Annotated in this window: 56 protein-coding genes; 30 read left to right on the forward strand and 26 right to left on the reverse strand. The window is 65.3% G+C overall.

The window, feature by feature from the left end; genetic code table 11:
- Positions 1-65 precede the first annotated feature (65 nt).
- From GJ654_RS21435 to GJ654_RS08745, 7 genes are all read right to left on the reverse strand, one after another.
- Entirely contained in the window at positions 66-197 is a 132-nt protein-coding gene (locus GJ654_RS21435; protein ID WP_264586182.1) for a hypothetical protein, read from the reverse strand.
- Positions 194-952, reverse strand: coding sequence for a cobalt ECF transporter T component CbiQ (gene cbiQ / locus GJ654_RS08720; protein ID WP_155445771.1), 759 nt, complete (start codon positions 950-952; stop codon positions 194-196). The genes GJ654_RS21435 and cbiQ overlap by 4 nt, the downstream gene beginning before the upstream one ends.
- Positions 949-1530, reverse strand: a complete 582-nt coding sequence (locus tag GJ654_RS08725; RefSeq protein ID WP_264586181.1) for a cobalamin biosynthesis protein CbiM — start codon at positions 1528-1530, stop codon at positions 949-951. Before GJ654_RS08725 ends, cbiQ begins: the two co-directional genes overlap by 4 nt.
- Complete coding sequence (cbiM, locus tag GJ654_RS08730; protein ID WP_155445772.1) at positions 1527-2153, reverse strand: cobalt transporter CbiM; 627 nt, start codon at positions 2151-2153, stop codon at positions 1527-1529. Before cbiM ends, GJ654_RS08725 begins: the two co-directional genes overlap by 4 nt.
- A gap of 1 nt (position 2154) precedes the next feature.
- On the reverse strand, positions 2155-2931 hold the full coding sequence (locus GJ654_RS08735; protein ID WP_155445773.1) for a DUF4198 domain-containing protein: 777 nt from the start codon (positions 2929-2931) through the stop codon (positions 2155-2157).
- A gap of 111 nt (positions 2932-3042) precedes the next feature.
- Positions 3043-3264, reverse strand: a complete 222-nt coding sequence (locus GJ654_RS08740) for a hypothetical protein (protein WP_155445774.1) — start codon at positions 3262-3264, stop codon at positions 3043-3045.
- Positions 3265-3401: 137 nt separating this feature from the next.
- Positions 3402-3575, reverse strand: coding sequence for a hypothetical protein (locus GJ654_RS08745; protein ID WP_155445775.1), 174 nt, complete (start codon positions 3573-3575; stop codon positions 3402-3404).
- Here GJ654_RS08745 and GJ654_RS08750 point away from each other — a divergent pair.
- The 9 genes from GJ654_RS08750 (at position 3574) to GJ654_RS08790 (ending at position 11337) form a co-directional block, all read left to right on the forward strand.
- Positions 3574-4134, forward strand: coding sequence for a thioredoxin family protein (locus tag GJ654_RS08750; protein WP_155445776.1), 561 nt, complete (start codon positions 3574-3576; stop codon positions 4132-4134). The genes GJ654_RS08745 and GJ654_RS08750 overlap by 2 nt on opposite strands.
- A gap of 252 nt (positions 4135-4386) precedes the next feature.
- Positions 4387-6201 (forward strand): NAD(P)H-dependent oxidoreductase subunit E, encoded by a 1815-nt coding sequence (locus tag GJ654_RS08755; RefSeq protein ID WP_155445777.1) that lies wholly within the window; start codon positions 4387-4389, stop codon positions 6199-6201.
- A complete protein-coding gene (locus GJ654_RS08760; protein ID WP_155445778.1) occupies positions 6198-6917 on the forward strand; it encodes a 2Fe-2S iron-sulfur cluster-binding protein in 720 nt (239 codons plus the stop codon). The genes GJ654_RS08755 and GJ654_RS08760 overlap by 4 nt, the downstream gene beginning before the upstream one ends.
- 1 nt (position 6918) lies before the next feature.
- Positions 6919-7470 carry an NADP oxidoreductase gene (locus GJ654_RS08765; protein WP_155445779.1) on the forward strand — a complete coding sequence of 184 codons (552 nt, stop codon included), beginning with the start codon at positions 6919-6921 and terminating at the stop codon, positions 7468-7470.
- An 8-nt stretch (positions 7471-7478) separates the two neighbouring features.
- The gene (locus tag GJ654_RS08770; RefSeq protein WP_155445780.1) at positions 7479-8948 is read left to right on the forward strand and encodes a Ni/Fe hydrogenase subunit alpha; all 1470 of its coding nucleotides are present in this window, start codon (positions 7479-7481) and stop codon (positions 8946-8948) included.
- Between the two features lie 56 nt (positions 8949-9004).
- Positions 9005-9472 (forward strand): hydrogenase maturation protease, encoded by a 468-nt coding sequence (locus GJ654_RS08775; RefSeq protein ID WP_155445781.1) that lies wholly within the window; start codon positions 9005-9007, stop codon positions 9470-9472.
- A gap of 171 nt (positions 9473-9643) precedes the next feature.
- Complete coding sequence (locus tag GJ654_RS08780; RefSeq protein WP_155445782.1) at positions 9644-10171, forward strand: DUF2478 domain-containing protein; 528 nt, start codon at positions 9644-9646, stop codon at positions 10169-10171.
- A 13-nt stretch (positions 10172-10184) separates the two neighbouring features.
- Complete coding sequence (locus tag GJ654_RS08785; protein WP_155445783.1) at positions 10185-11027, forward strand: xanthine dehydrogenase; 843 nt, start codon at positions 10185-10187, stop codon at positions 11025-11027.
- Positions 11028-11151: 124 nt separating this feature from the next.
- Positions 11152-11337: a hypothetical protein gene (locus tag GJ654_RS08790; RefSeq protein ID WP_155445784.1), complete on the forward strand. Its 186-nt coding sequence runs from the start codon at positions 11152-11154 to the stop codon at positions 11335-11337.
- Between the two features lie 250 nt (positions 11338-11587).
- Here the strand turns inward: GJ654_RS08790 and GJ654_RS08795 are convergent, their stop codons facing one another.
- Positions 11588-15301, reverse strand: a complete 3714-nt coding sequence (locus GJ654_RS08795; protein ID WP_155445785.1) for a beta strand repeat-containing protein — start codon at positions 15299-15301, stop codon at positions 11588-11590.
- Positions 15302-15365: 64 nt separating this feature from the next.
- Between GJ654_RS08795 and GJ654_RS08800 the strand changes: the two genes are divergently transcribed.
- A complete protein-coding gene (locus GJ654_RS08800) occupies positions 15366-15572 on the forward strand; it encodes a hypothetical protein (protein WP_155445786.1) in 207 nt (68 codons plus the stop codon).
- 92 nt (positions 15573-15664) lie between these two features.
- On the opposite strand, the gene GJ654_RS08805 is transcribed toward GJ654_RS08800, so the two are convergent.
- From GJ654_RS08805 to GJ654_RS08830, 6 genes are all read right to left on the reverse strand, one after another.
- Positions 15665-17926, reverse strand: coding sequence for an alpha,alpha-trehalose-phosphate synthase (UDP-forming) (locus GJ654_RS08805; RefSeq protein ID WP_155445787.1), 2262 nt, complete (start codon positions 17924-17926; stop codon positions 15665-15667).
- Entirely contained in the window at positions 17923-19719 is a 1797-nt protein-coding gene (locus GJ654_RS08810) for a glycoside hydrolase family 15 protein (RefSeq protein WP_155445788.1), read from the reverse strand. Before GJ654_RS08810 ends, GJ654_RS08805 begins: the two co-directional genes overlap by 4 nt.
- Complete coding sequence (otsB, locus tag GJ654_RS08815) at positions 19716-20480, reverse strand: trehalose-phosphatase (RefSeq protein WP_196305479.1); 765 nt, start codon at positions 20478-20480, stop codon at positions 19716-19718. The genes GJ654_RS08810 and otsB overlap by 4 nt, the downstream gene beginning before the upstream one ends.
- Positions 20481-20643: 163 nt before the next feature.
- Complete coding sequence (locus GJ654_RS21570) at positions 20644-21888, reverse strand: glycosyltransferase family 4 protein (protein ID WP_264586180.1); 1245 nt, start codon at positions 21886-21888, stop codon at positions 20644-20646.
- 230 nt (positions 21889-22118) lie between these two features.
- On the reverse strand, positions 22119-22649 hold the full coding sequence (locus GJ654_RS08825) for a hypothetical protein (RefSeq protein ID WP_155445790.1): 531 nt from the start codon (positions 22647-22649) through the stop codon (positions 22119-22121).
- Complete coding sequence (locus GJ654_RS08830) at positions 22646-23761, reverse strand: exo-alpha-sialidase (RefSeq protein WP_196305480.1); 1116 nt, start codon at positions 23759-23761, stop codon at positions 22646-22648. The genes GJ654_RS08825 and GJ654_RS08830 overlap by 4 nt, the downstream gene beginning before the upstream one ends.
- Positions 23762-23877: 116 nt before the next feature.
- On the opposite strand from GJ654_RS08830, the gene GJ654_RS08835 reads away from it, so the two are divergent.
- The 7 genes from GJ654_RS08835 to GJ654_RS08865 all read left to right on the forward strand — a co-directional run bounded on the left by GJ654_RS08835 (position 23878) and on the right by GJ654_RS08865 (position 31316).
- Complete coding sequence (locus GJ654_RS08835) at positions 23878-24714, forward strand: aldo/keto reductase (RefSeq protein ID WP_155445792.1); 837 nt, start codon at positions 23878-23880, stop codon at positions 24712-24714.
- A 79-nt stretch (positions 24715-24793) separates the two neighbouring features.
- Entirely contained in the window at positions 24794-26008 is a 1215-nt protein-coding gene (locus tag GJ654_RS08840) for a hypothetical protein (protein WP_155445793.1), read from the forward strand.
- Positions 26009-26013: 5 nt separating this feature from the next.
- A complete protein-coding gene (locus GJ654_RS08845; RefSeq protein WP_155445794.1) occupies positions 26014-26796 on the forward strand; it encodes an SLBB domain-containing protein in 783 nt (260 codons plus the stop codon).
- 50 nt (positions 26797-26846) lie between these two features.
- Positions 26847-28217, forward strand: a complete 1371-nt coding sequence (locus GJ654_RS08850; RefSeq protein ID WP_155445795.1) for a GumC family protein — start codon at positions 26847-26849, stop codon at positions 28215-28217.
- Positions 28214-29059 carry a glycosyltransferase family 2 protein gene (locus GJ654_RS08855; RefSeq protein WP_155445796.1) on the forward strand — a complete coding sequence of 282 codons (846 nt, stop codon included), beginning with the start codon at positions 28214-28216 and terminating at the stop codon, positions 29057-29059. The genes GJ654_RS08850 and GJ654_RS08855 overlap by 4 nt, the downstream gene beginning before the upstream one ends.
- Positions 29056-30063 (forward strand): glycosyltransferase family 2 protein, encoded by a 1008-nt coding sequence (locus GJ654_RS08860; RefSeq protein WP_155445797.1) that lies wholly within the window; start codon positions 29056-29058, stop codon positions 30061-30063. Before GJ654_RS08855 ends, GJ654_RS08860 begins: the two co-directional genes overlap by 4 nt.
- On the forward strand, positions 30060-31316 hold the full coding sequence (locus GJ654_RS08865; RefSeq protein ID WP_155445798.1) for a Gfo/Idh/MocA family protein: 1257 nt from the start codon (positions 30060-30062) through the stop codon (positions 31314-31316). The genes GJ654_RS08860 and GJ654_RS08865 overlap by 4 nt, the downstream gene beginning before the upstream one ends.
- 58 nt (positions 31317-31374) lie before the next feature.
- Here GJ654_RS08865 and GJ654_RS08870 read toward each other — a convergent pair whose 3' ends face one another.
- Together GJ654_RS08870 and GJ654_RS08875 are read right to left on the reverse strand one after the other, a co-directional pair.
- Positions 31375-31980, reverse strand: a complete 606-nt coding sequence (locus GJ654_RS08870) for a PilZ domain-containing protein (protein ID WP_155445799.1) — start codon at positions 31978-31980, stop codon at positions 31375-31377.
- Positions 31981-32264: 284 nt separating this feature from the next.
- Positions 32265-32900, reverse strand: coding sequence for a PAS domain-containing protein (locus tag GJ654_RS08875; RefSeq protein ID WP_155445800.1), 636 nt, complete (start codon positions 32898-32900; stop codon positions 32265-32267).
- A gap of 454 nt (positions 32901-33354) precedes the next feature.
- Here GJ654_RS08875 and GJ654_RS08880 point away from each other — a divergent pair, with 454 nt between their 5' ends.
- On the forward strand, positions 33355-34122 hold the full coding sequence (locus GJ654_RS08880; RefSeq protein WP_155445801.1) for a rhomboid family intramembrane serine protease: 768 nt from the start codon (positions 33355-33357) through the stop codon (positions 34120-34122).
- 306 nt (positions 34123-34428) lie between these two features.
- Entirely contained in the window at positions 34429-34860 is a 432-nt protein-coding gene (locus tag GJ654_RS08885) for a CBS domain-containing protein (protein WP_155445802.1), read from the forward strand.
- 36 nt (positions 34861-34896) lie between these two features.
- Here GJ654_RS08885 and GJ654_RS08890 read toward each other — a convergent pair whose 3' ends face one another.
- From GJ654_RS08890 to GJ654_RS08910, 5 genes are all read right to left on the reverse strand, one after another.
- Positions 34897-35916, reverse strand: coding sequence for a patatin-like phospholipase family protein (locus GJ654_RS08890; RefSeq protein WP_155445803.1), 1020 nt, complete (start codon positions 35914-35916; stop codon positions 34897-34899).
- 187 nt (positions 35917-36103) lie between these two features.
- Positions 36104-36499: a DUF3126 family protein gene (locus tag GJ654_RS08895; protein ID WP_155445950.1), complete on the reverse strand. Its 396-nt coding sequence runs from the start codon at positions 36497-36499 to the stop codon at positions 36104-36106.
- Positions 36500-36710: 211 nt separating this feature from the next.
- Positions 36711-36851, reverse strand: coding sequence for a hypothetical protein (locus tag GJ654_RS08900; RefSeq protein ID WP_155445804.1), 141 nt, complete (start codon positions 36849-36851; stop codon positions 36711-36713).
- Positions 36852-36927: 76 nt separating this feature from the next.
- Positions 36928-37752 (reverse strand): serine O-acetyltransferase, encoded by an 825-nt coding sequence (gene cysE / locus GJ654_RS08905; protein ID WP_155445805.1) that lies wholly within the window; start codon positions 37750-37752, stop codon positions 36928-36930.
- Between the two features lie 50 nt (positions 37753-37802).
- Complete coding sequence (locus GJ654_RS08910) at positions 37803-38591, reverse strand: alpha/beta fold hydrolase (RefSeq protein ID WP_155445806.1); 789 nt, start codon at positions 38589-38591, stop codon at positions 37803-37805.
- A 286-nt stretch (positions 38592-38877) separates the two neighbouring features.
- On the opposite strand from GJ654_RS08910, the gene GJ654_RS08915 reads away from it, so the two are divergent.
- The 5 genes from GJ654_RS08915 (at position 38878) to cobU (ending at position 42586) form a co-directional block, all read left to right on the forward strand.
- Entirely contained in the window at positions 38878-39507 is a 630-nt protein-coding gene (locus tag GJ654_RS08915) for a hypothetical protein (RefSeq protein ID WP_155445807.1), read from the forward strand.
- A gap of 96 nt (positions 39508-39603) precedes the next feature.
- Positions 39604-39840, forward strand: a complete 237-nt coding sequence (locus GJ654_RS08920; RefSeq protein ID WP_155445808.1) for a zinc-finger domain-containing protein — start codon at positions 39604-39606, stop codon at positions 39838-39840.
- A gap of 15 nt (positions 39841-39855) precedes the next feature.
- Entirely contained in the window at positions 39856-41064 is a 1209-nt protein-coding gene (locus GJ654_RS08925) for an FAD-dependent monooxygenase (RefSeq protein ID WP_155445809.1), read from the forward strand.
- A gap of 98 nt (positions 41065-41162) precedes the next feature.
- Positions 41163-42080, forward strand: coding sequence for a division plane positioning ATPase MipZ (locus tag GJ654_RS08930; RefSeq protein ID WP_155445810.1), 918 nt, complete (start codon positions 41163-41165; stop codon positions 42078-42080).
- Positions 42077-42586: a bifunctional adenosylcobinamide kinase/adenosylcobinamide-phosphate guanylyltransferase gene (cobU, locus tag GJ654_RS08935; protein WP_155445811.1), complete on the forward strand. Its 510-nt coding sequence runs from the start codon at positions 42077-42079 to the stop codon at positions 42584-42586. Before GJ654_RS08930 ends, cobU begins: the two co-directional genes overlap by 4 nt.
- Before the next feature lie 56 nt (positions 42587-42642).
- Here cobU and GJ654_RS08940 read toward each other — a convergent pair whose 3' ends face one another.
- Entirely contained in the window at positions 42643-43113 is a 471-nt protein-coding gene (locus GJ654_RS08940) for a helix-turn-helix domain-containing protein (protein WP_155445812.1), read from the reverse strand.
- Positions 43114-43416: 303 nt separating this feature from the next.
- Between GJ654_RS08940 and GJ654_RS08945 the strand changes: the two genes are divergently transcribed.
- Positions 43417-45480, forward strand: a complete 2064-nt coding sequence (locus GJ654_RS08945) for an FUSC family protein (RefSeq protein ID WP_155445813.1) — start codon at positions 43417-43419, stop codon at positions 45478-45480.
- A gap of 600 nt (positions 45481-46080) precedes the next feature.
- Here GJ654_RS08945 and GJ654_RS08950 read toward each other — a convergent pair.
- The 3 genes from GJ654_RS08950 to GJ654_RS08960 form a co-directional block, all read right to left on the reverse strand.
- Positions 46081-47154, reverse strand: a complete 1074-nt coding sequence (locus tag GJ654_RS08950; protein WP_155445814.1) for an HAD family hydrolase — start codon at positions 47152-47154, stop codon at positions 46081-46083.
- An 87-nt stretch (positions 47155-47241) separates the two neighbouring features.
- Entirely contained in the window at positions 47242-48984 is a 1743-nt protein-coding gene (locus GJ654_RS08955; RefSeq protein WP_155445815.1) for an arylsulfatase, read from the reverse strand.
- A gap of 167 nt (positions 48985-49151) precedes the next feature.
- Positions 49152-49943 (reverse strand): sulfite exporter TauE/SafE family protein, encoded by a 792-nt coding sequence (locus GJ654_RS08960; protein ID WP_155445816.1) that lies wholly within the window; start codon positions 49941-49943, stop codon positions 49152-49154.
- Between the two features lie 221 nt (positions 49944-50164).
- Between GJ654_RS08960 and GJ654_RS08965 the strand changes: the two genes are divergently transcribed.
- On the forward strand, positions 50165-52255 hold the full coding sequence (locus GJ654_RS08965; protein ID WP_155445817.1) for an elongation factor G: 2091 nt from the start codon (positions 50165-50167) through the stop codon (positions 52253-52255).
- A gap of 62 nt (positions 52256-52317) precedes the next feature.
- Here the strand turns inward: GJ654_RS08965 and GJ654_RS08970 are convergent, their stop codons facing one another.
- A complete protein-coding gene (locus GJ654_RS08970) occupies positions 52318-53031 on the reverse strand; it encodes a Crp/Fnr family transcriptional regulator (protein ID WP_155445818.1) in 714 nt (237 codons plus the stop codon).
- 143 nt (positions 53032-53174) lie between these two features.
- Between GJ654_RS08970 and GJ654_RS08975 the strand changes: the two genes are divergently transcribed.
- The 4 genes from GJ654_RS08975 (at position 53175) to rplA (ending at position 55380) form a co-directional block, all read left to right on the forward strand.
- Positions 53175-53441, forward strand: coding sequence for a hypothetical protein (locus tag GJ654_RS08975; protein WP_155445819.1), 267 nt, complete (start codon positions 53175-53177; stop codon positions 53439-53441).
- 162 nt (positions 53442-53603) lie between these two features.
- A complete protein-coding gene (locus tag GJ654_RS08980) occupies positions 53604-54023 on the forward strand; it encodes a cupin domain-containing protein (RefSeq protein WP_155445820.1) in 420 nt (139 codons plus the stop codon).
- 226 nt (positions 54024-54249) lie between these two features.
- Complete coding sequence (gene rplK / locus GJ654_RS08985) at positions 54250-54678, forward strand: 50S ribosomal protein L11 (protein ID WP_155445821.1); 429 nt, start codon at positions 54250-54252, stop codon at positions 54676-54678.
- A gap of 3 nt (positions 54679-54681) precedes the next feature.
- Positions 54682-55380: a 50S ribosomal protein L1 gene (gene rplA / locus GJ654_RS08990; protein WP_155445822.1), complete on the forward strand. Its 699-nt coding sequence runs from the start codon at positions 54682-54684 to the stop codon at positions 55378-55380.
- Positions 55381-55611 lie beyond the last annotated feature (231 nt).

Genomic DNA, 55611 nt, shown 5'->3' on the forward strand with positions numbered 1-55611 from the left:
AGCTCGTCGACCAACCGTGGCGCATCATGTCCATCGGACTCCGCGATTGGGCGCATGGGTTCTGATCAGCGAGACTTGGTATAATCACCCACCAGCGCGAGTTTTTCGCCCGCGCAAATTTTGAGCGAGACCTCGCGCAGAACAATCCGTCCGCCGCGCGCGACCGTGACGTCTTCGAGTTGAAAAAGCGCCGTCATGTCAGGCGGTCCGCGACCAGCGCGCCGAGCAGGCACAGGGCGACGGCGGCGGCGAAAACGGCGTCGCGAGCGCCGGGCCGCTCCTCGGCCACCAGCGCAAAACGCCCGGCAAAACCCCGGCAGCGCATGGCCTCATCGACGCGTTCGGCCCGCTCCAGCGCGCGCACCAGCAATTGCCCGGTGAAATGGCCTAGGGTTCGCAGCGTGTGCGCGGAGGTGGACGCCCGGAACGCCCGCGCCCGCAGCGCGTCGTGAAGGCGCAGCGCCTCCTGCCTCACCAGCGCCGCCCAGCGCGCCGAAAACAGCAGCAGATGGGTCAATTTTTGCGGAACCCCGAGCCCCGCCAGCGCGTGGCCGAACCGAATTGGCTCCAGCCCGGCCAGCAGGATCAGCACGGCGAGGGCCGAGAGATTGACCCGCAGCAGGATTTTGAGCGCCCGGTCGAGGCCGGGCTGGGAAAACTCCACCGGACCAAACGCGGCGAAGGCGGGGCCGGGAACGGTCAGCGGCAGCATCAGCAGCAGCACCAGAACAAACCCTTCAGCATGCGCCATGCGCGCGGCGATGTCGCGCAAGCGCAGGCCGCAGGCGAGCGCCAGGGCGATCAGCGCCGGCAAGCCCGCGAGCAGGACCAGGGGCGAGCGGATCGCGAGAACGGCCGCGACGATCGCCAGCGCCGAAACGATCCGCGTGCGCGCGTCCAAGACATCGAGCCAGGGTCGCGCCCCGGCTTCCTCGGCAAATGGGTTGGTCATTCCGGCGCATCCCTGCGTCGGCGCGAAAGCGCCCAAAAACCGGCGCCGGCCAGGCCGACGATCATGCCGACGCCGCCCATCACATCGTTGAAGCGCACACGCGCTTCCGCTAGAGCATAGGCTTCGAGCAGCGGGCGGACCTGCCGCGCCACCGCCCTGTCCACCTGCGCCTCGACCAGTTTCGCCAAGCTGTCGGGATCGTTCGGCGCGCAGACGGGCGCAGGTTGCGCGAGCGGCGTCGCATTGGCGACGGTCGGCGGCGCCACGCCGCCGAGCCGGTCAGCCGTAATGACGGCCTCCGCCCAATGGCCATCGCCCGCATCCACCGTCACGGAAAAATCTCCCGGCGCCTCGGGCCTCCAGGCAAAACCGCCGTGCGCGTCGGTCTTGCCGCGAAAAACCTCGCGACCCCCGTCCTTGACGACAAAATCCGCCCCCTCCGGCCGACCGCCGCCGACAAAAAAGGCATAGCCGCCGAGCGCGCCGTTTTCGGCCGTCACAAACACCTTGAGGCGGTGGGCGCTGGCCGTCGCCGGCGACAGCGCGATCAGCAGCGCCACGGCAAGACGCCGGCTCACGCGGCCGCCTCCAGTTGCGGCGCAAAGCCCAGGGCTTCCGGCTTGACCCGCCGGAGATATGCGACGACCACGCCGGTCAGCGCAGCTTCCGCCAGCGCCAGCGGAACGTAGGTCAGCGCGATCACGCGCAAGCTGGGCAGAAAGTCCGCCGAGGACAGCGCAAGCGCCAGCGACACGCAAACCGCCGTCCCGACAACGCTGACAAACCCGACCGCCGCGCCGATCGCGCCGACGCGCCAGCCCTGCGCCCGCTCCAGCGCGGGACGCGCGACCAGCGCGGCGGCGACGCCGGGAAAGGCGATGTCGACGACATCGACGCCAAGCGAGGTCAGCCCGCCGAAACCGAACAGGACGGCTTGCAACAGCAGCCCGACGAACACGGCGGGAATGGCGCGCACGCCCAGAACAAGCCCCATCAGCCCGGACAGCAGCAGATGCACGCTCGAGGGCCCCACGGGAATCGCCACCAGCGAGGCGACGAAGAAGGTCGACGCCAGAATGGCGGTTTTGGGAATGTCGGCCTCGTCCATTTTTCGCAAGCCGAGCGCGACGCCGCCGACGGCAAGCGCCGCGCCGCCTGCCAGCACGGGAAGGGAGAGGATTCCATCGGGGATATGGGCCATTTTATTTCGCCGCCGTGACGGGCGCGCCGGCCATGTCGGTCGCCTTGACCCAGATGAGGCCGCCAACTTCGGTTTTCACAGGCGTTCCGTCCGGCGCCTTGGCGGGCGGCCCTTCGATCAGCGCCGCAAAACCCCACCAGCCCGCGCGCGGCATGGCATAGGCGAACACGCCACTGGCGTCGGCCTTGACCTTTTGCGTGATGAACGCCTCGTTGGGCGCCTTCACCGAACCGTCATTGACCCATTCCACCTCGATTTCGGCGAAGGGCGCGGGTTGGCCCTGGGCGCGGACAAGGCCGCGAAACAGATTACCGGTCCAAAGTCCGGTCGGCCGGGTCAGCGGCTCGATCTCGACCGGCAGGCCGGCGAGGCTGTCCCAGCCTTCGCCGGAGGCGTAGCCATCCACCACGACCTTGGCGAAATGGGTGATCCATTTCTTTTCCGCCGGCTCCCAATAGGGCTGCGGCTCCACAAAGAACACGGCGGCGCCGGGCTTTTCCAATTTGGTCGCGAGCGTCCAGGCGCTCTTGCCGTCCACCTTCCGCTCCGCAAGCGCGGCGGAAACATCGATGGTCCTGCCGTCGATGAGCGCGCCGACCCGCTTCGGCTTCGCCATGTCCATGACCGGCCCGCGCTCCATCGGATGGGTGAAGACCAGGTCGAGCTTGACCTCACCGCCTTCCGGCAGCACGTCGGCCGAGGGAATGATCTCCTGGAAATGCGCCAGCGCCGGAGCGCAGGTCAATACGGCGACGAAGGCGACGGACGCGCGGAGCATGTGGCGACCCCAATTCAAGCAGGCCGCACAGGATAAGCACAGTCTAAACGAAAATCATACCCACGGCCAAACATGTCTAAAACCGCACGCCCCTGCGCGGCGATGAAAAAATCAGCCGAAGTCGCCAGGCAGCTTGACACTCGGCGTCTGTTCGACGCTCTCGGGCAAGGCGCCAGGCATCTCAACGCGCAAATGTTTCAAAGCTTCCATGATGTGGTCAAGCGCACGCAGGATCGAGGCGTCATCGCTGGCGCCGAGCGACAGCTCCATTTGAGCAAACATAAGATTGATCTCGATTAATTCCGTCACGTTCGTGTCATCGCTGCTGGTCACCTGTCGCCCCTCAAGTCGCGCGAAGTTTAAGCTTGCCACAAAAGGACGGCCCGCCATAGTGAAATGCGCGCAAGACACTTATGCGTAAAATCAGGCCTAAACACCCGGCGCGGCCCAGGCTATTGGCAATTGGACCTTCATTGATATTTATCAAATAATACCCGGCCTGTCGCGACCGTAACTTCAATGCGGATTTCGCGCCGCGCATCCTCGACCGGGTCCTCACGGCAATTTCTCTTTGATTCCGCTTCGGCAACAACCACTCTCATCGCGACGCCGCCAGGGGGCGGTAAAAACGGGATTTTCAGCATGGCCGCCAACCCCGAGAACATCGCCTTCAATCTCCCCGCGCCGGATTTCTCCCTTCCCGGCGTCGATGGCCGCACCTACGGCTTCGCCGATGTCGCCGGCGCGAAGGGAACGGTGATCGTCTTCATCTGCAACCATTGCCCCTATGTGCTCGCCATCATCGACCGCCTCGCGGCCGACGCCCGCACGCTGATGGCGGAAGGATTTGGCTTCGCCGCGATTTGCGCCAACGATTCGGCGACCTATCCCGACGATTCCTTCCCCAACATGAAGCGATTCGCGGAAAAACACGCCCTGCCCTTCCCCTATCTCCACGACGAATCGCAAGCCGTGGCGCGCGCCTATGACGCGGTCTGCACCCCGGATTTTTTCGGCTATGGCGCCGACGGGCGGCTCAAATATCGCGGCCGCCTCGACGAGGGCCGCACCAGTCCGCCGCCTGCGGGCGCGCGGCGCGAACTGGTCGAGGCGATGCGGGCGATCGCTGGAAACAACAAGGTCCCCCCGCACCAGACGCCGTCCATCGGCTGCTCAATAAAATGGAAGCCGAACAAAGGCTAAGACGTTTATTGGCCGCACCAAACGACAACGCCCTTTTCACCCCTGGAAAGGGCGTTTGCATGGAACGCCCGCAGCGGGGGTCCGACCCGTCAAATCTGGAAATCAGGCTTCTAGTCCCAACATATGACCCCTGCGCCGCGCCGATTTGATCCTCATCAAGTCTTGGAAATGTCACAGCCGCTTATCCTGCGTGATCTGCGACGCGTCGCCGCAATTCCTGCGACCAATCCGCGCGGAAAATAGGGTGCGCCCATGACGGAAGCCATCGTTGAGCCCGAAGTTCTTGAGCCGATCATCGCGCGATATAACGGCGACCCCGGCAATCTCCTGCAAATCCTGATCGAGGCGCAGAACGCGCTCGACTGGCTCTCCCCGGGAACCCAGGGCTTTATCGCCAAAAGCCTCGATATTCCCGTCACCCACGTCGCCGCCGTGGTGCAGTTCTACACCCACCTCTACGACACCCCGCGCGGCAAATATCGGGTGCTGTTCTCGCACAACATCACCGATCGCATGGCCGGCTCCCCCACGCTGATGGCGCATATGCTGAAGCGCTTGAAGCTCAAGCGCGGCGTGGTCTCGGACGACGGCCTGGTGAGCGTCGGCAAAACCTCATGCACCGGCATGTGCGACCAGGGCCCGGCCCTGCTGGTCAACAACCGCGCCATCACCCGTCTCACCCTGCGCCGCATCGACGAAATCTGCGACCTGATCCGCGCCCGCGCGCCGCTGGCCAACTGGCCTGCGCATTATTTCCGCGTCGAGGACAATATCGAGCGCGCCGACATGCTGCTCGGCTCCGCCTATGCGCCGGGCGAGGCCTTGCGCGCAGCGATTGCGTGTGGGCCGACCGGCATGATGGCGGAAATGAAGCGGTCGAACCTGCGCGGACGCGGCGGCGCCGGTTTCACCACCGCGGTGAAATGGGAGGCCTGCCGCGACGCGCCCGGCGACGAGCGCTACATCGTCTGCAACGCCGACGAGGGCGAGCCCGGCACGTTCAAGGACCGCGTCCTCCTGCAAAGTTTTGCCGAACGCGTGTTCGAGGGCATGGCCATCGCCGGCTATTGCACCGGAGCGCGCAAAGGCCTGATCTATCTGCGCGGCGAATACACCTATTTGCGCGCGCCGCTGGAAGCCAAGCTGAGCGATTTCCGCCGCAACCGTCTGCTCGGCATGGGCATTTGCGGCGTGCCCGGCTTCGATTTCGACATCGCCATCCATCTCGGCGCCGGCGCCTATGTCTGCGGCGAGGAAACCGCGCTGATCGAATCGCTCGAAGGCAAGCCGGGACGCCCGCGCATACGTCCCCCCTTCCCCGTCACCTGCGGCTACAAGAACCAGCCGACCGTGGTGAACAATGTCGAGACCCTGTGCAAGGTCACCGAAGTCGCCATCCACGGCGGCCTCGCCTATGCCGGCACGGGCACGCGGCAATCGGCGGGCACGAAAATCATTTCGGTGTCCGGCGACGTCGAGCGCCCCGGTCTTTACGAATATCCGTTCGGCGTGCGCGTCTCGCAGGTGCTGGAGGACGCCGGCGCCTATGACGCCATCGCCGTGCAAATCTCCGGCGCGGCGGGCCAGTGCCTGACGCCGCAGGAGTTCGGCCGCCGCATCGCCTTCGAGGATGTGCCGACCTCCGGCTCCTTCATGGTGTTCGGCAACAACCGCGACCTGTTCGAGGCCGCGCTCAACTACGCGCATTTCTTCGAGCATGAATCCTGCGGTTTCTGCACGCCCTGCCGCGTGGGAACGGCCTTGATCGCCCGCATCCTGGAAAAAATCCACAGCGGCCACGGCGCCCGCTACGAGTTCAACGAACTGAACCGCCTGCACCAGTTGATCAGCACGTCGAGCCATTGCGGCCTGGGAACCACGGCGACCAACGCGCTCCACGACATCATGACCAAATTCCCCACCGTGTTCGACCGCCGCCTGATCCGGCGCGACTTCGAGCCCGGCTTCGATCTCGACGCGGCGCTCGCCCGCGCCCGCGAGGTCGCCGGCCGCGACGACGCCAACGCCCATCTGGACGCCCATCTCGGCGAAGGAGTTGACGCATGACCGACATCCCCAACACCTTCAACCTGGACGGCGAACGGATTCATTTCGAGCCGGGCGAGACCATTCTGCAGGCGGCGCTGAAGGCGGGGCACTTCATCCCGCATCTGTGCGCCAATCCCGAATTCACCCCGCACGGCTCCTGCAAGCTGTGCCTTGTCGTGGTCAACAACCGCTCCGGCTCCGCCTGCGTGATGAAGGCCCTGCCCGGCCTGGAAGTGCAGAGCGACACGCCCGACCTCAACCATCGCCGGCGCACCCTGCTGCAAATGCTGTTCGTCGAAGGCAACCATTTCTGTCCCGGCTGCGAGAAGAGCGGCAATTGCAAGCTCCAGGCGCTCGCCTACGACCTCGAAATGTTCAACGACCATTTCACCCATTTCTTCCAGCCGCGCGAGGTCGACGCCTCGCATCCCGATTTCTTCCTTGACCGCAACCGCTGCATCAATTGCGAACTGTGCGTGCGCGCCAGCCGCGAGGTCGACGGCAAGAACGTTTTCGGCATCGCCGGGCGCAGTCTTGAGGCGCACATCGTGGTGAATTCGCCGACGGGCCTGCTCGGAGACAGCACGTTCGCGAAAACCGACAGGGCCGCGGAGGTTTGCCCCGTGGGCGCGCTGCTGCCCAAGGAAGTGGGCTTCAGAAAGCCGATCGGGGCGCGCCTTTACGATTCCGCGCCCATCAGCCAGACCCCGACCGCCGTGAAGGAGGAGGTGTGACATGAACATGCGTCCTCCGATGAAGAAACTGAAGGTCGCCACGGCGTCGCTGAGCGGCTGCCTCGGCTGCCACATGTCGCTGCTCGACATCGACGAGCGCCTGCTGGAGCTGGTGAAACTGGTGGAGTTCGACCGCTCGCCGATCACCGACATCAAGTCGTGCGGCCCCTGCGACATCGCGCTGATCGAGGGCGCGGTGTGCAATTCCGAAAACGTCCATGTGCTCCGGGAATTGCGTCGCAACTGCAAGATGCTGGTGGCGGTTGGCGCCTGCGCCGTCACCGGCGGCCTGCCGGCGCAGCGCAACCGGTTCGACGTCGGCGAAATCCTGGAGCGTTGCTATTGCGAAATGCCGGGGACGCAGTCGAAAGTCCCCGACGACCCCGAACTGCCGCTGCTGCTCGACAAGGTCTATCCGCTCAATGAAATCGTCCGCGTCGACTATTTCATTCCGGGCTGCCCGCCGTCGGGCGATGCGCTGTGGAAATATCTCACCGATCTGATCAGCGGGCGCATGCCCCGCCTCGATTATCAATCCTTCCGTTTCGACTGAGGCCGCACATGTCCGCTCTGGAAACCGCCGAAAGGCCGGAAACGCTGCGCCGCATCGCCATCGACCCCGTCACAAGGGTCGAGGGCCACGGCAAGGTCACGCTGCTCCTCGACGCCGACAACAAGATTCATCAGGTCCGTCTGCACATCGTCGAGTTTCGCGGTTTTGAAGTTTTCATCGAGGGCCGCCCCTATTGGGAGGTCCCGGTCGCGGTGCAGCGCCTGTGCGGCATCTGTCCGGTCAGCCACCACCTCGCCGCGGTCAAGGCCATGGACCTGATCGCCGGCTATTCCAAGCTGACCCCCACGGCGGAAAAGCTCCGCCGCCTCATGCATTACGGCCAGATGGTGCAATCGCACGCCTTGCATTTCTTCCATCTGGCCTCGCCCGACCTGCTGCTCGGTTTCGATTCCGAACCGACCCGCCGCAACATCGTCGGCGTCGCCATGGACCACCCCGAAATCGCCACGCAAGGCGTGCTGCTGCGCAAATACGGCCAGGAGGTGATCCGCCACACCGCGGGCAAGCGCATCCACGGCACCGGCGCCATCCCCGGCGGCGTCAACAAGGGCCTGACCATTGCCGAACGCGACGAGCTGCGCCGCGACATTCCGCAGATGATCGAATGGGCGCGCGGCGCGGTGAAGATGCTGGAGAAGCTGCATCTCACCAATCCCAATTTCTACAACCGCTTCGGCGAATTGCCCTCCAACATGATGGGCTTTGTGAACGCCGCCGGCGAAATGGACCTTTATCACGGCGGATTGCGCGCCCGCGACGCGCAGGGCGGCGCGATCTTCGATCACGTGGACTACGCCCAATACAACGAGGTGTTGCAGGAAGAGGTCAAATCCTGGTCCTACATGAAGTTTCCGCACATCAAGTCGTTGGGCGCGGAGAACGGCTGGTACAAGGTCGGGCCCCTCGCCCGCGTGCAGGTCTGCGACCGCATTCCCAGCGAAATGGCGGAAGCCGAGCGCCAGAACCTGATCGCGATGGGCGACGGCAAGCCGGTCCACGGCACGTTGTTCTTCCATTGGGCGCGCATGATCGAGGCGCTGCATGCGGTGGAAGTGATCGGCCAGTTGCTCGACGATCCCGACATTCTGGGGACGGACCTGATGGCTGACAAGGGCGAGCGCCGCGAGGAGGCGGTCGGCGTGATCGAGGCGCCGCGAGGAACCCTGTTCCACCACTATCGCGTCGGCGACGACGATCTTGTCAAATATTGCAACCTGATCGTCTCGACCACCAACAACAACCAGGCGATGAACGAGGCGATCCGCACCGTGGCGACGCAATATTTGACCGGTCGCGAGATCACCGAAGGCTTGTTGAACCACATCGAAGTCGCGATCCGCGCCTACGACCCCTGCCTGTCCTGCGCGACCCACGCCATCGGCCAGATGCCGCTGCAAGTGGAATTGCTCGACGCCGACGGCGCCTTGGTCCATCGCGCCAGCAAGAATATGGGGTGATTTCATCCCCTCTCCCCGCTCGCGGGGAGAGGGAGCAGAGCCGTCACGGTCAATCCATGCATCTCGTCATTTTCGGTTGGGGCAATGAATCGCGCGGCGACGACGCCTTTGGCCCGCTGCTGCTGCGCCGCCTGGAACAGGCCGCCTGGCCGGACACAACCCTGATCGAAGATTTCCAGCTCCAGCTCGAACACGCGCTGGACCTGCGCGGCGCGGACCTCGCGCTGTTCCTGGACGCCGGCCGCGACACGCCCGCCCCCTTTCTGTTCAAGGAAATTTTTCCAAGCGCCGGCATGACCCACACCAGCCATGCGCTGCCGCCCCAATCCGTGCTCGACGTCTTCAGGCAAGTCGACAAGGCCGAACCGCCGCCCAGCTTCCTGTTGTGCGTGCGCGGCGAGAGCTTTGGGCTCGGCGAGGGCCTGTCGCCGCAAGGCGCGGATCGTCTGCGACAAGCCGGCGCTTTCCTGGAAAAACTCGGCGCCGTCCGAACGCCCGAATCCTGGCGATCCCTCGCGTCCTGACGCCTCCGTTCCTATCGAACGAATACATACATTTTGTACGACACGAGACAAACACTCTCGCCCGAACACCGAATCATCGTTCAACATGAAATGTGAGTAAATAACGCTTTTCTCCCTTCCACCCCGTCTGGCCCGCTTCTTGCGCCGCCGGAAACGGAAAGGAGCATTGTCATGACCTCCAGGGCCGCCATCGCCGCGATCTGCGGCGCGCACAGCGCCGAAAAGCGCCTGCTGCTGCATGATTTCATCAAGCGCCGCCGCCGCGAGGGCCTCCGCCTCGCCGGCGTGATCGAGGCGCGCGACCCTGGCGCCGGCGCCTGTGGCGCCTTGTCCCTCATCGACCTCGCCACCGGCGCGCGCATAAGCATCTCCCAAAAACTCGGGCCGGGCTCCACCGCCTGCAATCTCGACCCCGGCGGCGTCGCCGACGCCTGCGCCGCCGCCCAGCGCGCGATCGCGGCCGGCGCCGATCTCGTCGCGCTCAGCAAGTTCGGCAAGCTCGAAGCGGACGGCGGCGGCCTCCGCGACGCCTTCGCCAGCGCGGGGGAAAGCGGCCTTCCCGTCATCACCACGCTGCACCCGAGCCTGCGCGAAGACTTTTTCCGCTTCGCCGGCGATCTCGCCGAGGCCATCGCCCCCGAGCCCCAAGCGCTGGACGCCTGGTGGAGCGAACTGTTCGCGCAAAGCCGCGCCGCCTGAGAGGACCAAACCCATGAACGAACACGCCCTCTACGGCTTCCAGACCCTTCGCCTCGCGGTCGTGATGGGGACCAGCGAGATCGCGTCCGCCGTCGCCGTCGCGCTCACCGGCGCCGGCTACGGCGTGGCCATGGTCCACGACCCTTTCCCCCCGGTGATCCGGCGCGGCATGGCGTTCCATGACGCGCTCTACGACGATCCCGTCACGGTCGGCGGGGTGGTCGGAGAACGGGCGGAACACCTCCTGGAAATCGCCGGCGTGCTGGCGCGCCGGGCGCGCGTCGCGGTCACGCCCCTGTCCCTGGGCGAACTGCTCGCCTATCGCGCCGCCGACATTCTTGTGGACGCGCGCCTGCAAAAAGACCGGATCACCCCCGACTTCCGTCGTCTCGCGCGCCTGACCATCGGCATGGGGCCGAAATTCGCCGTGGGCGTGAATTGCGACATCGCCATCGAAACCCGTCCGGCCCGCGCCGGCGCGGTCCTGACCTCGGGCGAGACGGAGGCCGCCGACGGCAAGGCGCGCGCGCTCGGCGGCGTCGGCCGCGAGCGTTTCGTCTATTCCGACCGCGACGGCGTCTGGCGCACGCCCATGGACGTGGGCATGTGGGTTCCCAAGAATTTTGTTGTCGGGCGCCACGACGGTTTTCCCATACGCGCCCCGTTCGACGGCCATTTGCGCGGAATCGCGCGTGACGGCGCCATCGCGCCGGCGGGAGTCAAACTCGTCGAGATCGACCCGCGCGGCCGTGAGTCCTGCTGGACGGGCATGGACGCGCGCGGCCTGGAGTTGGCCAACGCCTGCGTGCGCGCGATCGAGCTTCAGCCGGCGCGGGCGCAAAGAACCGTGGCTTGAGCGCTGAGTCGCGCCGAAGCCAGCCCGTAAATCTTGAATTAATTATACTTTATTTTCAACCTGTTGGTTGGTTGTAGCTGAGATGTCCCTGAGTTTCTTGTTCTCACGGATCAACGGAGTTGTCATGCGTGAGAAGCTTCAGGCGGCGATTGAGCGCGCGTTCATCGACCTGCATTATGCCGAGGCCGAACTGCGCATAAGCCAGACGGCCGAAAACGGGCCTGAGATCGAGCACATCAGGCTGGCGATCCGGGAACTTCAGTCCGCCATCGAATCCCGGGACGCTTCCGGCGAAACGCCCGACGCCTGATCCAACCTTCGCCATGAGGATTTCCGTGCGATTTCGTTTTCGCGGATCGCGAAGCGATCTTGCGGAAACCGTATGACAATAAAAAAAACGCTCGCCCGTACATCCGGGGCGAGCGTCATATCCCGTCCAATGTCTGGGGAGAGCAACAGGACAAGCTCAATCTCGCCGACCAGGCTTGCGCAAGCCTCCCCTCTCCCTCAAGAGGTCCGATGGGCTGCATGAACCCGAGCCCACCGGACGGAGAGAGGCTTCACAGGATGAAATTCCCCGCGGCCACGGTCGTGACATTGTTCAGAGTCAACTGGAAGTCGGCGATGCCATTGCCGTCGACATCCGCTTCGACCACGCCGCTGCTGAAGCGGAGCTGCCCGGCCACACCGCTGAAGTCGGCCGTGTTGATGTAGGTGAAGGCCTGATTGCCCGCAACGACAGGATTCGCGTCGATCGCCGACATGTCGACCTTGTCGCCATCGGCAGCGATGAAGTCGGTGATGATGTCGCGGTAGATCGTGCCCGGCTGGCTGTCGGCCGTTGTCTGGAACACGAACCTGTCGGCGCCGGTTCCGCCGGTCATGGTGTCGCGACCGTAACCGCCAATCAGGATGTCAAGGCCCGTTCCGCCGTCGAGCGCGTCGTCGCCCGCCTTGCCATCGAGCGAATCGTCGCCGGCCCCGCCCGACAAGACGTCATTGCCGCTGGTGCCCACCAGGACGTCGTTCCCCGGCGTGCCCGGCGTTGTCGAACCCGCGGTGAGCTTGATGTCCCTGCCGCTCAAGGTGAACGCGGTCACGGCGTATGTGCCGCGCAAGGTGATCGTGACGTCAGCGCCGGCGGTATTGTCGGTGCCGACGAAAAGCGACGTCGTCGTATCGGCGTTAACCCGAATCTGAACGCCACCATTACCCAGCGTCGTCCCATCGCCGCTGGAAACCGTCCCGACAAGCGATGCATTGAGGATGCGAATGATGTCGCCGCCGGCGGCGTCGGTGATGGTGTCGACGCCATTTCCGCCGCTCTCGAAGCGGAACACGTCGTTTCCCGCGCCGCCCGTCAGGAGGTCGTTGCCTCCATAGCCTTCCATCACATCGTTCCCGACGCCGCCGTTGATCTTGTCGTCCGCGCCGCCGCCGTAAAGCCGATCGTCGCCGCTGCCGCCAGTCATGTCGAACTGTTCAAAATTGGCGAAGGTGATGCTGTTGACGCCGTCGCTATCGGCCAACTTCCACCATCCATATCCAAGGTCCGTGCCGGTTACGCTGCTGGTCGAGGACGAGAAGTCGAAGATCAGCAGATCGGAACCGACGCCGCCATCGGCGCGATCAATGCCTCTGCCGAGATTGACGGCGTCATTGCCGGCGTTTGTCGACACGTTGTCGTTGCCCACAACATTATGCGTGTCGATCGTGTCGCTGCCCGATCCGGCGCTCAGCTGGATGTTTTCGATTCCGGTCAGCTGGGTTCCGTTGTTGACGAGCGTTCCGTCGCCAGTCGCGTTCAGAACCAGCGTCAGGTTCTTGACAGCGCTGCTTTGGTCGCCAATCCACAGGTCGTTTCCGACGCCGCCGTTGACAACGTCGACGCCTTGGAAGCTGTTGAGGATGTCATTGCCGCCCCCACCAGACAGGGTGTCGTTGTAGCCGCCGCCACGAAGCTGGTCGCCGCCTGAACCGCCGGTGATCACGAATTTCTCGATGCCATAGTAGCGGATGCTGCGGGTCCCGGCGGCATCTGCGTACTGGTAATTGCCATAGTAGAGATCGGTCCACCGGACCGATGTCGTGGCCGTTGAGTAGTTGATGGTCAGCGTATCGACGCCGTCGCCACCATCGGCGTAATCCCTGCCGAGACCCAGGGCGATGCTGTCATTCCCTCCGCCGGTCGCGACCGAGTCATTGAAGGCGTATCCGGCTGTGCTGATCACGTCGGCGCCGACGCCGGTGGTGAGTTGCAGGCATTCGATGTTGCGAACATCCATGCCCGCCAGGGCGCCCTGGCTGACAGTCTGGCTGGCGGCGCAATCGATCAGGACCTTCGCCGCCTTGGCGCTGAGATTGGCCACCCAGGTGTCATTGGCCGTACCGCCGTCGATCTTGGCGCTGCCAGCCTTGCTGTCGAGGTAATCGTTGCCGCCGCCGCCGACCAGCACATCGTAATCGCCGCCGCCGATCAGGGTATCGGCCGCCGTACCGCCCGTCAGCGTGTAGCGCTCGAACTGATAGTAATCGAGTCTGTTGACGCCGTCGGCCGTCGCGAAATGATAGTGTCCATAGTAGTCGTCCGTCCAACTGATCGACGTCGTCACCGTTGACCAGTTCATGATCAGCGTATCCGTAGCGTCGCCGCCATCGGCGCTGTCCTTCCCGAGCCCCAGGTTGACGCTGTCGTCCCCGGCCCTGGTCGAGACCGAGTCATTGAGGGCGTATCCCGCCGTGCTGATTACGTCGGCCCCCGCGTCGGTCGTCAATTGCAGACACTCGATGTTGCGAATATCGAGCCCCGCCGCGACGCCTTGGCTGACGGTCTGGCTGCCCGCGCAGTCGATCAGAACATTCGCGGCTTCGCCGCTGGCGTTGAGATTGGCCGCCCAGATATCATTGCCGGCGCTGCCGTCGATCTTGGCGTCGCCACCGGCGCTGTTGAGGGAATCGGCGCCCCCGCCGCCGATGAGCGTGTCATAGGCGCCGCCGCCAATCAGGACGTCGTCAGCCGAACCACCCGTCAAGGTGTAGCGCTCGAACGCATAGTAATCGAGCCTGTTGAGACCGTCGGCCGACGCGAAATGATAGTGTCCATAGTAGTCGTCCGTCCAACTGATCGACGTCGTCAGGGCGGACCAGTTCATGACCAGCAAGTCATCGCCGTCTCCGCCATTGGCGTTGTCCAGCCCGCGGCCTGTCGAAACAATATCGTTACCGAGGCCGGTTGAGATGGAGTCATTGTAGGCGCCAGCGTTTGCCGTGATGGTGTCGTCGCCGGCTCCGGTCGTCGCCGAAAGGGCCTCGACATTGTTCACGGTTGCGCCGGTGCTGACGACGCCCACAGCCGTCGAAATGTCAATGCCGATGTCGTCGGCAAAGGCGGTATAGTCGACGACCCATGTATCAGCGCCCAATCCGCCCCCGATCGTGTCGATGCCGCCGTATCCATACAGGATGTCGTTGCCATCGCGACCGGAAAGAAAGTCGTTATCGTTGCCCCCCCGGAGATCGTCGTTTCCGGCGCCGCCGGTGATGTTATATTTCTCGAAACGGATGAAATCAGTTCGCAGGCTCTCGGTAAAACCGTCGCTATTCGTATAGCGTGCGTTGCCATAGTTGAGGTCCACCCAATACACATCTGTCGTGGCGTAGCCGAAGTTCAACGTCAACGTATCCGCGCCGTCGCCGCCATCGGCGTAGTCGAAGCCCCGCCCCCCGCTGAACGTGTCGTCGCCGACCCCAAGGATGACAGAATCATCTCCCGCCACCGCAGACGTGTCGATAATGTCATCGCCAACGCCCGTGGTGATGGAAATGGCTTCGATGTTCTTGATCGTAGCGCCGGTGGTCGCGACCGTGAACACGGCGCCGCCCGCCAGCAACTGAATGACCTGATCGTCAGAGATAGATGAATAGTTGACGGTCCATCGGTCAGCGCCAACGCCGCCATCGATCTGGTCCTGGCCCATCCCGCTCTCGATCGTGTCGTTGCCGGCGCCGCCGTTCAGCTTATCGGCCAGGCCGCCGCCGTGAAGGTAATCGGCGCCGGAGCCACCCGTAATCTCAAACTTTTCAAAGTTGTAAGCGACAATTCCCGTAGAATGATCGTCCGTGAAGGTGACTTTCGTTCCCTCCCAAATGCAGCGGATCGGACCTGTCAACGTCCCGTAATTGAGAACCAGCGTGTCGGTGCCGCCCAAGGCGTTCACGTCCTCAAAGCCCAGACCTGCCGAATAGACGTCGTCGCCATCGGTGAACGTAGTCATGATAACCTCCCCACTCTGACGGAAGCATCCGCCAGCGGAATTCCCTGAAAAAACAGTTTACATCATGACCGTTGCGGTGATTATCGGTATTTTCCACAAGTTAATTGCCTTGACGACGCTTTCAGAAGAAACTGTGCTCAGCGAATACGTTGCCAACGTTAGGGAGCAAGCCAAAATAAAACCAAAAATTACAGACGCTTACGCAACACCGGCGCTCACGAGCGAAAACTCAAGCTTTACAATAGGCGTGGCGGTGATCACGGAAACGTGAACACAAACCGGTCAGCCCTGGCTATGGTCGGAGATGGCTGATGGGCGAGCGCGGCGCGGCAGCCATCGCAAGGCGCCGGACGCGCCTCGACGTCACAAATTGTCGCTCGCCACGATCTTCTCCCGCCGCCTCAGCCATGAGGCGTCGAACAGCATTTGCGCCGCCCAGCGGTAGACGTTGCGCTCGCTGATCTGCGCCACCATGATCTGCATGCGACTGGCCTGCTCTTCCTCGCTCATGGTCATAGCGCGCTCATAGGCCTTGGCCATCTGGTGGGTGTCGTAGGGGTTGACGATCAGCGCCTCCGGCAGCTCGTAGGCCGCGCCGGCAAAGCTCGACAGGATCAGCACGCCGCGCTCGTCGTCGCGCGCGGCGATGAATTCCTTGGCCACGAGATTCATGCCGTCGTGCAGGCTGGAGACGATGCAAACGTCGGCGGCGCGGAACAGTTCAAACACTTCGGGCGGCTCGTGGTGGCGCACCAGCAGCAGGATCGGCTTCCAGCCGTCGCGCGCATATTTCGCATTGATCTCTTCGGCGAGAGCATGCGCCTCGGTTTCCAGCGCGGAATAGGCTTCGAGTTTCGAGCGCGTCGGCGCCGCCACCTGGATCAGGACGAATTTGCCGCGCCAGTGCGGCGACATGGTCAGCAAATCGTCGACGGCGCGCATGCGATCCAAGATTCCCTTGGTGTAATCAAACCGCTCCACGCCCACCGCGATCTTGGTGTCGAGCGGCAGGCCAAAGCGTTCGCGCACATTGATGCGGCACTGCTCGATGGAGGGCTGGTTCAGCAAGCCGCGCGGCGGCCATTCGATGGAAATGGGATAGGGCCGCACCAGGGTTTCGCGACCGCCGAACGACACCTGCGAATTCTCATGGTCGATGCGGCTCTCGATGAAGCGGTCGACGGAATCGAAAAAATTGTTGCAGTGGAACTGCGTATGAAAACCGAGGATCGACGAGCCGAGCAGGCCATCCAGGATGTCCTCGCGCCAGGGGCAGATCGAAAAGGTTTCCGCATTCGGCCAGGGGATGTGCCAGAACGTGACGATGGTCGCTTTTGGCAAGGCGTTGCGGATCATGCGCGGCAGCAGGGCGAAATGGTAGTCCTGCACCAGCACGATGGGGTTTTCGCAGGTCGCCTCCTCCACCACCACATCGGCAAAACGCTGGTTCACCGCACGATACATGGCCCAATCCTGTTCGCGAAAGATGGGGCGGATGAAGGCGATGTGGCACAAGGGCCAAAGCCCCTCATTGGCGAGGCCGTAGTAATAGCCGTCCTGTTCTTCTTCGGAGAGCCAGACGCGGCGCAGCGCGTAAGTGGGATCGTCGGGCGGAACCATCAGCCGCGAATGCGGGTCCACGGTGTCGCGGTCGGCGGAGCCGCCGCCATGGGCGATCCACACGCCGCGGCAGGCGCGCATCACCGGCTCCAGCGCGGACACCAGACCGCTCGCGGGCAGCTGCAACTGGATTTCGCCATTCACCCGATTGTGGATGTAGGGCTCGCGGTTGGAGACGATCATCACCTGCGCATCCGGCAACTGGTCGAGCAGGAGTTGCCGCAGGCTCTCCGGCGACCAGCGCACATAGATCCCGTGCACGAACTTGCGCCGCACGCGCAAATCACCCAGCAGCGCGTTGATGCGCCGATCCGCCGGCGCCTCGCTGGTGTGCGCCGGAGCCTGTTCGGGCGTTCGGGGAAAACTCTCGGCGATGGCGCCGCGCAGCGACGACATCCAGCTGCGCCGCAGCGCCGCGATCATCACCACGGTGAGAAAGCCGAAGCCGAAGGCGGCGGCGGCCAGCGCCGCCGTCACATAGGTGAGCGCGTCGCGCTGGCCGCTGCGCGCCTCGTCCAGGTTTTGCGCGACCAGCAATTGCCCGGGCACGCCGCCGAGATTGAGCGCGAAGCGGTTGAAACGGACGTTCGCGCCATCGGTCTTGACCGTCACCCCCTCGCTGGCGCGCGAGGCGGAAAACTCGGCGCAATCGAGCGTATTCGAAATGGCGGCGGTGGCGAGCGCGCGTTTTCCGTCGCGCGTGCAAAAAGCAAGGCCGTAGATGCGCTCTTCGTCGGCGGTCTTTTGCATTTGCGCCCCAAAAGCCTGGGGATCGCTCATGCCCGCATGCGCGGCCTTGTCGCTCAGCGCGCGAAAGATCAGCGCGGAGCGCAGGTCGAGATCGCGTTGGATCCAGCCGTCGATGATCAGCGAGGCCAGCGAACTCAGCGCCAGCACCACGATGACGCCGGCGAACCCCGCGAGGATGGCATAGGCAGCTTTCGGACTCTTCAGCACCCCGCCGATTTGCCGGCGAAGGCCCGCCGGCGGGGCGGCGTCCGTCATCGCGCCGCTTCCCAGCTTTTCGACAGCCTCATCGCGCACAGGATGATGCCGACCAGCGAATAGGTCTGTGGGAAATTGCCCCAGAGTTCGCCGGTGTCGGGGTCGATGTCTTCCGACAGCAGCCCGACATGGTTGCGCCGGGCCAGGACTTTTTCGAACAGCCGGCGCGCCTCTTCGTGGCGCCCGATGGCGGCGAGCGCCTCGACATACCAGAACGAGCAGATGGTGAAGGCGGTGGAGGGCGCGCCGAAATCGTCCGGCGCGGCATAGCGGAACAGATAGCCTTTCGCGCCGAGCAGGTTGCCGATGCGCTCCACCGTAGCGATGAAGCGCGGGTCCTCCGGCTTGACCAGCCCCAGTTCCGCGAGCAGCAACGAACTGGCGTCGATGTGATCGGAATCGAGCCGCCCGGTGAAACAGCCGGCCTTGTCGCTCCAGGCGCGCGCCAGGATTTCCTCCTTCAAGCCGTCGGCCGAGGCGCGCCAGTTGTGCGCGCGATCGTTCAGGCCGAGCCTTGTCGCGATGCGCGCCAGACGGTCGCAGGCGACCCAGCACATGGCGGCGGAATAGGTGTGGACCGACAACGTGTCGCGATATTCCCAGATGCCGGCGTCGGGAACCAGCGCCAGCGCCAGCGCGCGCATCCCCAGGGGCTCCAGCATGGCGAACAGGGACTCATCCCCCTTGGTCGGCAGGCGCTCGTCGAAAAACATTTGGGAGGCTGCAAGGATGACGCTGCCGTAAACATCGTGCTGGATCTGATCGCCGGCGGCGTTGCCGATGCGCACCGGCCCGTGACCGCGATAGCCGGCGAGGCTGTTGGCGATCCGCTCCTCCAGCGTCATTTCGGGGAGGATCGCGTAAACCGGTTTTAAGTTCGGCCCCTGCTCCATGGCGATGACATTGGTCACGTAATGGATGAAGCGCTCCATGGTCGCGGTGGCGCCGACGCGGTTGAGCGCGAGCACGGTGAAATAGGCGTCGCGGATCCAGCAGAAGCGATAGTCCCAGTTGCGCTGTTCGCCGGGCGCCTCGGGCATGGAGGTGGTGAGCGCCGCGACAATCGCGCCGGACTCTTCAAACGCGCACATTTGCAAGGTGATGGCGGCGCGGATGACCTCTTCCTGCCATTCGTAGGGGACATTGAGCTGGCGCGACCAGCCCTGCCAGTATTCGCTGGTCTTGTCGAAGAACTCGCGGCCGACGCGCGGAATGGAATCGGCGAGCGGTTCGTCGGCGTGCAGGATCAGCGTGATCGGCCGCGACAGAATGAAGGCGCCTTCCGTCACGATGTAGGAGACCGGCGCGTCGGTGGACAGCCGGATCGACCCGCCCTCGGCGGCGAAACGGATGTGGTTGCTGCCGACGATCGGGCGCGGCCGCAGCGCGCCCGACGACATGCGCGGCCGCAATTTGATGCGGATGCGGCACAGGCCGGACAGAGGCTCGACGATGCGGATCACGGTCGGGGGATGGAACAAGCGCTCGAAGCGCGGAAACCTCGGCGCGAAATCGGTGATGGCGAAGGCGGCGCCCGAGTCCGAGCTCAGAACGGTGCGCACGATGGCGGTGTTGCGCAGGTAGGATTGCTCGAAAGTCGCCGTCTGCGTCTCGTCGAAGGCGATGGAAAAGTAACCGTCGGCGGGGGTTTCGCCGTCGATCAGCGCACAGAACACGGGATCGCCGTCGAGCCGCGGCCAGCACATCCACACCAGCGCGCCGGAGCGGTCGATGAGCGCGGCGATATTGCCGTTGCCGATGACCGCGAGATCGAGCGAGGGACGAATCGTCATCGGCGGACCTCCGGCGAAATGAGGGAAAATTCGCCGAGCCAGCGGCGAACGTCTTCCGGCGAAGCGAAATCGGCCTCAGCGGCATGAAAGAATTCGCCGGCGACGCTCAATCCGACGCCTCCGAGCGCCGCGCAGGCATCGAAGGCGGAAACATCGGTCCGGTCGTCGCCGATCATGATCGGCCGGCGCCCGACAAAGGGTTTTTCACGCATGAACCGCCTGACAGCGTCGCCCTTGGTCACGGCTTCGCCAAGAATTTCAATCACCTTTCGGCCCGGCTGCACGCGCAGACCGTCGACTTCGCGGACATAATGCTCGAGGCGGCGTTCGAGTTCCGGACCGAAATGTTCGGCGAGCCGGTAATGCACGGCAATGGCGTGGCCCTTGTCTTCCAGCAGCAGGCGCGGATCGTCCCCGGTCAGTTGCGCCACCTCGTCGCGCACGCGCGCGTCGAGCTTTTCGCCGGCCTTGATGGGATGGGCGGGATCGAGCCGCATCTCGGCGCCGTGCACCCCGGCCGCCGCCCCGCGAAACGGCGCGAGGCGCGCGTCGAGATCGGCGATCCGGCGTCCGCTCACCAGCGCCAGCGCGCCGGAAAGCGCGGCCGAGGCCCGCTCCAGCACGCGCGCCAGCGCCGCCGGCGCCGCCGCCCCGTCCGGAGTTGCGGCGATTTCCACCAGCGTTCCATCGAAGTCGAGAAACAGGGCGGCGCCGTCGGGATTTTGCAGGGCCGCGTCCAGCAAGCGGCGCGCAATCTTCATCTCAGCCCCTTTCGACGGCGCTCTCATTTCGGCGACGATGAAGCTGCGAAAGCTTTGGGGCGAGAAAAAGTTCCAATGTTGGCGCGGGGGGACGGGATCGCGTTGCGCCCGTCGTCTCATGAAAATGGCAAGGGCGCGCGCGACGCGATCCAGTCCCCTGCACTCACTCGCCCGGAAGCAGCGCGCCGGGCGCCCGGCGGCGCTCCTCGAAGACAAGCGCCTCCGGCAGGCCAAGGCATTTGTCATAGACCCGCAAGTATTTTCGCGCCTCGCGCGCCCAGTCGAAACGCGCCGCCCTCCGCCGAGCGTTTTCCGCCAGCGCGGCCCGCAGCGCTTGGTCGCGCAGCAGGGGCAGCGTGGCCGCCGCCAAATCCTCGGGCGTCCCGCCCTTCGCGTAAACCCCGGCGTCGCCGAGCAGGCGGCGGGTTTCGGTCAACGGAAAAGCGACAACGGGCAAGCCCAGGGCGCAATATTCGAAAACCTTGTTCATGCTCATCCGGTCGTTGCTGGGATTGAGCGGATCCGGGATGAGGCCGATGTCGAAGGCGGCGAGGTGCGCCGCGAGTTTTTCTCCAGTGAGGAATCCGGTGAAGGTGATGTAGTTTTCGACACGCAGCTCCCGCGCCAGGCCGATAACGCCCTGCAGCGCCGGCCCATCGCCGACGACGAGCGCGCGGAAACCGGTGAAGGCGTCGACATGGACCAGATGGTCGACGGCGCGAACCAATCCGTCCACCCCGTCCTGATCGCCGATCACGCCGAGATAGCCGAGCACGGGCCTGTCCGGCGCCGCTTGCGGTTTTTCCGCACGCAGCCACGTTGTGTCGGGATAGGAATAGACGGAGGCGACGCAGCCCCCCTTGCCGCCCCGCGACAGCGCGACTTCTCGGAAAGCATCGTTGGCGGTCACCACCTGGTCGGCGCAGGCGTAGGTGAGCCGCTCCGCCGCGCGAAGCGCCCAATAGAGCAGGCCGCGCCGGCCGAACTTGGCCTCGTAGAGTTCGGGGCAGAGATCATGCTGGTCGAAGATGAAGCGCGCGCCCATCGCCAGCAGCGGCAGGGCGGCGAGAACGATCAGGTCGGGCGGGTTGCAGGCCTGGATGACGTCGACGCCGCGCCGCTGCTGGATTTCGAACAGGAGCCGCGTCTCATGATAGAGCGCGGCGGCATATTCGACCACGAAGCCGCAGCGTCCCCGCGCCTGCAAAGGCAGGGGATGCCTGTGGATTTCGACGCCATCGAGAACTTCGAAGCGCGCGGGATAGTCCGCGGTCGCCGGGCAGATCACCGAGACCTGCAAGCCGGCGCGGCGCAGCGCCTGCGCCTCCTGCCACACGCGGCGGTCGAGCGGAACCGGGAGGTTTTCCACTACGATGACGCATGACTTCGCCGTTCGCGTCGAAGACACGTTGTTTCTCCAGGTTTTTGGGCGTCGGCCGGCGGCGCGCCGTCAGGTCATGCGCCATCAGAAGTCATGAACGTTTAAGTTGCGTCAATTGAAAAAACAACTCTAGATATACACGCTCTCGGTTGTATAGATTTTTGGCGAGCATGTTCTAGGCGAAGTCGCGCGCGCAAAGCCCGGACGATCTGCTTGCATTCCTGCACAACAAGGCGGCCTAACCTAACGTCAGCGAATCACTTTGTTTTTTGCCGTCGCGCCGCCGGCCAAACGCGCGTCGCCAGCACGACCGCGGCCAGCAGGACCAGAACCGGATCGATCAGCGCGTCCCAGAGGTTGGCGTAGACCCCCGCGGCATAGGCCAGCAGCGTCCCGGACAGCAGGATCAACGCCGCGCGCTCCCCCGTCACGACGAGGATCATCCCCACCCCGGCCAGCGCCGCCACCAGCGGTCGCGCCTGAAACCCGAGCGTGTAGGGATCGTAGGGGCCAAGCCCAAGCGCCAGCGCATAGAACAGGCAGCCGGCGCCGACCAGCGCCGCCAGCGTGACTCTCCCGATCGGCAGCGAAATCTCCGGCGCGAGCAGGCGCAGCGCCGACAGCGCGATCAGCGGAAAAGAGACGCTCGGCAGCGCCGCCGCGAGCCAGGGCGCGGCGAACAGGCCGGCCACGCACACGCAGAAACCGATCCAGCGCGCCCGGCGCACTGGCAGGAAGGTGGCGGCGGCGCCCAGCGCAAGCGCCGGGCCAAGGGCGAGGACCGTCACGGCGCGCACCCCGAAAAATCCGGCGCGAAAACGCGGTGCGCGAGCGCGCGGTAATTGCGCGTGTAAGCCAGATGAATCAGGCCGTCACGGCTTTGCAGCAGGCTCGGGTAAGCAAAATTCTCGTCGCCCCGCGCCGAGCGCTCGACCGTGCATAAAACTTTCCAGGCGTCACCCGTCTCCGAGATGAACAGGACGAGAGGGTTGCGCGCCTTGCCGGGCGCCGGATTGGCCGCGAGCAGCAGCCGCCCGTCGCGAAGCCGCAGCAGCGCCGCAAAGGAATCCTCGTTGACGATGGGCAGGCTCGGGAGGGCGCGCCAACTGTCGCCGCCATCTTCGGTGACCGCCGCCATCAGCAGGCCCGCGCCAACACCGCTGTCGCGCAGGATCGCGAGGGCGCGGCGGCCATCAAGCGCCGCGACGGACGGCTGCAAGGCGCGTCGCTCCGACGGCAGCCGCGTCTTCGCCAGAATGTCGCCCTCAGCCGAAAGCCGCAGCCATTCCCCGCGCTTGTCCAGCAATTCGTGATAGACGGGCAGCCCGAAGCCGCCATCCGTCAGCGGCAGCGCCGCGCCGCGCGCCAGCGTGCTGATGTTGAGAAAGGGCGAGGTCACCAGCTTTTTCGGCGCCGACCACGTCGCGCCCTCATCGTCTGACACCGCGTGGTTGAGCGAACTCGCCGCCCAGCCGCCATAGCCGACGCTGACATAGAACAAGTGCAGTTTGCCGCCAGCGACCGCCAAAACGGCGTTGCCGAGCGTCCGGACAAAAGCCCCGGTTCCGGCGGACGTCGTCTCGGGCGTGGCGATGGCGCGCGGCGCCGACCATCCCGAGGCGCCCCGGATGCTCATCCAGATGGCGACGTCGCTCTCCGCCTCCTTGCTGCCTGAAAACCACACCGCCGCCAGCCGGCCGTCCGGTGTTTCCGCGAGATTGACCGAATGCGAGAACGGCGCGACCGCCGGCAGACTCTCCTCGCCGGCCGGCGCCTCGACAGACATCGCCTGGCTGACCGGAGGCGCGAAGAATTCCGCCGGCCCCGGCGCCGGCGCGCGCCAGAACGCCGCGACGACGGCGGCGCAGAACAGCATGGAGAGGAAGCGCGCGTCTTTCATCAAAAATCGTCTGGCGTCGCCCGGTGCGGCCGAGGCCGGGACTAAGCCTCGCGCGGCCTCACAATGCAAGCGGCAGGTTGGTTGCAAACGGAGTCTCTTGCGCGCCATGCTTGTGCATGATGCGCGCCATCCCCCTGCCCGGCTGCGACCTGCGCCTGTCGCGATTCGTGTTCGGCTGCGCCAGCCTCTTCAACGCTGGCGGAGGTTTTTCGCGCGCAAACCTGCTGGCGGCGGCGGCGGATGCGGGCTTCAGCCATTTCGATGTCGCGCCCTCCTACGGCTTCGGCATGGCGGAGCGCGACCTCGCGCCGCTCTTGAAAGCAAGGCCGAATCTCACCGTGACCAGCAAGGTCGGCCTTTACGCGCCGGCGGGCGAGGACGGATCGGCCATCGCGATTTTCTTGCGCAAGGCTGCCGGAAAACTCGCGCCGGCGCTGTCCAGGGCGCAGGTGGATTTTTCCCTCGCGCGCGCAGAAGACTCGCTTTCGGGAAGCCTGCGACGGCTTGGCCGCGACCGCATCGACTTGCTCCTGCTGCACGCGCCCCGTCTCGACCTCATCGCCGCCGACGAATGGCTGTGCTGGCTGCAAAATCTGCGCGCGCAAGGCCGCATCCGCGCCTTCGGAATCGCGGCGACGCGAGCCGACGAGGCGCTCGCCGTCCTCGACCGCGCGCCAGCCCTGGCGCAAATCATCCAGCATCCCGACAGCCTTGACCGGCGCGAGGCCGACGCGCTGATCGCGCGCGGCCGGGCGCCGCAACTCACCTATGGCTATGTCGCGGCGGCGCGCAAGCGCCAACCCCAGTTCGACATCGCCGACATCCTGAAGCGGGCGCTCAGGCGCAACCCCGGCGGCGCGCTAGTGGTGAGCACGCGCCGGCGCGGGCGTCTGCGGGATTTTGTCGAAGCGGCGGAAAGCGAGGCCCTGCCATGTCACGCCCAAGCCAGTTGACGACAAAACCTCGGGTTCGCCTCGGGTTTGCGTTCGAAACCCGCAGCCCGCCCGATTCGGGGGACTGGGGACAAAACACATGAAACGAGCGAGCCGCGCCGGCGGGCATGCGCAGGGGAAGGCGGGCTTGGCGACCGCGCTCGCCCTTGCGCTGGCGACGCCCGCCGCGGCTCTTCCAGACTGGCCCGCAAGCTGGCCCCAAACCTTCAACTGGTCGGACTCGCCGCTGCTGCTCGACCTGCATCAATATGGCGGCTTCAACGACAACATCCTGAACAGCCCGCCGGGCGTCCAGCCGACAGCCAGCGCCGTTTCGCAAACCGGCGTCGGCGCGACGGGCCGGCTTCGCTTGGGCCAGCAGTTTTTCACGGCGGAAGCGCGCGTCACCGCCACGGATTACCTCGACGACCCCTCGGCCTCGCTGCACGACCGCGCCCTGCGTCTCCGATGGGATCAACGCGCTGGACAGGCGTGCAAGGGGAAGCTCGCCGCCGAGGCCAGCGACAAGCAGTCCGACTTCGATCAGGCGTCGGGGCCGGGCCAGGACATTTTGCGCACGCGCAAGCTGGACGATGAAGGCCGCTGCGCCGTTTACGGCCCCTTTGGCGCGCTTCTCGGCGGCGGCGCCGCCAGCCTGAGCCACGCCGCCGTCAGCGCGCAGGCGCTCGACAATGACAGGGCGTATGGCAAGCTCGGTCTTGACTATGAAGGGCGCAACCGCGACCACGCCGAACTGTTTTTCAAGCTTACGGGCCTGCGCTTCCCGAACGCCACGGGAACCCTGAGCCCGGACTCGACCCTGACCGACCTCCAGGCGTCTTACAGGCGCGCGTTTTCGCCGCTGTGGGAAGCCTGGGCGATGATCGGCGTCAGCGCAGCCCCCTCGACGCCGGGCGCCAGCCCAAACCAAATCAGCGTTTACAACGCCGAACTCATCTGGACCCCATCCGAACTCTGGCGCGTCGCGCTCAGCGCCAACCGCACGCTCAACGCGCCGATCTCGATCCTGGCCAATTCCCAGATCGCGCAATCGCAAAATTTTTCGCTGACCTGGCGGCCCACGCCAAGACTCAGCTTTTCGGCGAGCCTCGGCCGCCTGCGCCTCGAAAGCGGCCCCGTCACGCCGGGCCTTTACGGCGGAACGACTCTGATCACCGTCTCCGGCCGCGCCGTCTACCAAATGACCCCGTTCACCAGCCTGACCGCCAGTTTTTTGCGCGCGAATCGCAGTGTGGCCGCCGGGCAAACCCAAACCACCCTCGCCCTGCTCGGCGTCGACTTCAAACCCTATTGAGACCGATGAAAAACCGCCCTCCGCTCCTCATCTTCACACTCCTTCTGGCGCTGGTCTGCGGCGCCCCCCTCGCGCGCGCCCAAGAAACGGGCGGGCGCGCGCTCACCACCAATGACGTGGTGCAGGTCGGCGTGCTGGGCCAGCCGGAATTTTCAGCCACCGCGCGGGTCGAGCCCGACGGCACGCTGGCGCTGAGTTATGCCGGGCGCCTGCGCGCCGCCGGACGCACGACCGGCGCGCTCGCCGCGCAAATTGCGGCGCTGCTGAGGGACAAGGGCCTGGTCAAGACGGCGCAGGTCTCCGTGGAGGTGCAAAGTTTCGGCCTGCAAGTCTCCGTGCTCGGCGAGGTCCGCGACCCCGGCGCCTTCACCCTCGACCGTCCCATCACCCTGGCGCAGGCGCTCGCCCGCGCCGGCGGCCTGCGGGAGGAGGCCGCCGATTCCACGCTGGTCGTGCACCGGGGCGGCCATGTCCTGCGCTTTTCCGCCCGCGGCGTGCTGGAGGGCCGCGAGGGCGCAAGAATCCGGCTCGCCAACAACGACACCCTGTTCGTCGAACAGGGGCGGATCATCTACGTCACCGGCTATGTCAACAAGCCCGGCCAATTCGCGCTCAACCGTCCCGGCCTGACCATCAGGCAGGCGATCGCGCAGGCCGGCGGCCTCACCCCGCTCGGCTCCGATGGCTGGGGCCTGAGGCTGCGCCGGGACGGCGTCGAATATGCCGCCGATCTCGACCAGCCGGTCGAGGCCGACGACACCGTCATCGTCAACGAACGCCTATTCTGAACGCGTTTCGGAACGGACGCCCGTTCGCTTGAAAGAAGAAAACAAGGTCAATGAGCCTGCCGCTGTTTCTCCTCGTCCTGCGCAAGCGCATCGCCGTCGCCGCCATGTTGTTCGCCGCCGCGCTGCTCGGCGCGGTCGCGACGCTGGCGCTCGCGCCACCGCGCTACGAGGCCATTGCGGTCGCCAGCATCGATCCCAGTTCCGCCGATCCTGTGAGCGGGCTCGGCCCGACGCCGGGCAGCCTGCTGATCGTTCAGGGCAATCTGGCGGCGCTGGCTAAGAGCAACCAGGTCGCGCTCGACATCGTGGAGCGCCTGGGGCTCGACGGCGACGCGGACGTTCGCGCCGCCTATGCCTCGGCGTGGCGAAAGCCGGACAACATCCGCCAGTTCGCGGCGGAGCGCGTGCTGGAGAAACTCGACGCCAGATTCCTGCCCGGCTCCAACGTGCTCACCCTCGCCATTCGCGACCGCGCGCCCGAAAAGGCCGCGCGCATCGCCAACAGCTTCATGGCCGCCTTCATCGACGCCGCCATCGCGCTCAAGGGTCAGGCCGCGCACAAGGCCGCCGACTGGTTCGCCCCGCAGATCGAAAAGGTCGCCCTGCGCCGCGCCGAGGCGCGCGCGCGGCTGGAAGCCTTTCAGACCGACGCGCGGCTGCTGGCGCCGGGCGCGGGCGATTCGGAAGCCGACCGTCTGCTGCAGATCGGCAATGCGCTGTCGCTCGCCAAGACCGAACTTGTGGCCCTGCAAAGCCAGCTGGCGACGCCAGGCGTCAGCCCCAGCGACGCCCAGAACCCCGACGTGCAAACCCTCATCGCCCTGCGGACGAGCCTCGCCACGGCGGAGGCCGATATCGCCCGCCTGCAGGCCGACGCCGGGCCCAACCATCCGAGAATGCTGGAGCGGCGGGCCGCGCGCGACTCGCTGCGCGCGCAGATTGCCGAAGCCGTCGACGCTTATCGCGCCAAGCTCGCCGATCGCGTCGCCGCGCAATTGGTCAAGGTCGCCGAGCTGGAAAAGACCTATGCCGCCAATGTCAGCGACATGGTCGGCGTCCAGGGCCAGCGCGACCGGCTCGCGCACTTGCGCGCGGAAGCGCAGTTCCAGCAGGACGAATATGACAGACTCCAGCGCGCCGCCGCCCAGGCGCGGCTGCAAAGCCAATTGTCCTTCTCCAACATCGCGGTGATCGACGTCGCGGCGCCGCCGTCGAGCCCGATCTTTCCCAAACCCCTGCCCGCCTTCGCGCTGGCGAGCGTCGTCGGCCTCGCCGTCGCCGTTCTGGGCGCGCTGATCGCCGAAACCCTGGATCGGCGCATCCGCCGGTCCGAGGACATTTCCGAAGCCGCGGGCGCGCCGCTGCTCGGGGTGGCGCTCGACTTCGCGCCCCCGCGCGGCCTGTTCGGAGCGGGCGAATGACCCTTGTCTCCGTCATCATTCCGCATCGCGACGATCTCGAAAACCTGCGCCTGTGCCTTGACCTGCTGGACCGCCAGACGTTTCGAGATTTCGAGATCGTTGTCGCCGATAACAATTCCGCCTGCGGCTTCGCCAAGGTTCTGGACGTTTGCGGTTCTCGCGCGCTCGTCGTTCCGGCGCCGCTCCAGGGCGCCGCGCACGCGCGCAACGCCGCGCTGGCGGTTGCGCTTGGCAGAAACCTCGCCTTCATCGATTCCGACTGCCGCCCCGCCGAGAACTGGCTGGAGCGCGGCCTGCAAAATTTGCGCGATGGCGTGGTGGTCGCGGGCAAGGTCGAGGTTGTGTTCGCCGATCCGGCGCGGCCCACGCCGGCGGAAGCCTACGAAGCCGTGTTCGCCTTCGACAACAGGCGCTATGTGCGGCAAAAATTTTGCCTGGGCTGCAACATGTTCGTGCGCCGCGCCGATTTCGATCGCGTCGGGTTTTTTCGCGCCGGCGCGCCCGAGGATCTCGACTGGGGCCGGCGCGCCGTCCGCCTTGGCCTGACGATCCTCTACGACGACAGCGTCGTGGTCGGCCATCCCGCGCGGCGCGACTGGCCCGAACTTTTACGGAAAACGCGGCGGGTCGTCGGCGAACTCCACCTGTTGCGCCGCGACCAGGGGGCGCTGGCCTGGGCCGCCTATCTCGCCGCGCTCGCCGCCTCGCCTTTCGTCCATGCGGTCAAGCTGGCGTTTTCCTCAAAAATCTCGGGCTTTCGCCTGAAAATCGCGGCCGTCGCGCTGTTGTTCCGGCTGCGCTGGCGCCGCCTCTTCTGGTTCGTGGAGCTGCTGCGCACATGACCACAGCGGTCATCATTGTCGCCTATCGCAATCCCGAGGACATCAGGCGCTGCCTGCGGGCGCTGCGCGCCGCCGGTCCGGGCGAAACGTTCGACATCTGCCTTGTCGAAAACGGCGGCGCCCACGCCTATGCCGTCCTGGTGGCCATGCTCGCCGAGGAAGGGCTGATCTTCAAGGCGCCGCGCGGCTCCGCCGGCCCGTTCAGCCGCCTGGTCCATTTCGTCGGCGGCCCCCATGGCGCGGCCGTCTGGGTGGGCCTGGCGCCGGAAAACCTCGGCTATGCCGGCGGCATCAATCTGTGGCTGCGGCGGCTTGAGCCGGACCCGCGCGTCGACGGTTACTGGATTCTCAATCCCGACACCCAGCCGGAGCCAGGCGCGCTGTCAGCCCTGATCGCGCGCGCCGAGCGTGGCGGTTTTGGCATGGTCGCCAGCCAGCTCGTCTCCACGGCCTGGCCGGAGCGGGTGTTGATGCGCGGCATGCGCTGGCGTCCGCTCGTCTGCCGCCCGCTCGCGCTGGAGCGGTCAAGGCCGTCGCGGGCAAAACCGGCCGCCAATCTGGCGACGCTGCTGGAAGCCCCCTCCGGCGCCTCGTTTTATGTCACCCGCATGGCCCTTCAAGAGATCGGGCCGATGGAGGAAAGCTATTTCCTCTTCTACGAGGACCTCGAATGGGGCTTGCGCGCCAAAACCCTGTGCGGGCTGGCGCTGGCGGAGGATTCGACCGTGCGTCACGTGGTCGGCGCCAGCATCGGCTCCGCCTCCGCGCGCAAAAAGCGCTCGGCGCTGGCGGTCTATCTCGACCACCGAAACCGTCTGCATTTTGTCAGGCGGATGTTTCCGCAACGCCTGCGCTGGACCGCCCTCGTGGTGCTGGCGCGCACCTTCGAATTCCTGGCCGTCGGCGCCTTCAGGAATTTTGGGGCCGCCCTGGCGGGCTGGGCGGCGGGCCTGCGCGGTGAAACCGGCCGTCCCGAACGCTTTTTCCGGGAGCCCGCCGAATGAAGATCGGGATCATCGGCGCCGGCTATGTCTTCGACCATTACATGGCGACCTGGTCCCGGCATCCGCGCCTGGAAATCGCCGGGATCGCCGACCGCGACCCCGCGCGGCTGCGTCAGGCGGCGCTGTTTTACGGGCTGCGCGCCTCTCCGTCCAACGACGCCCTGCTCGCCGACCCCGACATCCGGCTGGTGGTCAATCTCACCAGCATCGACAGCCATTTCGAGGTGACGCGCGCCGCGCTCGACGCCGGAAAACATGTCTATTCGGAAAAGCCGCTGACCGACGATCTCGACTCTTCGCGCGCGCTGCTCGCGCTCGCCGAATCGCGCGGGCTCAAACTGTCGTGCGCGCCGTGCAATGTGCTGAGCGACAGCATTCAGACCCTGTGGAAGGCTTTGCGCGAGGGCGCGATCGGCGCGCCGCGCCTCGCCTATGCCGAATTCGACGACAATGTCATCCCGCTGATGCGGCCTGAAACCTGGCGCAGCCGCAGCGGCGCCCCCTGGCCCTGGCGCGACGAATTTTCGAGCGGCTGCACCTGGGAGCACGCCGGTTATCACCTGTCCTGGCTCTGCGCGATTTTCGGCCCGGTCGAAAGCGTCACCGCCTTTTCGCGGGTCGTCGCGCCGGACAAGACGGCGGAGCCGATCGACGCGCCGGATTTCTCGGTCGCCTGCCTGAATTTTGTTTCCGGCATGGTGGCGCGCTTAACCTTCAGCATTTGCGCGCCCGCCGATCATTCCATCCGGGTGATCGGCGCGCGCGGCATGCTGAGCATGGACAGCTACCGGCACTACCGCTGCCCGGTCTTTCTCGAAATTTTCGACGCCGTCGGTCTGAATGCGCGCAAGTTCATGAGCGTGAGGCGCAGCCGTTTTTTGGGACGCCTGTTCGGCGTGGGCGGCCGCCCCCTGCCCCTGCTCGGGCGCAAGCGCGATGAAATGTCCATTGCCGCGCTGAAGCGGCGGGAAATCAACGACCAGGACAAGGTTTTGGGGGTCGCCGAACTGGCGGAGGCGATCGAACAGGACCGCACGGCCTTTCCGCCGCCGGATTTTACGCTGCACCTCGCCGAACTGACCTTCGCGATCCAAGGCGCCGGCGTCGCGGGCGCGCCGACACGCCTGACCACGACATTCGCGCCGCTCGAACCCCGCGCGGCAACGCTCGCCGCGCCGCCCTTCCGCCAAGAGCCGCCGCCGGCCTGGCGGCGCTGGCTCGGTCAAAGATTAGAGGCGCTGCACCGGCATTAGAGCGTTTTCGAGCGAAGTGGATGCCGGTTTGCGTGAAAAAACGCGTGAAAACAAGACTCTAAAGGACGACGTTTTCGTCAAACACATCGAAGGAGAGCGGCAGCGCGAATTCCAGCGCCAGGCCGTGCTCGAACACGCGCACCACCCGGGCCGGGCGACGGCCGATATGCACCATCGATCCCATCGGCGCCTGGGAGGTGCAGGACACCGCCGCGCCGGACACCGAAATGTCGACGATCCTCGCCGGCGCCGTGCTGCCGTCGGGGAAGCGCAGTGTGGTGTTGGAATCGGTGGGCACGATGCGCTCGTGGCGGCGGTCCTCGGGAAGCCCCAAAGTCTTGCGATTGGCCAGCCAGGTCAGCTGGTTCACCAGCTTTTCGCGCTTGGACGCCGGCATGTTCGCGGTCATGACGAAACCGAAGTCGATGTGCCGGATGATCGTCCCCTCGACCCGGCCGAGCGCGTCGAAATAGGCGACCACGCGCTCGCCGAGGACGCCGCGCACCGGGGCGGTCAGGGAAAGGCCGCCCACCGAGACATCGTTGGTCTGGCAGGGGAATTCCCGGCGGTCCTCAAGCATGTAGCGCCCCAGCAGCGCCAGTTTTACGCGCGCGTGCCGACGCCGCTCCATCGGCTTGGCGCTGATTTTTGGCCGGAAATTCATAGGACCGCCATGAGCTAAATGATTGGCGGCATTATAGGAGCGCCTCGGTTAACCGCGTGTTACGCACGGTCGACCCAATGCTAGAGCTTTTCCACGTTTCATGGAAACATGAAAAAGCTCTAGAGTCTTGTTTTAACGCATTTTCTTCACGCGAACCGGCATCCACTTCGCTTGAAAATGCTCTAGAGCTTTTCCACGTTTCATGGAAACATGAAAAAGCTCTAGAGTCTTGTTTTAACGCATTTTCTTCACGCGAACCGGCATCCGCTTCGCTCGAAAACGCTCTAATGCGGCTTGTCGGCGTCGCGGCCGCGACCGCCCGATATGACGAAGAACGAAAAGCGCCGCAGCCGGCTGCGAGACGCCAATTCCTCAGGCTTTTTCGCCGACTCCTGCCCCTGAATCAGCTCGGAGGGCGACACAGCCACGCGGCTGTCGAGGAAACGCATGGCGACAAGGCGCAGGGCCAGCGCCGAACGCAGGCCGAACCAGCTCGGCAGCGCCTGCGGCGTCAGCGACGCCAGCAGCCGGGCGTGGGTTTTTCCGCGATGCCGCAACGGCAGCAGCAGCAGTTCCAGCGGCGCGTCCTCGCCAAATTCCGACTCCGCCAGCAGGCCGGCGACGGCGGGGCGCTGGCTGTCAAGCACCGCCTCGACCATGGCGCTGATGCTGGCGCGATCCTCCCGCGCGAACAGGGAAACCAGCGGCGCGCCTTTCTGCTCGTTGCAGAACAGGGCGTTGAGCCGCGTGCCGGAAATGCGGATGGGATATTGCCGCTCCTCGTCCGCCTCGAGAATCATGGTGTCGGCGAGGATGTGGCGGATGGCGGTCGGATCGATTTCCTCCCGCTCCGGCGACAGCCGCGCGCCCCGCAACCGGTTCCAGTAGGAATAGAGCTCTTGAGTGGCGGCCTGTCTCATTTTCTTGCTCTTGATCCATTCCGGGGCGGTTCCGTCCGGATGGAGGACAAAAATCGCCAAAAAAACATTCCAGATCAGAAAGGTGCGAAGCGCGGGCCAGGCGCGGGGCGCGCCCCTCGCCGCTCGGCCGCGGCGGCCGCGTTAATATTAATTTCTGGTTGACGTTGTAAGAACGTTAGGACTTTGGCAATCTCTTGCCATCGAACGCGGCCGAAACGGACAGCGACCCGGGTGAGGCGGCGGAAGACAAGAACTGCAAGATGCTGAATCTCAATGATTTTTCCTTTGATCGTCTCTGCTCGGGGAAGATGAAAAGGTCGAGAAATCGTTACCTCGCAAGGCCATCGCGCCTGAAGCATCTTGACCGCGCGACGGTTAATGGTTAACGCCGCCGCGCCGCCGTCAAAGGGGGAGAGCCTGCGCTCTCCCCCTTCGTTGTCTTGAAGGAACGATCATGCGCGAAAAGATTTTCAATCTCCCGGGCGTGGTCACCTTGCTGCTCGCCCTGCTGTTCCTGGTTCATCTGGCTCGCGTGCTTCTGCCCGGCGAAATCGACATCCAGGTGCTCGCGACCTTCGCCTTCACGCCCGCGCGCTTCGGCATGCTTCTGGACGCCAGCGGCGTGGTCGCCCAGCTCAACGCCGTCGCGCGCGTCTCCAGCGACCAGGCGCAACTTGCCCAGTTCTTCCTCACCTACGCGCCGCCCTCGCTGCTCTGGCTGACCCCGGTTTCCTATGCGCTGCTGCACGGTTCGTGGACGCATCTACTGCTCAACGCGGTCTGGTTGACGGCGTTTGGCGCGCCGGTGGCGCGGCGTTTCGGCGCGATCCGGTTCCTGGCGCTGAACGTGGCCGGCGCCATCGCGGGGGCGCTGGCGCAATTTGCCTTCAACCCCTTCGAGCTCAACCCGATGGTCGGCGCCTCCGCCGCCATTTCCGCCTGTTTCGGCGCCGCCGCCCGTTTCGTGTTTTTGCCGGGCGCCTTCGCGCGCGATCCGCGCTCCGAGGGCGCGCCGCCGAAGCTCGCGAGCTTCGGCGAAATGGTCCGCAACCGTCAGATTCTCTCTTTCGTCGGTTTCTGGTTCGCCTTGAACCTGTTCACCGGGCTCGCCGGCCAGGGCGCCGGCCTCGCCGACGCGCCGATCGCCTGGCAGGCCCATCTCGGCGGCTTCCTGCTCGGCCTGCTGGCGGCCCCATTGTTCGACCTGCGCCGCAAGGCCTGAGCGCCCCTCGCAACCAACGCAATCGTGCGCGGGCCCAAGCGCGCCAACGCTTGCGCGCGCGCGCAAACAGGCGGATGATTCGCGTCAAGGCTGTCCGATCGCGCGGCGGGAACTTGCGGAGCAAGCGCGGCGTTATACGGATTCCGAACGACAAGTTCGGAATCCGTATTCCACTCGCGCGGAAATCCGCCCTTCGCCTGGAGGATTTCCGCGCGATTTCGTTTTCGCGGATCGCCAAGCGATCTCGCGGAAACCGTATTCGACAAAAATAAGCCGTATCCCAACGGGTTAACAGGAGGAGACCGCATGACCGTCGCCATGATTCTGGCGGGCAAGAGCCGCGATGTGATCACGACTCAGCCGCACCGCACCCTTCAGGAGGCCGCCGCGCTGCTCGCCGAGAAGGGCATTGGCGCGGCGCTCGTCGCCGACGGCGCCGGCGCCGTCGTGGGAATCATTTCCGAGCGCGACGTCGTGCGGGCCATCGGCCGCCACGGCGGCGCCGTCCTCAACGATCCCGTATCCAAGCACATGACCAGCAAGGTGGTGACCACGGAGCCGGGCGAAGCCGTCGACCACGTGATGGACATGATGACCAGCGGACGATTCCGCCACGTGCCGGTCATGGAGAACAACCGCCTCGTCGGCGTCGTCTCCATCGGCGACGTCGTCAAGTTCAGGCTCGATTCGATCGAGTGGGAATATCGGGCCATGCGGGATTATATCGCCACCGCGTGACGCCAAGCGGATGTTTCGGGGCCGGCGCGCCGGCCCCTACGCCGTCTCGTGCAGCTTGCGCTCCAGCGCGGCCATCTCGGCGATGTCGTTGAGGGCGCGCCGCGCCGCCTCGCGTCCGAGCGAAATCAGTTCATCGGCGCGATGGAACTCGAAAAACCCGATTTTGGCCAGCCTTGCATTGATCAGCACATCCGGCGGGTCGCCGGCGAGCCGCGACCGCGCAATGCGGTCTTGCGTGATGTTGAAGGCTTCAAGCAGAGCGGTGGCGATGCCGGGCGCGCCGTCCGCGCCCGGCGCGAACTGGCGGCGCAGCCAGCGCGCCTCCTTCACCGGCGCGGGCGCCTCGACGGTGCGTTCGTGCTCCTTGTGCGCGCCGTCCACGCCGGCGCCGGGGTCGGCGATCAGCGAACCGCGGTAGGCGGCGTCGCCGACCAGATTGACCGCGATCACGATCTCCGCCCCCATCGCCCGGCAAAGGGTGACGGGGACCGGATTGACCAGGGCGCCGTCGAACAGCCAGCGGTCGTCGAAGCGCACCGGCTCGAAAATGCCCGGCAGCGCGTAGGAGGCGCGGATCGCCTGCACGAGGTCGCCGCGCCGCAGCCAAACCTCGTGTCCCAGGCCGATCTCGGTGGCCACCGCGCCAAAGCGGAGGCGCAAATCCTCAATGCGCTGGCCGGACAGCGCGCGGGACAGTTCGTCGCGCAGTTTTGAACCGGCGAGCATGCCCGCGCCGGAAAACGAGAGGTCGAGGAGGGAGAGCACGCGGCGCTTGGTCAGCGATCGCGCAAAAGCCTCGATGGCGCCCATCTTGCCCGCGGCGTAGCAGCCGCCGACCACGGCCCCGATCGAGGAGCCGGCAATGACGTCGATCGGAATTTTGCGCGCTTCAAGCTCCTGCAACACCCCGATGTGCGACCAGCCGCGCGCCGCGCCCGCCCCGAGCGCCAGACCGATGCGCGGGCGGCGCTCGGTCTTGACGGCGGCCGCGCCTCCGCTCGCGGCGGAAAGGGATTCCTGCGGACGCTCGTAATTTCTCCAGTTCAGTCCGAACATGGCTCGACTCCACTGCGCGACCCCCTGAATCGACGTCTTGTTAACGACGTCTTGATCGCAGCCTGCGCGCGGAAACTTGCCGAAGGCTTAAAAGCCGCCCCGCCCTCGAAAAGGGCCGCCCAAGCCGTAATGCTTAGAAGGGAATAATGTTCCTCGCGTGGACCAACCGTCAAGCCCGGGCTGACCCTCACAAATCGTCGAGGTCGATGTCGAGAATGGCCATTTGCAGGGTGAACGTCTTGCCCTTGGGATCGTCGGCGGAAATCACCGCGAGGAAGTCGTCGCCCCGGTTCAGCTCGACGGAATCGGTTTTGCGCCCGCGCGCCACAATTTTGAGATCGTCATTGTCGAACAGGCGGCGCAGATAGTCCTGCAACACCGGGCGCTCGACCGGGATTTTCATGGCGAAGGAGAAGGAGCGGTCGCCGTCCTCGTCATCGACGCTGATGGAGCCGAGCACGCGTTCGCCGAAGGAGGCGACAGCCGCGTCCTCGTTCTTGGGATCGAGGCCGACCTTGATGGCGGGCGCGCCAAACGATTGGCGCAGAAACTCCTGCAATTTCCGCAATTCGCTCTTGTTCAACACGCCGACTCCCTGCTTCGTGGGGCAAAGGCTTGCCAAAAAGCGGGGCGCCGCGCAAGGGGCGCGCGCCTTGCGCTGAAACGACGGCGCCGTCCGGCTTCAGCCCGCGCTAAGCAGGATTTCCGAAAAGCGCCCCCGGCTTTCGGATGAAAATCCTGCGAAAACAAAGGAACCTAAGCAAACATTCGTAGGGCGACCAACGAATGTTTGCTTAGATGAACGCCGCGCTGGTCACGTAGACGCCATAGCCGACCATCGAAGCCAGCGAAAAGGCGAAGACGGCGGCCAGAACGGCCAGCTCTCCGACGGTCGCGCCAGCCTGCCGCTTCAGAACGCGAGAAAATGCGATCATTTGGGCCTTCCCTGGTTCGAGCGAACGCTGTTCGCTCATCCCGCCATGAGGCCACAAAAAGGTGGACGGAAGCTTGCTATTCGTCTTCGTTCTTCCCGGAGAGAACCTGGTCCATTTCCAGCGCGGGCTCCTTGCAGCCCGAGGCGCCGACGATGCGCGCGGGCACGCCCGCAACGGTCACCCCCGGCGGCACCGGCTTCAGAACCACCGAGCCCGCCGCCACGCGCGAGCAGCAGCCGACCTCGATATTGCCGATGATTTTCGCGCCGGCGCCGATCAGCACGCCCCGGCGGATTTTGGGATGACGGTCGCCGCGCTCGTGCCCGGTGCCGCCGAGCGTCACGCTGTGCAGGATCGACACGTCGTCCTCGATCACGGCGGTGGCGCCCACCACCAGCCCGGTGGCGTGGTCGAGGAAAATCCCCTTGCCGATGCGCGCGGCCGGATTGATGTCGGTCTGGAACACGGCGGAGGCGCGGCTTTGCAGATAGAGCGCGAAATCCTTTCGACCCGCGTTCCAAAGCGCGTGCGCCAGCCTGTGGGTTTGCAGCGCGTGAAAGCCCTTGAAATAGAGCAAGGGCTCCATCAGCCGGGTGCAGGCGGGATCGCGCTCGGCGACCGCCCGCAGGTCGGCGCGAATGGCCTCGCCAATCGAAGGGTCGCGCGCGGCCATCTCCAGAAAATTCTGCTCGATGAGGTCGCCGGGAAAATCGAGATGGGAGAGCCGCGCGGCGATCCGATGTGCGACGGCGTGCTCGACATTGGGCGCGTTGAGCACGGAGACAGCCAAAAAACCGCCGAGATCAGGCTCGCGGCGCGCGGCCTCCTCGGCTTCCGCGCGGATTTGCGTGAAGACGGGATCGGCGGCGGATTTCAAGGCCAGCACATTCGCGGCGATCATGGCGTTCTCCTGCGGAGCCGCAGGCCCCGGACTTCGCTAACACATAGGAATTAAACGGCGGGTTGCAAACTCTCCAGGAACGCCAGCACCCCCTCCTTGAAGACCGCGTCGCCCACGGCGCGGTTGTGGTCGCGGCCGGGAATGACCAGCGCGCGGGCGTTGGGCATCAGCGAGGCCAGGGCGAAGGGATCGCCGGCCACGTCATCCTGCGAGCCGACGCAGATCAGGGTCGGGGTCGTCACCCGCCCGATCTCCCGCGCCGTCATCGCCCGGCGCGAGCCGCGAATGCAGGCGGCGAGCGCGCGCAGATCGCTGCGCGTCGAATCCGCGAAGGCCCTAAACATGCGCTGCTTCGGATCGGTGAGCGCCTCCAGCGACGGCGCCTCCATGGCGTCGGCGATCCCCGAGGGCAAGCCTTCGTCGTCGACCAAATGGATGCCAAGACCGGCAAGGATCAGGCCGCGCACTTTTTCCGGCTGGGACAGCGCCAGATGGGCGGCGATGCGCGCCCCCATCGAATAGCCCATCACATCGGCGCGCGCGACGCCGAGATGATCCAGAAGGCGGGCGGCGTCGCCGGCCATGGCCTGGGGCGTGTAGGCGTGCGGGTCATGAGGTTTTTCGCTGCGGCCATGACCGCGATTGTCGAACACGATGGTGCGTCGCCCCGCGCCGGTCAGCGTCTTGACCCATTGCGGAAACAGCCAGTTGACGCCGTGGTTGGAGGCGAAGCCATGGATGAGCAGGATGGGCTGGCGACGGTCGTCTCGGCGATCCTCGCCCAGTGGCGGAAAATCGAGATAGGCGATCCGCACGCCATCCGACAAAAATTCCAGCATACCCAACGTCTTCCCTCGTCGAATTCCGCGGCGCCGCCCCGGGGCGCATCCTTGCGGCGCACCATAATCAGCGGCGCCCGGCATGGCGAGTCGCGGTCGCCGCGCCGAAGCAGTTGCGGTTCGCTGTCGCACTCCGCGCGCGAAATGTTGTGACGGCCAAGTTTGCGAGTAACATGGCGGCGCGCGCCGCGCGGCGCGCCGTCACGCTTGAAATCGTACGAGGCTGCGAGCGGGACGCGCGCATGTCGAAGCAACGGAATTTATCTTGTTTGCTTAGGGTAGAACAATGACAACAGAGATCGCCGAAGCTCAAAAAACATCGAGCATTTTTCAGTCCTTCACCACTGGCAGGGCCATAGCCCCTGACGTCCAGGACAAGTGCACGGAATACATGACCGCGCTCAGGGAAGAACTTTCGAAAAATCGGACGAAATATCTCGACTACAACATACACTTCAAGAGCCGAAAACGGGATATCGTCAGGAACGCGCTTTCACAGCATGTCGTCGATGTGTTTTTCCTGGTGCACGACACACGCCGACGCTTTCCCTATGACGTGAAGGCGGCGGTCATCTACGCGGTCTTCACCGAACGAAACGAGTTTTGCTACGTGATCCGCCGGGAGCTTGGCCATCAGATCGGCGCGCAAAACATCCCGGAAGAGGCGTTCGCCTATCTGACCGAAATGGTGAACATCCCGGCGGCGGCGCCCGAGCTGATCGGATCGGAGCTGCGCGATTTGCAGCGTTTTGTCTGGTACGGCAGCAAGAAGGCGACGGAGGGTCGCGGTTTCAGGGACCACGTGCTCAAACACGCCAAGCGGGTTCAGGACACGTCCTTTTCCGCGCTGGGCAATGTCACCGTCGGTCTCGCCGCGCACTTTCTGCGCAAGCGGGAGGTGCGCAACCCCCTCTAACGTCGCATCCCGCCCACTACCCAAAGCCCACCGCTTTGATTATGGTGCGCCCCCGGCGCCGCGCCTCTTTTGACGCGCGCAAACCCAGGGATATCGATGTCCGAGCACGCCATTCCGCATTTCCACAACCAGCCGGGCCTGGCGACGATCCGAATCGGCGCGAAGGCGTTCAAGTGCATCGGCGCGCTGCCGCCGTTCGATCACCCCCACATCTACATCGACATGGGCGCCGAATCCGAGGCCCTGTGCCCCTATTGCTCGACCCGCTACGTCTACGACCCCGCGCTGCACGGCCATGCCGAGCCGGCGGAGTGCGAAGTGAAGGCGGCCTGAGCGGCGCGACCAACAATGGAGCCCCTGCCCATTCTCATCGCCGGCGGCGGCGTCGGCGGCCTGAGCGCAGCTCTGGCGCTGGCGCGGGTCGGCCGCCGCACTCTGGTGCTGGAGCGGGCGCCCGCGTTTCGCGAGGTGGGCGCCGGCCTGCAACTCGCGCCCAACGCCACGCGAATCCTGCGCGCTTATGGCGCGCTCGATGCGCTCGAGGGGCTGGCGGTCGCGCCGACCCAGGTGCGCATTCGCCGGGGCGGCGACGGCGCCCGCCTGGCAAACCTGTCGTTGCGTGATGCGGAGAAACGCTGGGGCGCGCCCTATCTCAACGTCCATCGCGCCGACCTGCTTTCGGCGCTCCTGGAGCAGGCGAGAGCCAACGACCTCATCGAAATCCGCAATGACGCGACCCTGACGGGATTTGTCCAGGACGAACAGGGCGTGGCCGTCAGCTATCGCGGCCGGGACGAGACCCACCGCGCCGGCGGCGAGGCGCTGATCGGCGCCGACGGGGTGCGCTCGATCGTGCGCGGGCGCCTGAGCGACCCCCGGACCGACAAGCCCAATTACACCGGACACACGGCCTGGCGGGCCGTGATCCCGGCGTCTGCCCTGCCGCCGGCTTTCGGCGAGCCCGCCTCCAACCTCTGGCTCGGCGAAAAGGCCCATATCGTCCATTACCCGCTGCGCGCCGGCGCGATCGTCAACATCGTCGCCCTCGTCGAGGACGACTGGCGCGGCGACGGCGAGCGCGGACGCGATGGCGCCCAGTTCTGGGACCAGGCGGGAGACCGCCGCTTCCTGCTTGAGCGCTTCAAGGATTGGGCGCCCGAGGCGCTGGAGCTGTTGTCGGCGCCGGAAACCTGGCTGCGCTGGCCGCTGTTCGACCGCCCGCCGCTCGCCTCCTACGCGCGCGGCCGCACCGCCCTGCTCGGCGACGCCGCCCACCCCATGCTGCCCTACCTCGCGCAGGGCGCGGCGCAGGCGATCGAGGATTCGGCGGTGCTGTCGCTGGCCTTTCTCGAATATGGCGGCCGCGACCCCGTCAAGGCGCTCGCCCAATATTCCGCCGCCCGCCTGCCGCGCGCCAGCCAAATCCAGCTTTCGTCGCGCAAACAAGGAAAAATCTACCACATGGCCGGCGCGCCCGCCTTCGTCCGCGATCTCGTCCTGCGCCTCACTCCATCGGCGCGGCTGATGGCCCGCCAGAACTGGATATATTCGGCTTGAGTGGCGTGGGCGGCTGGGTTAATCAGCGTAAAGTGGTTAACTGTGCGTTGAGTCGGTCCGAGGCTCCGCCCCTGAGAGCGCCCTAAGAGCACGACCCCATGAGCACTGACGCCGAAGCCCCGGATTTGCGCCCAGCTCACGTCATCGTCATCGCCAACGAAAAGGGCGGCGTCGGCAAATCCACCATGTCGATCCACCTCTCCGTGGCGCTGCTCAAGGCCGGCTATCGCGTCGCCACCATCGACCTCGACACCCGCCAGCGCAGCCTGACGCGCTTTTATGAGAACCGCGCCTCGTTCGCCCGGACCGCCCCCTGGGACGTGGAGCTGTCGCGCCATTTCGCCATGGACCATGTGCGCGGCGCCAATGCGCAAGAGAACGAATCGGCCGAGTTCGCCGCCTTCGCCGAGGCCATCGGCGAGGTCGAGCATGCCTTCGAATTCGTGGTGATCGACACGCCGGCGAGCGACACCTATCTGATGCGCCTCGCCCATTCGCTGGCCGACACGCTGATTTCGCCGATGAACGACAGTTTCGTCGACATGGACGTGATGTCGCGCGTGCACCATGACCGCGCCCATCGCGGCCAGGTGGCGCAATACGCCGAGATCGTGCTGGAGGCGCGCCGCAAGCGCCGCCTGGTCGACAACGGCATGATCGACTGGGTGCTGGTGCGCAACCGCATCGCCGCGCTTCAGACCAACAACGCCCGCCAGGTCGACCAGGCGCTGCGCAAACTCGCGGTGGAATTGCAGTTCCGCGTCGCCGAGGGCCTGCGCGACCGCGTGATCTTCCGCGAACTGTTCCCGATCGGCCTCACCGCGCTCGACGCGATCGAGGAGGCCAGCCACCAGCTCACCCCCTCGCAGCAGACCGCGCGCCGGGAGATCGAATCGCTCATCGGCGATTTGCGGCTGCCGACGCGCGTCGCCGGCTCCAACTATCTCGAGGCCCGACACGTCTGGTTCGAACAGATCGCCTCCTATTACCGCGAACTGAAGAGCGGCAACGGATGACCGCCACGCTCGTCCTGGGTGGCGCGCGCTCGGGCAAGACAGGCCATGCGCTGGAGCTGGCGCGCGCCTCCGGCCTGACGAAATTCATGATCGTCACCGCCCCGGCGCTCGATCGGTCCATGGCGTCGCGCATCGCCCGCCACCGCGCCGAGCGCGAGAACGACACCTGGACCGTGTTCGAGGAAGAAACCGACATCGCCCGCCTGTTGCGCCGCATCGCCCGGCCCGACCGCGTGGTGGTGATCGACTGCCTGACCCTGTGGCTGTCGAACCTGTTCTTTCAGGACAGAGATCTTTCGCACGAGGCCGAACAGCTCGCGGCCGCGCTGGCCGAGGCCGAGGGCCAGATCGTGGCGATTTCCAACGAAATCGGATTGGGCGTGTCGCCGCCGACCCAGCTCGGCAACGACTTCCGCGACGCCCAGGGGCTGATCAACCAGCGGATCGCGCGGGCTTGCACGCAGGTTGTCTTCGTCGCCGCCGGTCTGCCGCTGAAACTGAAGTAGCTTCCCCGTCCGAGGACGATCCCGCCCTCGCGACGCCATTGCGAAAACAGCCAGTCTCAGTTGGACCAGGGACCGCTGCGGAAGGCGCGCAGTTGCGCGATATTGTCGTCGAGATCGCTTGCGGGCCGCAGCAGTTGCGCCGCCTGCAACAGGGCGGGCGATTGTCCGCCCTTGGCGAAAGCTTCGGCGAGGTCGGCGAGCACGCCGCGCAGTTCCGGGCTCTGGATCTGGAAGAAGGCGCGATAGAGACGGTGCGCGTCGCTCAGCAGCGCGTCCCGCTCGCCGGGCCCACCGTTCGGGGCGCAAAAATCATCGGCCGCCACCAGGAAATAGGACGGCGGCGCGTCGAGCACGCCGCACAATTGCTGCAATTGGCGGGCGCTCATGCGCCGCTCGCCGGCTTCAAAGGCCTCGATGACGGCGACATCGAGATCCAGCGCCTTCGCCACCGTCGCGCAGCTCAAGCCCAGGCCTTCACGCCTGCGCCGCAATCGGCCGCCGATTTCCTGATCGATTTGATTAACCATGCCTATTTCCTCGACGCCGCAACGACGCCTTGATTCCTTGATGGTAAACTGTTTCTTTATGTCCAGAAACTGCACAAAAACCGATCAAGGCGCAAGAGCGGTCACGCGGGATTATTGCGTCAACCTTTACAACCAAATTCGACACGCTCAGGATAGTATGGGGCTTAATCCTGGCGGGACTGGGGCGAGCGCGGGCTTGGGCGAAAAAGAAGCCTTGGCGACGGCGATCAGCCCGGCTTGCTCCCGCCCCCGCGAAGCGCCTATCCTCCCGCCGCAACCAAAGCCGGACGCCAAGGCGGGCTGATGCGCATTCCCCCATCCCTGTTCAAATATCTGCTCGGCCAGCACATTCTCAACGGCTACGCCGTCGCGCTGGGCGTGCTGCTGGTCGGCCTCGGCTTCGGCGCGCTCGACGGTTTTGAAGCCGCCATGGCCGCCGCCTCGGGCGCGCTCTGCGTCTCGGTCGGCGACACCCCCTCCCCGCTTTCGTCGAAAATCCGCATCCTGCCGCTGTGCTGGTGCAGCGCGGTGGCGAGCGCCCTGCTCATCGCGCTCACCGATGGACACCCGGCGCTGCAAGGCGCGACGGTGGTCGTCATCGGGTTCGTCGCCGGCTTGCAGATCGCCTGGGGCCGCTGGGCGATCCCGCTGTCGATCCTCACCCTGCTCGCCATGGTGTTCACCCTGGGCGCGCCCGGCGACAAGCTCGCCTTCTGCGAGAGCATCGCGCTCGGCGGCGCGGCTTACATCCCCATCGCCCTGGCCCTGACCTGGGCCTCCGATTCGTCCGGGCGGCGGGTGATGCTGGCGGAGCTGATCCGCGAATTCGCCACCTTCCTGCGCCGCATGGCCGAATTCTACCGCCCCGGCGCCGACGAGGGCGCCGCCTGCCTGAAGGTGGTGGAGCAGCAGGCGAGTTTTTCCGACCAGTTGCAGACGGCGCGCAGTCTCAGCGTCCACGCCACCGACCCGGAATCGGGCGCAAGGCTGATCGCGGCCCTCGCCGTCCTGCTCGAAGCCTTCGACGGCATGATCGCCACCATGGCCGACCACGCGCCATTGCGGCTCGCCAGCGCGCCCTCCGACCTCGCCGCGCGCGTCGAGACCCTGCTGAAAGAGGTGGCCGACGATCTCGACGCCCTGTCGCTCGACCTGCTCATCGCCGGACGCGCGCCGAGCTTTCCCGACCATTCCGCCGCGCTGGACGATTTTTCGCAGCAGATCGCCCGCCTGGACAGCGACGACCCGCGCCTGCTGCGGGCCGCGCGCATGACCCGGGCGCGCCTGGCCTTCGTCCTCAACGCCCTCGCCCGCATTCCCGCCGTCGTCGACAGCCTCGCGGAAGCGGAAAAGGCGCTCTCCGGTCTCGATCTCACCAAATTCGCCCCGCCGCTGCGCGTGTCGCTCAAACCGATCGCCAAGGAATTGCGCTGGGACTCGGCCATCTTCCGCCACGCGCTGCGGCTGTCGGCGGCGCTCGGCTGCGGCTACGCGCTGATCGCGCTGACCCCCGCGCTCAGTCACGGCAACTGGATCCTGCTCACCATCGCCGTGATTCTTCGCGCGAGTTACAGCGCCACCACCCAGCGCCGCGACCAGCGGCTGTTCGGCTCCGTCGTCGGCTGCGCCATCGCCGGCGCGCTGTTGTGGCTCGATTCCACCCCCCTGCTGATGGCCGCGCAACTCTCCGCGGTGGGGATCGCCCACGCCTTCGCCCGCGTCGATTACCGGCTCACCTCGGTCGCGGCCTCGGTGATGGCGCTGCTCGGCCTGCACCTGCTCGACCCCGGCGAGACCGCGCCGGTGGCGTCCAGGCTGATCGACACGGCCATCGGCGCCGCCCTGGCCTATGTGTTCAATCTGCTGCTGCCCAATTACGAGCGCCACGGGACGGCGGCGCTGGCGCGCGCTTTCGTCAAAAAGCTCGCGACCTATGCCGACCGCGTGCTGCGCTGGAACGTGTCGGCGCAGGACTATCGCCTGGCGCGCAAGGAGATGATCGAGAGTTTTTCCGCGCTGGGGGAATCGTTCAAACTCGCGCGCGACAATCCGGGCGCGGAAAAGTTCTGGCCGCTCTACAGCAAGCTGATCGCCCAGGCCTATTTCACCGCCGCGCAGATCGTCACGATAAGACTGCTGATCCGCAACCGCATCGACGACCTCGACCCCTACGACAGCGCCGCGCTGCTCGACGACACCCGCGCCGCCGTCATGGCGCAGCTCCGGCCGGGCTGCGCCCACCTGCCGCCCTCCTGCGAATTCTATCCCGACGAGAGCGACGCCTTCGCGGCGCTGCGCCTGCGCTGCGCCGAAGCGGCGGTGGAGGCGGAGCGCCTGCGCCACCTCGCCGCGCGCTTGGGGGCGTGAACGCCGTCGCCCCCTGTTGGCGGCGTCGGCGGTCATGTCGCGGTCGAAAGTGAAAACGCGGGGCGCGCAATATCTTGTTCACCCTATGTTCCACGTGAAACATGTCGACCGCCGCCTCGCCCCATAAGCCTTTGTCTTAAAAGAATGATTCGACACGCGGCCCGACGCCCGCGCGCGGCCGCCGCAACGCGGCACACCGGATGTCGTACACAACCGCCGCGTTGCATCGTCAGGAATCGCGCGTTTTTTGTCAGAAAATCCGCACAAACGCGCAGCATTTTCACGCTTTTTGACGCTTTGGCGCCGCCCGCCACAACCTGAGGATTGCGCCCGCACGGAAAAATTCATCAGCGGACCGCCGCCCAGGCCGCCCGCACGGGCGCCTCATACGGTTTCCGCAAGTTCGCTTCGCGATCCGCGAAAACGAAATCGCGCGGAAATCCTTCAGGCGAAGGGCGGATTTCCGCGCGAGCGGAATACGATTTCCGAACTGATCCTTCGGAAATCGTATCAGACGGTTTCCGCAAGATCGCTTCGCGATCCGCGAAAACGAAATCGCGCGGAAATCCTCCAAGCGAAGGGCGGATTTCCGCGCGAGCGCTATCTCGCCGACGAGGAACCTGCGTCGAAGGCGAACACGCGCTTCCAGTCGTCCTTCATGCTGATGATCTCCCACCCGTTGTTTTTCGCTTCGTCGTGAAGCGCCTGGGTGAAGGTCCCGACCTTGGTGTGCGGCAATCCCTGCGCCGGCCCATAGGCATATTCACGCGCCGCGTCGTCGTGGAGAAGCAGAAGACCAAGCCGCGCGCCCGCGCCGCCGGTGGTGTATTCCAGCATTTCGCGGTCGCCCGTCGAATTGCCGAAGGCGATCACAGGGCGAACGCCGATTTCGAGATGAATGCCTTCCACCTTGCCGGCATTGTTGTCGTTCAGCAGGAGTTTCGGGTCTTTTGTCAGAAACGGCTTCCCATCCTTGTCATAGCCGTATTTCGCAGCGGTCGCCGTGCCCACGACCTGCCAGGGCGGGACGCCATACACCCGTTGCGAATAGGTGCGCACAAAATCCTGACCGCCGCCGGTGACAATGAAGGTCTTGTAACCGTTGTCGCGCAGATAGCGCATCGCTTCGAGCATCGGCAGGTAAGTCAGATCGGTGTAGAGACGATCCCATCGTGGATGCTTGGCCGTGGTGATCCACTCCGCCACCGCCACCTTGAAGTCATCCACCGACATGCCGGTCAGGGTTTCCATGGCGATCTCCTCCAATTCCTTGAGGGAGAGCTTGGCGATCGCCGCGCGGTCGCCGGATAACACGGTCTTGAAAGCCTCGACCTTTCCTAATTCCGGCTTCGCCTTCACCACGGCCGGAACGCGGTCCAGGCAATAGACCACCTGCGTATAGACGGGATGCTCGACCCAGGTCGTTCCGTCCTGGTCGAAGGTGGCGATCCGCGCATCCGGCGGAACGAAGTTCGGGCTCGCCGCGTCCGTCGTCGATTTGACCAGGCGGATGATGGCGGTTTTGGCTGGCCCCTCGTTCCAGGATGGCAGGGGATCGTCCGGCGCCGCTTGCGCCTGGGCGGCGTTGGGGAAGGACGCGCTCGACAAGAGCGGCAAGGCCGCGAAACCGCCAAGCACGGTGCGCCGGTTCAGACCGGATGAGAACGGTCCCATGAATGTCTCCCGTCAGTCGATCGCAACGACGTCTCGCAAATCGGGTGCGAGCGCCAAAGGCGCCCGCGCCTTTTGCGCCTCGCGCGATCAGTCGCTCGGATGTGCGCTGCTGCGCAGCCCCCGTTTCTGCGCCTCGATTTCAGCCATGACCTGCTCAAGGTTATAGGATGAGGGGGCCTGCAGCGGCGGGTATTTCGCATAGGTCTCCAGGAATTGGAGCGCCTGTTGCTGGCCAAGCGGCAGCAGATTCCAGTCGTAAATATAGGCGGTCATCGGCGCCGCCAGCGCGCCGCCGAGCGCCATGGCCGAGTCTTCCTTCGGGCCGACGGCCGCCTCGAACGGGTCACGCTTGATGTTTTGAACCAAGGTGAAATTATACGTGGTCTTCGGCAGCAGCCATCCCGTGGCGGACGGGTCGGGCATTGTCCAATAGAACTTCCAGTTCTTGTAGCGCAACGCCGACAGGGTGGCGCCCGAGTAGTAGAAAAACGATTCACGCGCCGATTTCTGGGACTTGCCCGTCAGATAGTCGACCTGATTGACGCCGTCGAGCGTGGTCTTGACAAAGCCCTGGTAGGCGCCTTCCTCGATCTGCTTCTTCAAGCCGTCGCCCTTCGGGCCGCCGGCAAGCTCCACAAGCGTCGGCATCCAGTCGAAGGACGCGAACATTTCGGTCAACACCGTCCCGGCCTTGATGTGGTTCGGCCAGCGGACGACGGCGGGAACCCTGTAGCCGCCTTCCCAGGCCATGCCCTTCTGACCCTTGAAGGGGGAGACGCCACCGTCGGGGAAACTGATCTTCTCCGCGCCATTGTCGGTGGTGAAGACGACGATGGTGTCGTCGAGCTGGCCCATGTCTTCGAGTTTTTTGAGGACGGCGCCGATGTTGTCGTCCATCTGCTTCATGCCGGCTTCGTTGACCCCCCAGTCCTTGCCGCCGCGAACGCCAAGCATGGCTTCATATTTCGGCGACAGCATGGTGGTGACGTGCATGCGCGCCGGATTGTACCAGACGAAGAAGGGCTTGTTGGTTTTCTTCGGGTCGTGGCGATCGAGGAAGTCGATGACCTTGGCCGAAATCTCTTCATCGACGGTCCGCGAGCGGTCCAAGGTCAGCGGCCCCTGATCCGAACATTCCTGGTGCTTTTCCGTACCATTGCGGGACTTGCAGGCGATGATCGGGCGCGGCGGCGTCAGGCAGGCGGTCGTCCTGGGATCGACCGCGCCGGCGACCTCAGGAACGCCGGGAATGGGCGCGACCTTGCAGGCCGGCGCGATGCCCTGTTCCGTGGGCGACTTGTTGATATCAGGGAAGCTGACCTGCTGCATGGCGTCAAGGTGATACAGATAGCCCCAGAATTCCTGGAAGCCGTGCGCGGTCGGCAGCGACGCCGGGTGATCGCCGAGGTGGTTCTTGCCGAACTCGCCGGTCTCATAGCCGAGGTCGAGCAGAACCTTGGCGATGGCGGGCGTGCCAGGCTTCAGGTAGGACGGACTTCCCGGGAGCTGAGGCTCCACCATGCCGGTGCGCACCGGATACATGCCGGTGAAGAAGGCGTTGCGGCCGGACGTGCAGCTTTGCATGGCGTAATAGTCCATGAACATCGCGCCCTCTTTCGCGATGCGGTCGATGTTGGGCGTCTCGCCGACCATCAGGCCGCGATGATAGACGCCCGGCTGCATGAAACCGATGTCATCGCCCATGATGAAGAGGATGTTCGGCTTTTTCTCGTTTTGCGCAAAGGCTTGCGATGTGAGCGCCGCAAAGGAAAGCACTGTGGCCGCGGCCAACCGCGTCACACGTCCGGGGTGGGGATTCGAGGCAGACATACTGTACCTCTCTCAATACATTGAGGAAAATAGTTCCCGGCTGTTCGCCGAGCCAAGTTTACATCACGAACACGGGTATGGATGCGCTTTCTCGGAACGCGCTGGAAACAACTTTTTGTGAAGACTTCGCCCCTCCGAAACGTCTCTGAAAATACAAGCCAAAACCTCTAATGCAACGCCAGCTTGGCCCCGACCAAAACCAGCACGCCCGCCAGCAGTCCGCGCAAAAGCTTGTCCGGCGCCTTTGCTGCATAGGCGCTGGCGATCATGATGCCGGGGATCGAGCCGACCAGCAGCGACGCCAGCATCCGCCAGTCCACGGAGCCCATGGCCCAGTGGCCCGCGCCGGCGATCAGGGTCAGCGGCACGGCGTGGACGATGTCGGAGGCGATGATGCGCAGCGTGGGCATGCGCGGATAGAGCATCAGCAGCACCGTCACCCCGATGGCGCCGGCGCCGACCGACGAAATGGTGACGAGCACGCCGAGCGCCGCGCCCAAGGTCACCGTGAGCGCCCCGATGGCGCGGTCCGACAGCGCGTCGAATTTGGGCGCCATGCGCGCCACCAGCCAGGGGCGGAACAGCAGCGAAACCGAGGTCAGCAGCAGCGCGATCCCCAGCGCGAAGGTGATCGCGGAGCCGGCCTGTCCGGACTTGAAGCCCAGATGCGACAGGCCGAACAAAGTGAGGAGCGCGGCCGGGGCGCTGCCGGCGGCCAGCCGAAAGACCACCTTCCAGTCGATCGCCTTGTTGACGCCGTGGACGGTGGAGCCGGCGATCTTGGTGAGTCCGGCGTAGAGAAGGTCCGTGCCGACCGCGGTCGCCGGGTGGATGCCGAACGCCAGCACCAGCAAGGGCGTCATCAGCGCGCCGCCGCCGACGCCGGTCAGACCGACGACGCCGCCGACCACAAGCCCAGAAAAAACAAAGGGCCATTCCACCAAACCGCTCAAAGCCATCCGTCGCCGCTCCCCATGAACGACGCTAAAATATTTTTTCTAGTGAAATAGTCAAATATTTTCTTTTCCCGCGAATCCCGGCCCCGCGAGCTGTTTGTGACGGTACGTCAAAAGCTTAAGCTTGAGCCATGATCTTGATCATTGGCAAAAAGCGACAGAAGTGAAATATTTGCGACAAGGCCCGTCATAGCACGGACCTGAAAAGCCGAAGGAGGCTTAAGATGAGCGAAGTTCTGCCCGGCGACAGACGCGTTTCGGGCCCGCGCTTGATCGCGCTGGTTGGCCCGTTCCAGAGCGGCAAGACCAGCCTGCTCGAATCCATCCTGACCCGCGGCGGCGCGCTTTCGCGCCAGGGCTCCGTACGCGACGGCTCGTCGGTGGGCGATTCCAGCCCAGAGGCCCGCGCCCACGCCGCCAGCGTCGAGGCCAACGTCGCCTCCGTGGATTATCTCGGCGACCGCTTCACCTTCGTCGACCTCCCCGGCTCCATCGAATTCGCCCACGAGGCCCGCAACGTCCTGCCGGTCTGCGACGCGGCGGTGGTGGTGTGCGAGGCCGACGAGCGCAAGCTGCCGGCCCTGCGCGTGATCCTGAGCGAACTCGAAGAGCTCGGCCTGCCGCGCATCCTGTTCCTCAACAAGATCGACGCCGCCACCGCGCGCATCCGCGAAATCCTCGCCCTGCTGCAGCCGGCCTCGCGCACCCCCCTGCTGCTGCGGCAGATTCCGATCTGGCAGAACGGCATCGTCACCGGCTTCATCGATCTCGCGCTGGAGCGCGCCTTCGTCTATCGCGAACACGCCCCCTCCGTGGTGGTGGACGTCCCCGCCGGCGAATTGCCGACCGAGAAGGAAGCCCGCTACACCATGCTGGAGAAGCTGGCGGACTATGACGACTCGCTGATGGAGGAGCTGCTCTCCGACATCGAGCCGCCGCGCGACCAGGTGTTCGACGACCTCACCCTGGATCTGCGCAAAGGCCTGGTCGCCCCGGTGCTGATCGGCTCGGCGGCGGAGGGCCATGGCGTCACCCGCCTGCTCAAGGCGCTGCGCCACGAGGCGCCGGCCATCGCGCAAGTCCGCGCGCGCCTGGGAATCGCCGACGAGGGTCCGGCCCTCGCCCACGCGATCAAGACCGTCCACACCGCGCATGGCGGCAAGCTGAGTTTTTCGCGCGTGCTGCGCGGCGGCTTCGCCGACGGCGGCGTGGTCAAGAGCGCGCGCGGCGAGGACCGCATCGCCGGCCTGTCCCGGCTGATGGGCCTCACCGCCACCAAGCAGTCCAGGATCGAGGAAGGCGATTGCGTCGCCTTCGGCCGCCTCGACCATGTCGCCACCGGCGACACTTTTGGCGACGCCAAGAGTGGCGCATCGACGTCCGGCGCGCCCGCGCAGGCGATTCCGCCCGTCGCGCCGCCGCAGCCGGCCTATGCGCTGGCGGTGGCGGTGAAGGACCGCAAGGACGAGGCCCGCCTGGCCACGGCCATCGCCAAGCTCTCGGAGGAGGACCCGTCGCTGGTGTTCGTCCACGACCAGGAGGCCAGCGAAATGCGCCTGCTGGGCCAGGGCGAGATGCATGTGCGCGTGGCGCTGGAGCGGCTGAACGCGCGCTTCGGCGTGGTGGTCGAGACGCAAAAGCCGTCGGTCGGCTACAAGGAGACCATCCGCCACACGGTCAACGTCCGCGGGCGCCATAAAAAGCAGTCCGGCGGCCACGGCCAGTTCGGCGATGTGGTGCTGGACGTCGGCCCCCTGCCCCGCGGCGAGGGTTTCGCCTTCAACGAAACCGTTCACGGCGGCGCCGTTCCGCGAAACTATTTCAGCGCCATCGAGGAGGGGTGCAGGGATGCGCTGGAGCGGGGCCCGCTGGGCTTCCCGGTGGTGGACGTGGCGGTGACGCTGACGGACGGCTCCTACCACACGGTGGATTCCTCCGACATGGCGTTTCGAACCGCGGCGCGAATCGGCGTGGCGGAAGCCCTGGCCAAGGCCGGCCCGGTGCTGCTGGAGCCGATCCAGGCGGTCGAAATCACCACGCCGAGCGATTGCCTGTCGAAGATCACGGCGATCGTCTCGGGACGGCGCGGCCAGATTCTCGGCTATGACGCGCGCCCGGGCTGGGACGGCTGGGATGTGCTCAACGCCCTGATTCCCGAAGCGGAAATGGAGGGGCTGATCGTCGAGCTGCGCTCGGCGACGGCGGGCGTCGGTTCGTTCACGCAGAAATTCGACCATTGGACCGAAATGGTCGGCAAGTCGGCGGACGCCATCGTCGCCCATCGCGCGGCCGCAGCCAAGGCGCCGGCGCACTGACGCCCGCGCTGAACATCGCGACAAGCGGTTTCCGGACGAGACATCCGGGAGCCGCTTCGCGCCTACGACACCCTGTCGCGCAGCGAATCACCCGCAAGGAAAGCTTCGAGCCGCAGGCGCGACGGGATGACCACGCCGCCATACTTCATCTGGATGAGCCCCTTGTCGGCGAGGCCGCGCAGCAGGCGGCTGACCCTCTGGCGCGAGCCGAAGCCGAACTGCGAAATATGGGTCTGGGTGACCGGCGCCGCGTGCCCCTCGCGCGCCAGCGCCACGGCGTCGGACGAGGCCAGAAGCAACAGATAAACAAGACGTTTTTCTGGACCGAAGGCGGCGAAGGACAAGGCCCAGCCGGTGAGCAGGCGGGTCCACTCGCCGACGAGATCGATGACTTCGAGCAGCGCGGCCGGATTGGCGCCGACCATGCGCTGGAGGTCGCGGGCGGGAAGCGCGACCAGCGTCGCATTGGGCGAACTCCAGAGGTCGCACATCATCGGCGCCGTACCAAACACGCCGATCCAGCTCATCCATTTTCCTGGAAGAATTGGCAAGTAGGAGAATCCGCCATCGGCCGTGGACAAAGTGTAATCCAGACTGCCTTCGACAACGTAGCGCAAGTATTCCGGGCGATCCTCCCGCTCGGTCAACAACGTGCGCTCGTGATAATGCTCGATTCTCGCCTTTCCGCAGAGTTCGCGACGCTCCTGTTCGGTCAGGCGTCCAAACACCCTGCAGGCGTTTACGATCGATGGAATGTCGATTGACTTGTGAGCCATGGAGTCCACATACAAGGTTGCGGAACGGCAACCCGCCAAAATGCTCCGCCAAAACTACAATTGGTGTAAACTTAACATTTAGCCGCTCCATTCCGCCATAGGATGATCAAGGGCATCAGTCATAAATTTTACAGGAGCGCGACATGAAGGCTGCATTGCAGGACGAGCAGAACGGATCGAACCCGCCGAGCCGCAACGCGGATGAAGGCGCATCATTGCTCGAAACCGTTGTCAACGCCCATTATCTCGCCTTGCAGATGCGCATGCTGGCCAAATCGTGCAGCTTCACCGGCAGCGAGGCCACGGAATTGCTGGCTTCGGCTTTGACGGAATGGGCGCAGCTCGCCGGCGGCGAATGTTTCGAGTCCAATTCGTCGCTCACCGCCCTGAAACGGCGCGAGAAGCACTGACCGCCGCCAGGCCTGACCCATGAGGTCGATGGGCGCCGGCCCGGCCCGCCGAAACCGCGCGCCAAACGACTCACCAGGGCTGACGCGCCGCCGTTTCCGCATCAGCCTGCACAGGCGTGCGGCCCAAGGGCCGCGACGCCCCGCCAAAGACAGGGAAAGACCATGCTGACACGTCGCAGCATCGCGCAATGCCTGCTTTGCGCCCTTGCAAGCCAACCAGCGGGTTTTTTCGCAACCCCGGTCCGCGCCGAATCGCCGGCCGCGCCCACGGGCGTCAGAAGAACGATCCTGCGCCGCGGCCAGGGGCCGACGCCCGATTTCGAAACCGTGCTCGCCGAAGCGCTGGTCGATCCGAACGCCCTTGTGCCGCGCCACATCCATCCCGGCGTCGAATCCGGCTATATTGTCGAGGGCTCGGCCATCCTGGAGCTGGACGGGGCGGAGCCCATGTCGGTGAAAGCCGGCGACGGCGTGGTGATCGCGGCGCGACGGCCGCATCTTCTCCGCAACGGCGACCGTCCGATGAAGATCATTTCGACGTATATTCTTGAAAAGGGCCAGCCGATCGCCATTCCCGTGTGACGGCTGCGCGAAAAAACTTGTCAAGCCGCCCGTTTCCCTATAGAGACGCCCAACCTCATCCGGGCTTCCCCGGTTAAGGCCCACATCTGCGGGAGGTTTTCCGGTCGCCAGCCGGGTAAAAAAACCGCACCGCAACCTGCAACCCGCGCGGACCGGCACAAACCCGTCGCCGCGCATTTTCGTTTTGGCGCAAGCTTAAACGAATCATCCCTTGGGAGCAGCCATTATGGCAAAGAAGATCACGGGCTACGTGAAGCTTCAGGTTCCGGCCGGCTCGGCCAATCCGTCGCCGCCGATCGGTCCCGCGCTCGGTCAGCGCGGCCTGAACATCATGGAATTCTGCAAGGCGTTCAACGCCAAGACCGCGCAGATGGAAAAGGGGACCCCGATCCCCGTCATCATCACCGCCTATGGCGACCGCAGCTTCACCTTCGAGATGAAGCAGCCGCCGGTCACGTTCTTCCTCAAGAAGGCCGCCGGCATCAAGTCCGGCTCCAAGACCACGGGCCGCGGCTTCGTCGGCAAGGTCACCCGCGACCAGATCCGCGAGATCGCGGAAAAGAAGGCGGCCGACCTGAACTCGCATTCCGTCGAGTCCGCCATGGCGATGATCGAAGGATCCGCCAAGTCCATCGGCCTGGAAGTTGTGGGGTAAGCCATGAGCGGCAAGCGTATTACGAAAGCCCGCGAGGGCATTGAGCGCACCAAGCTCTATCCCGTCGCCGACGCCATCAAGATGGTGCGCGAGCGCGCCTCGGCCAAGTTCGACGAAACCGTCGAGATCGCGCTGAACCTCGGCGTCGATCCCAAGCATGCGGACCAGATGGTGCGCGGCGTGGTCAACCTGCCGAACGGCACCGGCCGCACCCTGCGCGTCGCCGTTTTCGCGCGCGGCGCCAAGGCCGATGAAGCCAAGGCCGCCGGCGCCGATGTGGTCGGCGCGGAAGACCTGGTCACCATCGTCCAGGGCGGCACGATCGATTTCGATCGCTGCATCGCCACGCCGGACATGATGCCGCTGGTCGGCCGTCTCGGCAAGGTTTTGGGTCCGCGCGGCCTGATGCCGAACCCGAAGGTCGGCACCGTGACCATGGACGTCACGGCGGCGGTCGCCGCCTCCAAGGGCGGCGCGGTCGAATTCCGCGTCGAAAAGGCCGGCATTGTGCAGGGCTCGGTGGGCAAGGCTTCGTTCGGCGACGAGAAGCTGGCGGAAAACATCGCGGCGTTTGTCGACGCGGTGGTCAAGGCCAAGCCGGCCGGCGCCAAGGGCACTTATCTGCAGCGCGTGGCGATTTCCTCGACCATGGGCCCGGGCGTGAAGGTGGATCCCTCTTCCATTTCCGTGGCGCAGCACTAAATAGGGCTTGACGCGAATTTGCGTCGGGGCGCTTGACAATTTGCAAAATTTCGTTCCGCCCCTCTTGGCAGGCGGAACGAACATCGTTAAAAGACAAAATTCGGGGATGCATCCCATCCCCGTTTTCCCGTGCAAGTCGCAAAGGGCGATTTCCGCTTTGGTCGGATGACAGCCGCGAACAAGATTTTTGAGCGCCCCGGACCGAAGGGTCTGGATCGGCGCCTAAGGTTT

The sequence above is a fragment of the Rhodoblastus acidophilus genome, from assembly GCF_009720655.1.
In the GTDB taxonomy this organism is placed as follows: Bacteria; Pseudomonadota; Alphaproteobacteria; order Rhizobiales; family Beijerinckiaceae; genus Rhodoblastus; species Rhodoblastus acidophilus_A.

Coding starts and splice junctions, on each gene's coding strand:
- GJ654_RS21435 (WP_264586182.1), bottom strand. CDS start 197: ATGACGGCGCTTTTTCAACTCGAAGACGTCACGGTCGCGCGCGGCGGA.
- cbiQ (WP_155445771.1), bottom strand. CDS start 952: ATGACCAACCCATTTGCCGAGGAAGCCGGGGCGCGACCCTGGCTCGAT.
- cbiM (WP_155445772.1), bottom strand. CDS start 2,153: ATGGCCCATATCCCCGATGGAATCCTCTCCCTTCCCGTGCTGGCAGGC.
- GJ654_RS08735 (WP_155445773.1), bottom strand. CDS start 2,931: ATGCTCCGCGCGTCCGTCGCCTTCGTCGCCGTATTGACCTGCGCTCCG.
- GJ654_RS08750 (WP_155445776.1), top strand. CDS start 3,574: ATGGCCGCCAACCCCGAGAACATCGCCTTCAATCTCCCCGCGCCGGAT.
- GJ654_RS08745 (WP_155445775.1), bottom strand. CDS start 3,575: ATGCTGAAAATCCCGTTTTTACCGCCCCCTGGCGGCGTCGCGATGAGA.
- GJ654_RS08755 (WP_155445777.1), top strand. CDS start 4,387: ATGACGGAAGCCATCGTTGAGCCCGAAGTTCTTGAGCCGATCATCGCG.
- GJ654_RS08760 (WP_155445778.1), top strand. CDS start 6,198: ATGACCGACATCCCCAACACCTTCAACCTGGACGGCGAACGGATTCAT.
- GJ654_RS08765 (WP_155445779.1), top strand. CDS start 6,919: ATGAACATGCGTCCTCCGATGAAGAAACTGAAGGTCGCCACGGCGTCG.
- GJ654_RS08770 (WP_155445780.1), top strand. CDS start 7,479: ATGTCCGCTCTGGAAACCGCCGAAAGGCCGGAAACGCTGCGCCGCATC.
- GJ654_RS08775 (WP_155445781.1), top strand. CDS start 9,005: ATGCATCTCGTCATTTTCGGTTGGGGCAATGAATCGCGCGGCGACGAC.
- GJ654_RS08780 (WP_155445782.1), top strand. CDS start 9,644: ATGACCTCCAGGGCCGCCATCGCCGCGATCTGCGGCGCGCACAGCGCC.
- GJ654_RS08785 (WP_155445783.1), top strand. CDS start 10,185: ATGAACGAACACGCCCTCTACGGCTTCCAGACCCTTCGCCTCGCGGTC.
- GJ654_RS08790 (WP_155445784.1), top strand. CDS start 11,152: ATGCGTGAGAAGCTTCAGGCGGCGATTGAGCGCGCGTTCATCGACCTG.
- GJ654_RS08795 (WP_155445785.1), bottom strand. CDS start 15,301: ATGACTACGTTCACCGATGGCGACGACGTCTATTCGGCAGGTCTGGGC.
- GJ654_RS08800 (WP_155445786.1), top strand. CDS start 15,366: ATGACCGTTGCGGTGATTATCGGTATTTTCCACAAGTTAATTGCCTTG.
- GJ654_RS08805 (WP_155445787.1), bottom strand. CDS start 17,926: ATGACGGACGCCGCCCCGCCGGCGGGCCTTCGCCGGCAAATCGGCGGG.
- GJ654_RS08810 (WP_155445788.1), bottom strand. CDS start 19,719: ATGACGATTCGTCCCTCGCTCGATCTCGCGGTCATCGGCAACGGCAAT.
- otsB (WP_196305479.1), bottom strand. CDS start 20,480: ATGAAGATTGCGCGCCGCTTGCTGGACGCGGCCCTGCAAAATCCCGAC.
- GJ654_RS08830 (WP_196305480.1), bottom strand. CDS start 23,761: ATGAAAGACGCGCGCTTCCTCTCCATGCTGTTCTGCGCCGCCGTCGTC.
- GJ654_RS08835 (WP_155445792.1), top strand. CDS start 23,878: ATGATGCGCGCCATCCCCCTGCCCGGCTGCGACCTGCGCCTGTCGCGA.
- GJ654_RS08840 (WP_155445793.1), top strand. CDS start 24,794: ATGAAACGAGCGAGCCGCGCCGGCGGGCATGCGCAGGGGAAGGCGGGC.
- GJ654_RS08845 (WP_155445794.1), top strand. CDS start 26,014: ATGAAAAACCGCCCTCCGCTCCTCATCTTCACACTCCTTCTGGCGCTG.
- GJ654_RS08850 (WP_155445795.1), top strand. CDS start 26,847: ATGAGCCTGCCGCTGTTTCTCCTCGTCCTGCGCAAGCGCATCGCCGTC.
- GJ654_RS08855 (WP_155445796.1), top strand. CDS start 28,214: ATGACCCTTGTCTCCGTCATCATTCCGCATCGCGACGATCTCGAAAAC.
- GJ654_RS08860 (WP_155445797.1), top strand. CDS start 29,056: ATGACCACAGCGGTCATCATTGTCGCCTATCGCAATCCCGAGGACATC.
- GJ654_RS08865 (WP_155445798.1), top strand. CDS start 30,060: ATGAAGATCGGGATCATCGGCGCCGGCTATGTCTTCGACCATTACATG.
- GJ654_RS08870 (WP_155445799.1), bottom strand. CDS start 31,980: ATGAATTTCCGGCCAAAAATCAGCGCCAAGCCGATGGAGCGGCGTCGG.
- GJ654_RS08875 (WP_155445800.1), bottom strand. CDS start 32,900: ATGAGACAGGCCGCCACTCAAGAGCTCTATTCCTACTGGAACCGGTTG.
- GJ654_RS08880 (WP_155445801.1), top strand. CDS start 33,355: ATGCGCGAAAAGATTTTCAATCTCCCGGGCGTGGTCACCTTGCTGCTC.
- GJ654_RS08885 (WP_155445802.1), top strand. CDS start 34,429: ATGACCGTCGCCATGATTCTGGCGGGCAAGAGCCGCGATGTGATCACG.
- GJ654_RS08890 (WP_155445803.1), bottom strand. CDS start 35,916: ATGTTCGGACTGAACTGGAGAAATTACGAGCGTCCGCAGGAATCCCTT.
- GJ654_RS08900 (WP_155445804.1), bottom strand. CDS start 36,851: ATGATCGCATTTTCTCGCGTTCTGAAGCGGCAGGCTGGCGCGACCGTC.
- cysE (WP_155445805.1), bottom strand. CDS start 37,752: ATGATCGCCGCGAATGTGCTGGCCTTGAAATCCGCCGCCGATCCCGTC.
- GJ654_RS08910 (WP_155445806.1), bottom strand. CDS start 38,591: ATGCTGGAATTTTTGTCGGATGGCGTGCGGATCGCCTATCTCGATTTT.
- GJ654_RS08915 (WP_155445807.1), top strand. CDS start 38,878: ATGACAACAGAGATCGCCGAAGCTCAAAAAACATCGAGCATTTTTCAG.
- GJ654_RS08920 (WP_155445808.1), top strand. CDS start 39,604: ATGTCCGAGCACGCCATTCCGCATTTCCACAACCAGCCGGGCCTGGCG.
- GJ654_RS08925 (WP_155445809.1), top strand. CDS start 39,856: ATGGAGCCCCTGCCCATTCTCATCGCCGGCGGCGGCGTCGGCGGCCTG.
- GJ654_RS08930 (WP_155445810.1), top strand. CDS start 41,163: ATGAGCACTGACGCCGAAGCCCCGGATTTGCGCCCAGCTCACGTCATC.
- cobU (WP_155445811.1), top strand. CDS start 42,077: ATGACCGCCACGCTCGTCCTGGGTGGCGCGCGCTCGGGCAAGACAGGC.
- GJ654_RS08940 (WP_155445812.1), bottom strand. CDS start 43,113: ATGGTTAATCAAATCGATCAGGAAATCGGCGGCCGATTGCGGCGCAGG.
- GJ654_RS08945 (WP_155445813.1), top strand. CDS start 43,417: ATGCGCATTCCCCCATCCCTGTTCAAATATCTGCTCGGCCAGCACATT.
- GJ654_RS08950 (WP_155445814.1), bottom strand. CDS start 47,154: ATGGGACCGTTCTCATCCGGTCTGAACCGGCGCACCGTGCTTGGCGGT.
- GJ654_RS08955 (WP_155445815.1), bottom strand. CDS start 48,984: ATGTCTGCCTCGAATCCCCACCCCGGACGTGTGACGCGGTTGGCCGCG.
- GJ654_RS08960 (WP_155445816.1), bottom strand. CDS start 49,943: ATGGCTTTGAGCGGTTTGGTGGAATGGCCCTTTGTTTTTTCTGGGCTT.
- GJ654_RS08965 (WP_155445817.1), top strand. CDS start 50,165: ATGAGCGAAGTTCTGCCCGGCGACAGACGCGTTTCGGGCCCGCGCTTG.
- GJ654_RS08970 (WP_155445818.1), bottom strand. CDS start 53,031: ATGGCTCACAAGTCAATCGACATTCCATCGATCGTAAACGCCTGCAGG.
- GJ654_RS08975 (WP_155445819.1), top strand. CDS start 53,175: ATGAAGGCTGCATTGCAGGACGAGCAGAACGGATCGAACCCGCCGAGC.
- GJ654_RS08980 (WP_155445820.1), top strand. CDS start 53,604: ATGCTGACACGTCGCAGCATCGCGCAATGCCTGCTTTGCGCCCTTGCA.
- rplK (WP_155445821.1), top strand. CDS start 54,250: ATGGCAAAGAAGATCACGGGCTACGTGAAGCTTCAGGTTCCGGCCGGC.
- rplA (WP_155445822.1), top strand. CDS start 54,682: ATGAGCGGCAAGCGTATTACGAAAGCCCGCGAGGGCATTGAGCGCACC.